This window comes from Pseudomonas oryzicola (assembly GCF_014269185.2).
GTDB classification, from domain to species: Bacteria; Pseudomonadota; Gammaproteobacteria; order Pseudomonadales; family Pseudomonadaceae; genus Aquipseudomonas; species Aquipseudomonas oryzicola.
In genome coordinates this window covers 25001-81556 of the sequence record NZ_JABWRZ020000001.1, presented here as the reverse complement: position 1 = coordinate 81556, position 56556 = coordinate 25001, and the positions used below count along the sequence as shown (strand labels likewise).

The window sequence follows — 56556 nt, the reverse complement described above, 5'->3', positions numbered from 1 at the left end:
CGCTATCTGCAAAAGGTCGGCGAGGTCGGCCCGCAACTGTGGATCGTCGATCCGCACGGCAATTTGGTGCTGCGCTACGACGCCAAGGTCAACGGCAAGCATGTGCTGGACGACCTGCGCCACCTGCTCAAGCTGTCCAACATTGGCTAGGAGCCTGCCATGGCCAGACCCGGATTCCGCCTTGCTGTGTTCGCCACCCTGCTGGCGCTGCTGGTCGTCCTGCTCGGTGCCTATACCCGGCTGACCCATGCAGGCCTCGGTTGCCCCGACTGGCCAGGCTGCTATGGCTTCATCAGCGTGCCCAAGAGCGAAGCGCAGCTGGCCCATGCCGAGCTGCATTTTCCCGATCACCCCGTGGAAGCAGCCAAAGGCTGGGCCGAGATGGTGCATCGCTACTTCGCCGGCACGCTGGCAGTGGTGATCGCCCTGCTCGCCTTCCAGGCGTTGCGCCGTCATGCCCGCGATGGCCAGCCTTATCGGCTGCCCTTGCTGTTGCTGGGGGTGGTGCTGGCCCAGGCCGCTTTCGGTATGTGGACCGTCACCCTGCAGCTCTGGCCACAAGTGGTGACAGCACACCTGTTGGGCGGGTTCACCACACTGAGCTTGCTGTTCCTGTTATCCCTGCGTCTATCCCGGGCATTTGCGCCTTTGCCAAAATTGCCGTTGAGCCTTCGCCGGGTAGCTGCGTTGGCGTTGCTGGTAGTGATTGGCCAGGTCGCCCTTGGCGGTTGGGTCAGCTCCAATTACGCCGCCGTGGCCTGCATCGATCTGCCGACCTGCCACGGTGAGTGGTGGCCGGCAGCAGACTTCAGCAATGGTTTCCACCTGACCCAGCAGGTCGGCCCGAATTATCTGGGCGGCCAACTGGACAGCGAGGCACGCACGGCTATCCATATCAGCCACCGCCTGGGAGCGCTGGTGGTTACGCTTGTGCTGTTGCTGCTCAGCTGGAAGTTGCACCGCAACCAGCTCGATGGCCTGGCTCGCCTGGTGCTGCTGGCGTTAGCGCTGCAGGTGAGCCTGGGCTTGGCCAACGTGGTATTGCACCTGCCTCTGGCCGTGGCCGTGGCGCACAACGCTGGCGGTGCCCTGCTGCTATTGACCATGGTTTTCCTGAACTACCGCATCCGGGTGGCTGACCAAATTCATATCAGCCATGGCTGGCGCCTGACGCCGATGGCCGGCGCGGGCGTCGCCCCTCACCCGAGGAATGCACTGTGGCGACGCTTCTGAAAGCACAGGGACAACGTGCCGGCTGGCGCGACTACCTGGAACTGACCAAGCCCAAGGTGGTGGTGCTGATGTTGATCACCTCGCTGGTGGGCATGTTGCTCGCCACCCGAGCCGGGGTGCCGTGGCAGGTGCTGGTATTCGGCAACCTGGGCATCGGCTTGTGCGCGGGCGGTGCGGCGGTGGTCAATCACGTCGTTGACCGGCGTATCGATGCGCTGATGGCGCGCACCCACAAGCGCCCGCTGGCCCAAGGGCGCGTCGAGCCGCTACCGGCGCTGCTGTTTGCCTTGGGCCTGGCCGTGGCGGGCATGGCTTTGTTGCTGGTGTTCACCAACCCCCTCACGGCCTGGCTGACCCTGGCTTCGCTGGTGGGCTATGCAGTGATCTATACCGGCTTTCTCAAGCGTGCAACGCCGCAGAACATCGTCATCGGCGGCCTGGCCGGGGCCGCCCCGCCGCTGCTTGGCTGGGTCGCGGTCAGCGGGCATGTCAGTGCCGAACCGCTGTTGCTGGTACTGATCATCTTTGCCTGGACGCCACCGCATTTCTGGGCCCTGGCCATTCACCGCAAAGCGGAATATGCCAAGGCTGACATTCCGATGCTGCCGGTGACCCACGGCGAGCGCTACACCAAACTGCATATCCTGCTGTACACCCTGGTGCTACTGGCGATCACCCTGCTGCCTTATGTCATCCACATGAGCGGCCCGCTGTACCTGGCCTGTGCCGCCCTGCTGGGTGCGCGCTTCCTGCGCTGGGCCTGGGTGTTGTACCGTGGCAGCCGGCCGCACGCGGCGATCGGCACCTTCAAGTACTCTATCGGCTACCTGTTCGCGCTGTTCATCGCGTTGCTCGTTGACCACTACCTGTTGCTGAACCTATGACCCGAACCCAGAAAACCGTCTTCATCCTCGTTGCCCTGGTCGCGCTGATTCTGGGCCTGACCGTCAACAAGGTGCTCAATGGCCGCGGCCAACCCAACCCGACCGAGCTGATCGACGCCGGCATCATCCTGCTGCCGCAGAGCCGTGCCGTGGCCGACGTCACCATGACCAATCAGGATGGCCAGCCAGTGCGGCTGGATGAACTGAAGGGCAAATGGTCGCTGTTGTTCTTTGGCTACACCTACTGCCCGGACATCTGCCCGACTACCCTGGCCCAACTGCGCCAGGTCAAGAGCGAGCTGCCCAAGGAGGCGGTAGACCGGCTGCAGGTGGTGCTGGTGAGCGTTGACCCGAACCGTGACACACCAAACCAGCTGAAACAGTACCTGGGTTATTTCGACAAGGACTTCGTCGGGGTGGCGGGGTCGATCGAGGACACCCAGAAGCTGGCCAACGCCTTGAGCATTCCGTTCATTCCGGCGGATACCAGCAAGCCGGGGTACACCGTGGACCACAGTGGCAATCTGGCGGTGGTGGGGCCGGACGGGCGGCAGCGCGGGTTCATTCGGGCGCCGTTCAACAACCAGAAACTGGTGGCGCAGTTGCCGGGGCTGGTGAAGCGGGATTGAGCGGGCTTCAAAAGCTTCGCGGGTAAACCCGCTCCCACAGTAGTTGCACAGGGTACGAGGCGGGCGTCGTGCCTGTGGGAGCTGGCTTGCCGGCGAATGGGCCGCAATGCGGCCCCAGGGATTTTGGCTTAGAACGCCGGTACCACTGCGCCCTTGTACTTCTCGTTGATGAATTTCTTGACCTCAGGCGAGTGCAGCGCCGCGGCCAGCTTCTTCATCGCCTCCGAGTCCTTGTTGTCCGGGCGGGCAACCAGAATGTTCACGTACGGCGAATCGCTGCCTTCGATGACCAGCGCGTCTTTTTCCGGGTTCAGCTTGGCCTCCAGCGCATAGTTGGTGTTGATCAGGGCAGCATCGACCTGGGTCAGCACGCGCGGGATGGTGGCTGCTTCCAGTTCACGGAATTTCAGGCCTTTCGGGTTTTCGGCAACATCCTTCACGGTGGACAGGATGTTCTTGTTGTCCTTCAGCTTGATCACACCAGCCTTGTCCAGCAGCAGCAGGGCGCGGCCACCGTTGGTAGCGTCGTTGGGAATGACCACGGTGGCGCCGGAAGACAGATCGTCCAGCTTCTTGATCTTGGCCGAGTACACGCCCAGCGGCTCGATGTGCACACCTGTCACGCTCACCAGCTGGGTGCCCTTGGCCTTGTTGAACTCATCCAGATACGGCTGGTGCTGGAAGAAGTTGGCATCCAGGCGCTTTTCCGCCACTTGCACGTTCGGCTGGATGTAATCGGTGAATTCCTTGACCTTCAGCTCCACGCCCTCTTTCGCCAGTGCAGGTTTGACGAAGTTGAGGATTTCGGCGTGCGGCACCGGGGTGGCTGCGACGGTCAGGGACTCGGCGTGGGCCGAGAAGGCCGCGACAGCGGCGACAACAGCAAGCAGCTTCTTCATTGATCACTCCTTGTGAGGGCCGCGACGGCCCCCGAACGGGTCGGCCGGGCCGACCCCATTGGGGTTATTTACGGGAAAAATGCACGACCAGTTTGTCGCCCACGCTTTGCAGTACTTGAACCAGTACCAGCAGCAGAACCACGGTTACCACCATCACATCGGTCTGGAAACGCTGGTAACCGAAGCGAATGGCCAAGTCGCCAAGGCCGCCGGCACCCACCACGCCCGCCATGGCGGTGTACGACACCAGGGTGATGGCGGTCACGGTAATGGCCGCGAAGATGCCCGGGCGGGCCTCCGGCAGCAATGCACTGGTGATGATCTGGCGGGTAGTGGCGCCCATCGACTGGGTGGCTTCGATGATGCCGCGGTCCACTTCACGCAGGGCGGTTTCCACCAGGCGTGCGAAGAACGGTGTGGCACCGACGACCAGTGGCGGAATGGCACCCGCGACGCCCAGCGAAGTGCCGGTGATCAGCACGGTGATCGGGATCATCACGATCAGGAGGATGATGAACGGCAGCGAACGCAGGATGTTGACGACCAGCGACAGCAACGCGTACACGCCCTTCTGTTCGAACATCTGCTTGGGGCCGCAGAGGAACAGCAACACGCCCAGCGGCAAGCCCAGCAGCACGGTGAAGAACAGCGAGCCGAACAGCATGATCATGGTATCGACGGTGGCCAGCCAGATTTCGGCCCAGTCGACGTTGGCGAAGAAATTCAGGGCGTCCATCAACGCAGTACCTCCATATGTACGTCAGCTGCCTTGAAGCGGGTGAACGCCGCTTCCATGTCACCGCCGATCAGGGCGAGAGTCAGCTGGCCATAGGGCACGTCCTTGATGCGGTCGATGCGCCCGGCGAGGATGCTGTAGTCCACACCGGTTTCACGGGCGACGGTGCCCAGCAGCGGTGCATAGGTGGCGTCGCCCTGGAAGGTCAGGCGCACGATGCGTCCTGGCACGTGGGCAAAGTCGTCGCGCTGCTCGCCTTCGTCGACCTGCTCGTCTTCCTGGACAAAGCGTTTGGTGGTGGGGTGCTGCGGGTGCAAGAACACCTCGGCCACCGGGCCTTGCTCGACGATCTGGCCGGCGTCCATCACCGCCACGCGGTCGCACACCCGACGGATCACGTCCATCTCGTGGGTGATCAGCACGATGGTCAGCTTCAGCTCACGGTTGATCTCGGCCAGCAATTGCAGGACCGAGGCCGTGGTCTGTGGGTCGAGGGCGCTGGTGGCCTCGTCGCACAGCAGGATCTTCGGGTTGGTGGACAAGGCGCGGGCGATGCCGACGCGTTGCTTCTGGCCGCCGGACAACTGCGCCGGGTACTTCCTGGCGTGGTCGGAAAGGCCGACACGGGCCAGCAGCTCGGTGACACGCTTGTCGATCTCGCTGCGCGACAGTTCGCCGGCCAGGGTCAGGGGCAGGCCGACGTTGTCGGCGACGGTCTTGGAAGCCAGCAGGTTGAAGTGCTGGAAAATCATCCCGACCTGCTGGCGGAAGCCGCGCAACTGGCTGGCGTTGAACGCGGTGACATCTTCGCCGTCGACGATGATCTTGCCGCCGGAAGGTTCTTCCAGGCGGTTGATCAGGCGCAGCATGGTGCTCTTGCCGGCGCCGGAATGGCCGATCAGGCCGAACACCTGGCCATTCTCGATGGTCAGGGTGGTCGGATTCAGTGCGGGAATTTCCCTACCGGCAACGCGGTAGGTCTTGTGTACCTGTTGGAACTCGATCACGTAGCGAACCTTGTGGGGCGCATGGAAATTGGGTCAGCGGTTGGCTGGGGTCGCGCATTTTAGCCTTTTCCAATAGCTGTTCTTAGCATTTATTTCGTATTGCACCAATCCTTCGGGCATATCGCGACAACCGGTAAAGTCAATTGAACGCAACCAAGCGGCCTCCAGTCACTACTTGAACATGCCCTGCAGGGCTGCCTGAAGACGGATGAGGAGAGCCACCATGCCCAGCAAGAAGACGGATTCGCCAAGACACAGTCAGCTCGCCGGCAACGACACGCCTGACCGTGCCAATACCAATGCCAAGGTGCAAAGCCTGGAGGACGTGCGCAGCGACGCCACCGGCCAGGCGCTGCGTACCAATCAGGGCGTGCGCATCGCCGACAACCAGAACACCCTCAAGGCTGGCGACCGTGGCCCCTCGCTGCTTGAAGATTTCATCATGCGCGAGAAAATTACCCACTTCGACCACGAGCGTATTCCGGAGCGCATCGTGCATGCCCGGGGCACTGGCGCGCATGGCTTCTTCCAGAGCTATGGCAACCATGCAGCGCTGACCAAGGCGGGCTTTTTGCAGGACCCAGCCAAAATCACCCCCGTTTTCGTGCGCTTTTCCACGGTACAAGGCCCGCGGGGGTCGGCCGACACCGTGCGTGACGTGCGCGGCTTTGCGGTGAAGTTCTACACCGACGAAGGCAACTTCGACCTGGTGGGCAACAACATGCCGGTGTTCTTCATCCAGGATGCGATCAAGTTCCCGGATTTCGTACACGCTGTGAAGCCGGAACCGCACAACGAGATCCCTACCGGTGCCTCGGCGCACGACACCTTCTGGGATTTTGTCTCGCTGGTGCCGGAGTCGGCACATATGGTGATGTGGGCAATGTCGGACCGCGCGATTCCACGCAGCCTGCGGATGATGGAAGGGTTCGGCGTGCATACCTTCCGCCTGGTCAACGACCAGGGTGTGGCCAGCTTCGTCAAGTTCCACTGGAAACCGCGCCAGGGCGTGCATTCGCTGCTGTGGGACGAGGCACAGAAGCTGGCGGGGAAAGACGCCGACTTCCAGCGCCGTGACCTGTGGGAAGCCATCGAGACGGGTGATTACCCGGAGTGGGAGCTGGGTGTGCAGATCGTGCCGGAAGCCGACGAGCACAAATTCGACTTCGACTTGCTGGACCCGACCAAGATCATCCCGGAAGAACTGGTACCGGTTACGCCGCTGGGCAAGATGGTACTGAACCGCAATCCGGACAACTTCTTTGCCGAAGTGGAGCAGGTGGCGTTCTGCCCTGGCCATATCGTGCCGGGCATCGACTTCACCAACGACCCGTTGCTGCAGGGCCGGCTGTTCTCCTACACCGACACCCAGCTTAGCCGCCTGGGCGGGCCGAACTTCCACCAGATCCCGATCAACCGCCCGGTGGCCCCCAACCACAACAACCAGCGCGATGCCCTGCATCAGCATGTGGTGCACAAAGGGCGTGCTTCATACGAGCCAAACTCCATCGATGGCGGCTGGCCGAAAGAAACCCCACCGGCGGCGCGGGATGGCGGTTTCGAGAGTTACCAGGAGCGCATCGATGCGCACAAGATCCGCCAGCGCAGCGAATCGTTCGGCGACCATTTTTCCCAGGCTCGGCTGTTCTTCCACAGCATGAGCCCAACTGAGCAGCAGCACATCATCAAGGCCTACAGCTTCGAGCTGGGTAAGGTTGAGCGTGAGGCGATTCGGGCGCGGGAAGTAAATGAAATCCTGGCAAACATCGACCTCAAGCTGGCGGCGGCGGTGGCGGCAAACCTTGGCCTGCCCGCGCCGACGGCGGGTACCGTGCAGGTCAAAGGCAGCCAGCTGGCACAGTCGCCAGCCCTGAGCCAGCTGAATCATCCGGGTGTGGTTGGTATCAAGGGGCGCAAGATCGCGGTGCTGCTGGCGGATGGTGTGGACGCCGGTAGCGTCGACAGGCTGGTGAAGGCGCTGGAGGCGCAGCGTGCCCGGCCGATGCTGCTGGGGCCGACTTCAGCGCCGGTGAAAGCGGCGGATGGCACGCAGTTAGCGGTGGCAGCTTCGATGGAGGGCATGCCATCGATCATGTTCGATGGGATCGTCGTGCCGGGTGGCAAGGTATCGACCGACGCGCTTGCGGCCAGCGGGCTGGCCAGGCATTTCCTGCTCGAGGGCTACAAGCATTTGAAAGCCATGGTGCTGACCAAGGAGCTGTCTGGCAGCCTCTGTCTCAAGGAGGACAAGGGGTTGCTGCTGGGGGATGACCAGAGCGTGGTGGATGCCTTTGTCAAAGCAGTTGAAGGGCATCGTGTGTGGGAGCGGGAGGCGGCTGCGGAGGCTGTACCGGCTTAAGGGGCTGCTGTGCAGCCCATCGCTGGCAAGCCGGTTCCCACAGGCTCTTGCGCTGCCCATGAAGCTTGAGCGGTACCTGTGGGAGCTGGCTTGCCGGCGATAGGGCCCTGAACGCTTATTGCAAATGCGGGATCAGCACGACCTGCGCCGGCAGCGCGCGCTGGATCTCATGCTTCTGCTTCAGCTCGAACCCGCTGTCGATCTTGCGAACGCGCTTTTCCAGCAGGGTTTTCAGCCAAGGCCCGTCCTCGGTGCGCGGCACCTGGAACACCACGTCGCACTGGTAGCTGACCACGTCGGCGGCAATGTCATCCAGCTGGCGGCGCATGGCGCGACTGTCGGTGGTCTTCAAGGCCACCACGGTGCTGGGCGCCGTAAGGTCGATGATGCGTGCCCTGGGTTTGGCTTCGGCGGCTTTCAACGCTGCCTCCGCTTTCTCCAGCTCGGCTTTGCGGGCCTGGGTCACGGCATCGCCGCCGGTCACTGCCGGGGCCTGTGGCATCAGCGCACGGGCGCGGGCCAGGGCGGTGGCCGCAGCGTTCACATCGCCTTTCTGCAGAAAGACCTGGCTGCGTTGCAGGTAGGCTTCGGCCAACTGCCGCTGGTATTGCTCCAGGCGCGCGTCATTCGGCGCCTGCGCCTGCAGGGCGGCCAGCTGGTCTTCGGCGGTTGCCAGCTCGTTGCTGGCGATGTTCTGTTGCAACTGCTGCCAGGCATCGGCTTGGGCAGGTACGGCGGCCTGTTCGACCGGCGCGCTGGAACAGGCAGCCAGGAACAGGGAAAACGCGGCAACAAGCAGATAACGGGAGGCGAACGGCTTCATTCCTGCGACTCTCTATTTGCGCAAAAAGCGAGCAAGTCTACACCCAGGTGCGCACGCTCGAAAACAAGTCTTACAGACCCTTTACGTGCGAAAAGGTTGCAGGGCGCGCCTTCACGCGCCCTGTTTCTTCAGCGTTTTGGCAGGGCCAGGCTCAGCAAGAATAGCACCGCCGCGCACACCACGATCGACGGGCCGGCAGGGGTGTCCTTGAACCAGGACATGGCCAGGCCACCGCATACCGCAGTCACGCCCAGCAGGCTGGCGCCCAGGGCCATCTGCTCGGGAGAGCGGGCGTGGCGCTGTGCCGCAGCGGCGGGGATGATCAGCAGCGAGGTGATCAGCAACACGCCGACGATCTTCATGGCCACGGCAATCACCACCGCGATCAGCAGCATCAGTGCCATGCGCAGACCGGCTACGGGCAGGCCTTCGACCGTGGCCAGCTCTTCGTGCACGGTGATCGCCAGCAGCGGTCGCCACAGCATGGCGAGCAGCAGCAGGACCAGCACGCTGCCACCGAGGATCCAGGCCAGGTCGGTGGTGCTGATGGCCAGCAGATCGCCGAACAGGTAGGCCATCAGGTCGATGCGCACGTCATGCATGAAGCTCAGTACCACCAGGCCGAGCGACAAGGTGCTGGGGGCGAGGATGCCGAGCAGGGTGTCGGAGGCCAGCGGTTGGCGTTGCTGCAAGGTGACCAGCAGGATCGCCAGCAGCAGGCAGCCCACGGTTACCGCCAGCGCCGGGCTGACGTCCAGGGCAAAGCCCAGGGCTACACCGAGCAGGGCGGCATGGGACAGGGTGTCGCCAAAATAGGCCATGCGCCGCCACACCACGAAAGAGCCCAGCGGGCCGGCCACCAGCGCCAGGGACAAACCGGCAAGCAGGGCGTAGAGAAGAAAATCAGCCATGCTTGCAGTGCGCTCCGTGAACATGGGTGCCAGGGGCGACCACCGAGCCGTGCAGGTCGTGGCTGTGGTCGTGATGGTGGTGATAGATGGCCAGGCTGGGTGCGGCCGCCTGGCCGAACAGCTCGACGAAGGCCGGGTCGCCGCTGACTTGCTCGGGGTGGCCCGAACAGCAGACGTGGCGGTTCAGGCACACCACCTGGTCGGTGGCGCTCATGACCAGGTGCAGGTCGTGGGAAACCATCAGCACGCCACAGCCGTGGCGGTCGCGCAGGCGGGTAATGAGGTTGTACAGCTCGGCCTGGCCGACCACATCGACGCCCTGCACCGGTTCGTCGAGCACCAGTAGCTGGGGCTCGCGCAGCAGGGCGCGGGCCAACAGCACGCGTTGCATCTCGCCACCGGAAATGGTCTGGATCGGGCTATCGATGACTTGCTCGGCACCCACTTCCTGCAAGGCCGACAAAGCTGCCGCGCGGTCTACCCCGGGCACCAGGCGCAGGAAGCGCAGCACCGACAGTGGCAGCGTCGCATCAACCTGGATCTTTTGCGGCATGTAGCCAATGCGCAGCTTCGGCTTGCGCCATACCTTGCCGTGGTGCGGCTTGAGCAGGCCGAGCACGGCGCGCACCAGGGTGGTCTTGCCCGCGCCGTTCGGGCCAATCAGGGTAACGATCTGGCCGGGTGCGACCGACAGGTCGATGCTGTCGAGCACCGCCTCGCCGCCGAAGGTGACACCGACCTGCTCCAGGCGGATCAGTGCATCGCTCATGCCGCGCTCCGGCAGTTGCCGCACAGGCCGACCACTTCCACGGTCTGGCTCTCGACCGTGAAGCCTACGCCCTTGGCGCTGTTGACGATGGCTTGGCTGATGCTCTCCTGCTCCAGCTCGATGGCCACATGGCAGGCCCGGCAGATCAGGAACTGGCCCTGATGCACATGCTCTGGGTGGCTGCAGCCGATGAAGGCGTTGAGCGATGCGATGCGGTGTACCAGGCCGTTCTCCAGCAGGAAATCCAGCGCGCGATACACGGTGGGTGGCGCGGCACGGCGGCCATCCTGCTCGCTGAGCACCGCGAGGATGTCGTAGGCACCCAGCGGCTTGTGGCTTTGCCACACCAGTTCCAGTACCCGGCGGCGCAGCGCGGTCAGACGCAGGCCCTGGCGGGTGCACAAGGCGTCGGCTTCAGCCAGTGCGCTGTGCACGCAATGGGAATGGTCGTGAGGACGGTTGGCCAGCGGCGTGATGGACATGGGCAGCGACGGTTCGTTATGGAGACGTTATTATGTTACCCGTTTCTGACGACTCGAGTACTCACCGTGTCCCGATTCCTAGCTCTGTTTGTCGCTTTTATCGCATTTTCCGCCCAGGCCGACGTACGCGTGCTGACCACTATCAAACCCCTGCAGCAGATTGCCGCCGCGGTGCAGGACGGCGTCGGCAGCCCCGAGGTATTGCTGCCGCCGGGGGCGTCGCCGCACCACTATGCGCTGCGCCCGTCCGATGTACGGCGGGTGGCGGACGCCGACCTGCTGTACTGGATCGGCCCGGACATGGAGAACTTCCTGCCGCGTGTACTGGGCAATCGCAGCAAGCCCACGGTGGCCGTGCAGTCGCTGCCGGGCATGAAGTTGCGCCACTTTGGTGAGGACAGCCAGTCTCATGAAGAGGAAGACCATGACGACCATGATCACGACCATCGCCCAGGCAGCCTGGACGCGCATTTGTGGCTATCTTCGCTCAACGCGCGGGTGATTGCTGAGAAAATGGCCGCCGACCTGGCGCAGGTCGACCCGGCCAATGCGGCGCGCTACCAGAGCAACCTGAAGGCGTTCGACGAGCGCCTGGACGCACTGGACGGGCGGATCAAGACCCGGGTGGCCGGTATTGCCGGCAAGCCGTACTTCGTGTTCCATGAAGCGTTCGATTATTTCGAAGTCGAGTATGGCCTGAAGCACGCCGGGGTATTCACGGTGGCTGCCGAGGTGCAGCCCGGCGCGCAGCATGTGGCGGCGATGCGCAAACGCCTGCAGGAAGTGGGCAAGACCTGCGTATTCAGCGAGCCGCCATTGCGGCCGCGCCTGGCCGAAACCTTGACCGCCGGCCTGCCGGTGCGTCTGGCCGAGCTGGATGCCCTGGGCGGTAGTGACCCGGTGGATGGCAAGGGCTATGAGCGCCTGCTGGAAAAGCTGGGTAGCGACTTGGCCGGGTGCCTAGAGCAATTGTAAGCCTGTGCCGGCCTCTTCGCGGGCGTGCCCGCGAAGAGGCAGACGCGGTCTAGAGCGCGAACGGCAGGTGCAAGGCCACCTGCTGGCGCTGCGCCAAGCGCACTTCGAACTCGCTCGGGTCGTGGATCATCACGTCCATCCCGGCAAACGACTCTGCGGCGATCAGGCGTGACAGCCAGAAGCGTACGCACCCTACCCGCAACATTTCCGGCCACAGCTCGGCCTCGGCTGCGGTAAACGGCCGCAATGCCGCGTAAGCGGCCAGCAGCGCCTGGGCACGCGGTACATCCACAGCGCCGTGCTCATCCAGGCACCAGTCGTTCACGGTGATGGCGATGTCATACAGCATTGGCCCGGAGCACGCATTGTAGAAGTCGATCACACCGGTCAGGTGGGTGTCCTCGAACATCACGTTGTCGCGGAACAGGTCAGCGTGCAGATTGGCCCGTGGCAGGGCGAGGATCTGCGCTTTGTGCGCGCGAATTTCATCCAGCGCCGGTTGCAGCAGCGCGGCTTGCTCGGCAGTGAGGCGTGGCAGCAACTCGGCACCGGAAGCCAGCATCCAGTCCAGGCCACGGTCGGTACGGCGCTCGATGATGTGCTCGCGAGTGGCCAGGTGAATGTGCGCCAGCAATTCGCCTACCTGGGCGCAGTGTTGGGCGTTCGGGGCCTTGATGTGCTTGCCCGACAGCCGTGGCTGCAACAGCGCAGGCTTGCCACACAGTTCACGCAGGCCGTTGCCGTCGCGGTCCCGTATCGCGTAGGGCACTGGCATGTTGGCGGCGTGCAGGGTATCGAGCAGCTCGATGAAGAACGGCATGTCCTCGCTGGGCCCGCGCTCGATCAGCGTCAGGACGAACTCCCCCTGTTCGAGGCTGACAAAGAAATTGCTGTTCTCGGTGCCGGCGGCAATGCCCTGAAAGTCGAGCAGACGGCCCAACTCGTACGGCGCCAGAAAGGTTTCCAGCTCAGGCCGGGTCACGGGGGTGAAGACTGACATGATGAAAAGTTGCCCATACGGGCACTTCCGCCGGGAAGTGCCAGGTTGATGTGAACGGTGCGCGTCAGATTACCACTCGAAGATCTTCCAGGACGGAATCAGCATGTCCGGCTGGTCGGATCGAATGAAATTGCCATCAGAGCCATCGGCGCGTACCAGGAAATAAGGCTTGCCGTGTTTCGGCGTGATCTTGATCGCATACAGGAACCCGTTCTGCCGGTACTCCTGGATGGTTTTGTCGCCTTCCGTGCGAATGGTCACCTCGGGATCGGCCGAGGGGGCGTCGTCCGCCGCCAGGGTGACGACAGGCATGGTTGCCAACAGACCGAGCAGTAACAGGCGATTGAGTGTACGCATGATAACCTTGTCCCTTTGTCGTCAATGATTCTGGCTATTCTAGCGCCGGACCCGTCGAAAAGGTTGATTCTGCTCATGAGCCAAGCGCCCCTCGTCCTGGTGGACGGTTCCTCCTACCTCTACCGCGCCTTCCATGCGCTGCCGCCGTTGACCACCTCCAAGGGCATGCCGACCGGCGCGGTGAAGGGGGTGCTGAACATGCTCAAGAGCCTGCGCAAGCAATACCCCGACAGCCTGTTTGCGGTGGTGTTCGACGCCAAGGGCGGCACCTTCCGCGATGCCATGTTCGCCGAGTACAAGGCCAACCGCCCGAGCATGCCGGACGACCTGCGCTTGCAGATCGAGCCGCTGCACGCCAGCGTCAAGGCGCTGGGCTACCCGCTGCTGTGCGTCGAGGGTGTCGAGGCCGACGACGTGATCGGCACCCTGGCGCGCAGCAGTGCCGCCCTTGGGCGGCCGGTGATCATCTCGACCGGTGACAAGGACATGGCACAGTTGGTGGACGGGCACATTACCTTGGTCAACACCATGACCGGAAGCGCGCTGGACGTTGCTGGCGTGCACGAGAAATTTGGTGTCGGCCCGGAACACATAATCGATTTCCTGGCCCTGATGGGCGACAAGGTCGACAACATCCCCGGCGTACCGGGCGTGGGCGAAAAAACTGCAGTGGGCCTGCTGACCGGTATCGGCGGTGGCCTCAGCGACCTGTATGCCAACCTGGAAAAGGTCCCGACGTTGCCCATTCGTGGCGCCAAGACCCTGCCGGCCAAGCTCGAGGAGCACCGCGACGCGGCGTTTCTGTCGTATGAACTGGCCACCATCAAGGTCGATGTGCCGCTGGATATCGAAGTCGACGCCCTGGTATGCGGGGAGCCGGATCGCGAAGCGCTGCTGGCGTTGTACACCGAAATGGAGTTCAAGAGCTGGGTCGCCGAAGTGCAGCGTGACGCGGCGAAGGCCGGTGATGACATCGCGCCGATCGCCGAACCGGTGGCCAAGGTCGAGCCCAGCTACGAAACCATTCTGGACCCGGCCCGTTTCGAAGCCTGGCTGGAGAAGCTGCGCCAGGCACCGCTGTTCGCTTTCGACACCGAGACCACCAGCCTGGATGCCCAGCAGGCGCAGCTGGTTGGCCTGTCGTTCGCCGTCGAGCCGCATGAAGCGGCCTACGTGCCGCTGGCCCATGATTACGAGGGTGCGCCGGCCCAGTTGGACCGCGAGACGGTGCTGCTGGCACTCAAGCCATTGCTCGAAGACCCGGCCAAGGCCAAGGTCGGGCAGAACGCCAAATACGATATCAACATCCTCGCCAATGGCTCGCCGGCCATCGAAATGCGCGGCGTGGCCTATGACACCATGCTCGAGTCGTATGTGCTGAACTCCACGGCCACGCGTCACGACATGGATAGCCTGGCGCAGAAGTACCTCGACCACACCACCATTGCCTTCGAGGACATCGCCGGCAAGGGCGCCAAGCAGCTGACCTTCAACCAGATCCACCTGGACAAGGCCGGCCCCTACGCTGCCGAAGATGCCGACATCACCCTGCGCCTGCACCACGCGTTGCAGGCGCGCCTGGCGCAGACGCCGAGCGTGCAGCCGGTATTGATGGACATCGAGATGCCATTGGTGCCGGTGCTGGCCAAGATCGAGCGCCAGGGTGCGCTGGTCGATGCTGCGCTGCTGCGGGTGCAGAGTGGCGAGCTGGGGGTGAAGATGGCCGAACTGGAGCAGCGCGCCTATGAGCTGGCGGGTGAGGAATTCAACCTCGGTTCGCCCAAGCAGCTGGGTGCGATCCTCTATGACAAGCTGGGCATGCCGGTGCTGAGCAAGACCACCAAGGGCCAGCCATCCACCGCAGAAGCGGTGCTCGACGAACTGGCCGAGCAAGGCTATCCGCTGCCTGAGGTATTGATGCAATACCGCAGCCTGAGCAAGCTCAAGAGCACCTATACGGACAAGCTGCCAGGGCAGATCAACCCGCGCACCGGGCGTATCCACACCTCGTACCAGCAGGCGGTGGCGGCTACCGGCCGGCTGTCCTCGAGCGACCCGAACCTGCAGAACATCCCGATTCGTACAGCCGAAGGGCGGCGTATCCGCCAGGCCTTCGTCGCCAGCCCAGGCTACAAATTGCTGGCGGCGGACTACTCGCAGATCGAGCTGCGCATCATGGCCCACCTGGCCAAGGACGAAGGCTTGCTGCATGCCTTCCGCAACAACCTGGACGTGCACCGTGCCACGGCGGCAGAAGTGTTCGGCGTGGCCCTGGAAGATGTCACCACCGACCAGCGCCGTAGCGCCAAGGCCATCAACTTCGGCCTGATCTATGGCATGAGCGCCTTTGGCCTGGCCAAGCAGATCGGTGTCGATCGCAAGCAATCGCAGGACTATATCGATCGCTATTTCACTCGCTACCCTGGCGTACTGGCCTACATGGAGCGCACCCGTGCCCAGGCTGCCGCGCAAGGCTTCGTCGAGACCCTGTTTGGCCGACGCCTGTACCTGCCGGACATCAATGCCAAGAACCCGGCCTTGCGCAAAGGCGCCGAGCGCACCGCGATCAACGCGCCGATGCAAGGAACCGCGGCCGATATCATCAAGCGCGCCATGGTCAATGTGGATAACTGGCTGAGCGAAAGCGGGCTGGACGCCCGGGTAATCCTCCAGGTTCACGACGAACTGGTGCTGGAGGTACGCGAAGACCTGGTAGACCAGGTGAAAGATGAAATCCGCCAGCACATGAGCCAGGCGGCGCAGCTGGATGTGCCGTTGCTGGTAGAGGCAGGCGTTGGTGCGAACTGGGACGAAGCGCACTGATCGAGCGGGTGAAGCTGTGCAGGATCTGCGACTTAGGGGCGCGGATCCTGGTACCGCTCAGTGCCATTGGTACTGAGGCTTCATGAAACTATCGCAAATAGTTTCCAGGGCTTCGGAACTAAACTGGTGAACCGGAACTCAGAGTAACTGAATGGCTGGTGAAGCCCTTCGATGCTCCTATGTTGTGTTAAGTGTTGGCAGATATCCGGACCCCGCCCTAGCGGTCCGGACTTGGACCCCGAACTTCCCCCTCCCCATACGAAGTCCGGGGTTTTTTTTGCCCGGAATTTGGCTTGAGTCTGGTGATGAACACTGTGGGAGCGGGCGTGCCCGCGAACCTGGGCGAAGCCCAGGCCATGCTCCGCGCTGGATTCTTCGCAGGCACGCCCGCTCCCACAGTAATGTCCCCAGAGGGGGCGATGCAGGCCTCAGGCCACTGGCTTGTCTTCCAGCTCCATCCAGTCCGCCAGCACTCGGTAGGCCTCCTCCACGCCCAGGCGCTTGGGCGCCGAGAACAGCTGGATGGTCACGCCATCGCCCCAGCCCTTGCGGATTTCCGACTGCACCTTGAGCAGGGTGTTCTTGCCTGCACCGTGGGTCAGCTTGTCGGCCTTGGTCAGCAGGATATGCATCGGCATGCTGCTGGCCTTGGCCCAGTCAAGCATCATCTTGTCGAAGTCGGTCATCGGATGGCGCACGTCCATCATCAGGATGACGCCACGCAGGCATTCACGGCTGCCCAGGTAGGCTTCCAGGTGTTTCTGCCAGTGTTGCTTCAGCGGAATCGGTACTTTTGCATAACCGTAGCCCGGCAGGTCGACCAAACGCCGTTCATCGTCCAGACTGAAGAAATTCAACAGCTGGGTGCGCCCGGGGGTTTTCGAGGTACGCGCCAGGCTGGCATGAGTCAGGGTGTTGAGGGCGCTGGATTTGCCGGCGTTGGAGCGGCCGGCGAAAGCCACCTCGTAACCCTGGTCGTCCGGGCATTGTTCGACCTTGGCAGCGCTGAGGGCGAATTTGGCTTTCTGGCAGAGGCCGAGGATGGGGTTCTTGACTTGCATGGGATATCCGATGTGGGTGTTGCCTGACTCTGTAGGCCCGAGCCTGGCAAGCGGTGTCGTTTCCGTTTGGATGGCGGAAGTATATAATGCCCCAGTTTTTGTGTGCTCATTCTCCCGGCAAAGGGGAACGAGCATGGGGTGTCGAACAATAGCTCGCGCAACAGAACGCAGCGCGGCCCCCAACCCTGAAGGTCGTTCCGCATGGCGAAATGGCTGCTTGCTGTCGGTATGTTCCTGCCGTTTTTCAGCGCACAGGCTACACAGGATCCCGAGGTGTTGTACAACCGCACGTGTGCGGCCTGTCACGCCGGGCAGTTGCCACAGGCACCCAGGCAGGGTGATCGGGCAGCATGGGAGCCAAGGCTGGCGCAAGGCATGGAGGTACTGGTGAAGCACGTGACCCAGGGTTTCAAGGCTATGCCGCCGCGTGGATTGTGCATGGACTGCAGTGCCGAGGACTACCGTTTGGTCATCCTTTGGATGAGTGGCAGTCCCGATACATAACATTTCACCCTTAGCCGTGTTGGATTAGCTGATGAACAAACTAGTCGTGAGTCTGCTGTTGACCCTGGGTGTCGCAGGTGCGGCCACTGCTGCGCAACCCATCAAAGGCGATGCCGCCGCCGGCCAGGCCAAGACCGCGGTCTGTGGCGCCTGCCACAACCCCGACGGCAACAGCCTGGCGCCGAACTTCCCGAAACTGGCCGGCCAGGGCCAACGCTACCTCGAAAAACAACTGCACGATATCAAGTCGGGCAAGCGCACCGTGCTGGAAATGACCGGCATGCTGGCCAACTTCAATGACCAGGACCTGGCCGATATTGCCGCCTACTTCTCCAGCCAGAAAGGCAGCGTCGGCGCTGCCGATCCCAAGCTCGTCGAGCGTGGTCGTGCACTGTTCAACGGCGGCGACCTGGAGAAAGGCATGCCTGCCTGCACCGGTTGCCACTCGCCCAATGGCGCAGGCATCGCCCTGGCCGGCTTCCCGCACCTGGGCGGCCAGCATGCACAGTATGTAACCAAGCAGCTCACCGATTTCCGCGAAGGCAACCGCACCAACGATGGCGATGCCATGACCATGCGCACCATCGCCGGCAAGCTGAGCAACCACGACATCGAGGCGTTGGCCAGCTACATCCAGGGGCTGCACTGAGGCCATACAGGCGGCCCATTAACTTTCAGTTAATGTTGTAAGCCAATGATGAAAGGGCGGCCGGACCGCCCTTTTTTCAGTCCGCAGCCGTTACACTACAGAACTCGAGCCCTTCCCGGCCTGTCACAGTGCAGGCCGCGTCGGGGCGACCCAAGACTGCTCAGGAGTAAAGCATGCGTAAACTGATTCTCAGCGCTGCGCTGGTCGCCGCCAGCGTATTTGGTATGACTGCCGTGCAGGCCGCAGAGCCTGTGGCTGGCAAGGAATACATCGAGCTGAGCAACCCGGTTCCGGTTTCCGTGCCTGGCAAGATCGAAGTCGTCGAGCTGTTCTGGTATGGCTGCCCACACTGCTACCACTTCGAGCCGACCATCAACCCTTGGGTCGAAAAACTGCCCAAGGACGTCAACTTCAAGCGCGTACCGGCCATGTTCGGTGGCCCGTGGGATGCGCACGGCCAGATGTTCCTGACCCTCGAGGCCATGGGCGTCGAGCACAAGGTACACGCGGCGGTGTTCGATGCCATTCAGAACCAGCACAAGCGCCTGACCGACAAGAACGACATGGCCGAATTCCTCGCCACCCAGGGCGTGGACAAGGACAAGTTCCTTGCCACCTTCGACTCGTTCGCCATCAAGGGCCAGGTCAACCAGGCCAAGGAACTGGCGAAGAAGTACGAAATCACCGGCGTACCAAGCATGGTGGTCAACGGCAAGTACCGCTTCGACCTGGGTACCGCTGGCGGGCCGGAAGGTGTGCTGAATGTTGCCGACCAGCTGATCGACAAGGAGCGCGCCGCTAAGTAAGCGGCGCAGCCCATGCCCCGCTTCAGGTCCACGCGCGGCATTGGCCTGCATCAGCCGCAGGTCAACGAACATCACCTGCAGGCCCCTGGCCTGCCTGAGGATGGTCGCCTGCGGCTGCTCAGTTTCAACATCCAGGTGGGTATCAGTACCGAGCGCTACCGGCATTACCTGACCCGCAGCTGGCAGCACCTGCTGCCGCACAACGGGCGTGCCGGCAACCTCCAGAAGATCGGCAAACTGCTGGGTGATTTCGACCTGGTGGCGTTGCAGGAGGCCGATGGTGGCAGCCTGCGTTCGGGCTACGTCAACCAGGTCGAACACCTGGCCCACCTGGGTGCTTTCCCCTACTGGTACCAGCAGCTCAACCGCAACCTTGGGCGTTTTGCCCAGCACAGCAATGGTGTGCTCAGCCGCCTCAAGCCACACTTGCTGGAAGATCATCCGTTACCCGGCCCGGCCGGGCGCGGGGCGATCCTGGTGCGTTTCGGCGAGGGTGAAGATGCGCTGATCGTGGTCATGATGCATCTGGCCCTTGGCGCCAAGACCCGCGCGCTGCAGCTGGGCTACATTCGCGAGCTGATTGGCGGCTACCGCCACCAGGTGTTGATGGGCGACATGAACACCCATGCCACCGACCTGCTGGAGCACTCGCCGCTGCGCGACCTGGGCCTGATTGCCCCGCAAGTCGAGGCCACTTTCCCGAGCTGGCGGCCACAGCGCTGCCTGGACCACATCCTGCTCAGCCCAAGCCTCACGCTGGAGCGTGTCGAGGTGCTGGCACAGCCAATTTCAGACCACCTTCCCGTTGCCGTCGAGATTCGATTGCCTGATGCATTGACTGTGGATACGCTGCCGGTCCCGAGCTAATTGCCATCACCGTTTGCGGACCCGGGCATGACTGAAGACGCTGAGCGCTGGAAAGAAAAATACCTGAAAAGCATCGAGCAGCAGGAAAAGCTCGAGCGCCGTTGGGAGGCCCGTCTCGACTTGCTGCGCCGCGGCTTGGTCCGCAGCACCCTGGCTGCCGAAGGCAGTGACAAGGTGGTGGACCAGTGCATGAAGGAAATGCGCGAGGTCATCCGCAGCGACAACATGGACGCTGGCCTTGCCGGCCTGATTCCGCGCCTGGAGAAAGCGGTATTGGATTCCGAGCAGCGTCGGGAAACGCGCATGAACCAGGTCAGTGACGCGCTGACCGCGCTGGTTGGCCAACTGCAAGGCCTGCCGCTGCCAAACGACGTATCGCGGCCGTTGAAGAAACTGGCGAAGAAGCTCGAAGGCGGTGTCGCCCAGTCCCGCGATCTGCCACCGCTGCTGGGCGAACTGAGCGGCTTGCAGGGCCGTGTGCTGTCAGCCTTGGGCAAGCGCGGGGAAGAGGCCCGGCCGGGTTTCTTGCAGCGCTTGTTCGGCAGTCGTGACGATGACACGCCAGGCGCGCCGACGCCTGTAACGGAGGCATTGCCTGCTGTTAGCACGCAACCCCAGGCGGTTGATGGCCCGCAGGTCGACGATGTGGATGAGTTGCTGCCGCTGCCAGCTCCTCCTGCCCCTATTGGCGAAGTTCAGTTAGCGCCCGAGCCCCAATTGGAGGTAGCTGGCCCGGCGTTGATCGAAACGGCCGAACTGTCGCCAACCCCCTTGCCGCAGACAGTAGCGGAAAACGTATCCGTACCAGAAGCTTCCGGCAGCGAGCCGCTGGCTGACGCAGAACCGCCACAAGCACTTGAAGAGCCTTTCGACGAAGACAGCCCTTATGCCCTGCCCTACGCGGTGGAGCCACCTTATAGCCAAGTGGCTGCGCACATCGAGCAGACCCTGATCGGCCTGCTCGACGACCTCAGTTTGCCCGAACGGCACAAGACCCAGGCACTGGAGATGCGCGAACGGGTCGCCCGCGGCCTGAACTGGTATGAGCTTATCCCGGTGCTGGACGACCTGGCCGTGCTCATGCTGGCGATCACCGACAGCGGCCAGCATGAATTCGAAACCTACCTGCAGCAGCTCAACGAACGCTTGGAAGGCTTCCAGAGCCACCTACACGAAGCCAGTGTCGGCCATGCCGACAACAGTTCCGCTGCCCGAGAGCTGGATACCCAGCTGCGCGAGCACGTAGATGGGCTGCAGAGTAGTGTGCAGGGGGCTGCTGATGTGGACAGCCTCAAGCACATTCTGGACAACCGCCTGGAAGGCCTGCTGGTGACCATGGACCAGCACAAGCACGAGCGCGATCGCCGCGAGCAAGAGCTGGCCGGGCGCCTGCAAGGGCTGTCGGAGCGGGTAGCGAACATGGAGCAGGAGGCCCTCGGCTACCGTGAGCACCTGGAGGAACAGCGGCAGAAAGCCTTGCTAGATCCGCTTACCGGCCTGCCCAACCGTGCCGCCTGGAGCGAGCGGGTCGAGCGCGAAATGATCGAGTGGCAGGAAAAAGGCGGCCACCTGGCGATGGCGATCCTCGACCTGGACCATTTCAAGCGCATCAACGACAGCTACGGCCACCTGGCAGGGGACAAGGTATTGAAAATTGTTGCCGACCAGTTGCGCAAGCGCTTGAGCGGCAACGAGTTCATCGCCCGTTTCGGTGGCGAGGAGTTCGTCCTGTTGTTACCGCAGACCTCGCCGGCAGCGGCCGCGAAGGTGGCCGAGGGGCTGCGCGCCACGGTCGAGGCCTGTCCGTTCCACTTCAAGGGCGAACGGGTAGTGATCACCACGTCCATCGGCCTGGGCGCTTTCCGTTCCGGGGAGCGCGGCGACCAAGTGCTCAAGCGCGCCGATGCAGCGCTATATCGAGCCAAGGAACTGGGGCGCAATCGCGTCGAGCAAGAGTAGATAATTACCGCACTCGCAGTGGTGTGTGGATAGACACTGACAGGCCTTGCCAGCAGGTGGCTGGCCGTCGATCCACACAAGGAACCTGAACATGAAAATTCGAACATGGTACCTGCCGCTCATGATCGGCCTGGCTTTCCAGGCCAGCGCCCACGCCAAGCAGACCATCCTGACAGCGCATGTCGCCGCAGATGGCACGTTACTGCAGCAGTCCCCGCAATGGATCAACATTATCGAACTGCAGGCACAGCCTAACTATTTCAACCAGTACAAGTTATTGCTCAAGCCTTCTGCCATGTCAGGCAACCCTCGCTTCTGTGTGGCCTCGCCTATCGACGCCAGCAGCTATGAGCGACAACTTCATGGCCAAGCCAAAGTCATTGGTACTCCGCTTTCCAGCCATGTGACCGTCATGACCCAGTTGGTGGATGTTAATGGCGCAAGCGGCGACAACGCGCTGGAGTTCATGCTGATGTGCAGCCGCTGACTCGCGGCAAGCACGGTGCTCGGGGAGCACGTTATACTGTAGCGCTCATTCGCTGAGGCCACTGACGTGCTTTCCACGCTTAAAAGAACGCTGTTTTCCTTCCTGCTGTTGTCCATCGCCGGCTGCTCGACAGGCCTGCGCATCGATCGTAGTCATCCTTCGGCCAACCAGGACAACCGTATCCAGTTCGTTGTTCTCCATTACACCAATGCTTCGCTGGAGCGGTCCCTGGCGTTGCTGACCCATGGCGAAGTCAGCAGCCACTACCTGGTGGGTGATGGTCCCGGCAAGGTGTACCAGCTGGTGGATGAAAGCCGTCGCGCCTGGCATGCCGGTGACAGTCAGTGGCAGGGGCGGACCTGGCTGAATTCTTCTTCCATTGGTATTGAAATCGTCAACCCAGGCTTCACCGACACGCCAAACGGTCGGGTCTGGCATCCTTATAGCGAAGCGCAGATCCAGTCGCTGATCGCGCTGCTCAAGGACATCGTGAAACGTAACCACATCGAGCCCCGCCACATCATTGGACACAGCGACATCGCGCCGCTGCGCAAGCTGGATCCGGGGCCGCTGTTCCCCTGGAAGCGCTTGGCCGACGCCGGGCTGGGTATATGGCCGGATGCCAATGCTGTGGCGCGGCAGCAGGCCTATTACAGCGTCAACCCGCCAAGCGTCGGCTGGTATCAGCAGGAACTGGCGCGGTTTGGCTATGCGATCGAGAAAACCGGGGTGCTGGATGTTGCCACCCGCCATGTGATCTCCGCGTTCCAGATGCGCTTCCGCCCGCAGCGTTTCGATGGCATGCCGGATGCCCAGACGGCGGCGATGCTGCAGGTACTCAACCGCATGCGTTAAGCCTGTCGGAGTGGTCGGCACAGGCTCAATCCAGGCGCCAGACGGCGAAGGTGATTCCTGATCCAGTTGCTATACCTTAGTAATCAACTGGATGCCGTCGATGTCAGCCCTCATCGTGTTGCTGCGCCAAATTTTTTTCCATCCCTGGATGCTGGCCAGCATGGCGGCACTGGCCAGTGCCGCACTGTTGCTGTCCGCCAGCCTCGGCATTGCCTTGCAGCAGATGAAGCAAAGCGAGAGCGAACAGATGAATGCCCGGGGCGAACGCTTTCTGGAGCGCCTGGAGCAGGTGTTCGGCCAGCTGCGTGAAGGGGTTGACCTGTTGCAGGCGCAGCCCTTGCGCGGCTGCAGCCCGGCGATGCTCACGACATTGCAACAGGTGAGCCTGAGCTCGCGGTTCATATATGAGGCGGCGTATGTGGATGGGCAGGTCGCCTGTTCCAGCCGTGGTGACGAGCGGGCCTTCGAACGCTTGCGCGCCCCCGACATTCAGGGACCAACCTACAGCTATTGGCTGAACACCACGACCGAGCCGAACGAGAACCTGGCCGCGCTGATGTTGGGGCGAGGCAAGTTCGTGGTGTCCACTTCCCGTGGGCACCTGACCGATGTGGTCGACCTGCCCCCAGGCGGTAGCCTGGTAGTTGTACTGGACAATGGCGCCCGTGCCATCCCGGTATTGGGCCCGCCGCAGGTCTGGCCGCCACCCTCGGCCTGGTCGACCAGCCACAAGTCGCTGCTCGAGCTCAGCGACCGCTTGATCTACCGCATGCCTACCAAGTCGCCGGACTACCAGCTGGTGCTGATTGCCCCGAGGGCCAAACTGCCGTTGAAGATGAATGGCATGCTCTGGCTATTGTTCCCCGGCAGCGTACTGGCAGCTTGCTGCATCGGTTGGGTGGTGTTGCAGTTGATCCTGCAAAAGCGGTCGATGAGCTCGGAGTTGCAGAATGCCTTGCGCCGCGGTGAGCTGCAGGTGCTCTATCAGCCGATCTTCGAACTCGACAGCCGACGCTGCGTGGGGGCCGAGGCTCTGGTGCGCTGGCGCCGCCCGGACGGGACACTGACCAGTCCGGACCTGTTCATTCCGCTGGCGGAAAATACCGGGCAGATTCGCCAGATCACCGACTTTGTCCTGCAGCGTGTGCTGGAGCAGCTAGGGCAGCTGCTGCGCTCTCACCCCGACTTGTACATTTCGGTGAACCTGGCGGCTTGCGATGTGATGGTGCCGCGGATTGGCCGGGTGGCGGCACGCTTGTTGGCCTTGCACAAAGTAGCGGCCAGGCAGATTGCCTTCGAGGTCACCGAGCGTGGCCTGATCGATGTGGTGGTGGCGCGGGATAACCTGCAGGCCCTGCGGGCAGTTGGGCATCAGGTGCTGATCGATGATTTCGGCACGGGTTATTGCAGTCTGGCCTACCTGCAGACCCTGCCAGTGGATTGCCTGAAGATCGACAAGGCATTCATCGATGCCTTGGGTCATGATGCCGCCAGCAGCGGTGTTGCCCCACATATCATCCGCATGGCCCATGACCTGCATCTGCGGGTGATTGCCGAAGGCATCGAGAGCGAGGACCAGGCGCTACTGCTAAGCAGCGAAGGGGTCCATTATGGCCAGGGCTGGCTATTTGCCCGGCCGTTGAATGCCCGGCAGTTTGCCGAGCTGGTGACCCGCGGGCATCAGACCGGCAGCGCCATGTAGAACTGGGTACCCTGCCCTGGCCGAGAAAAGACCCCCATGCGTCCGCCATGCAGCTGCACGATTTCCTTGCACAGCGCCAGCCCCAGCCCGGCCCCGCCTTTCTTGCGGCCTACCTGCACGAAAGGCTCGAAGATGCGCCCCTGCTGTCCATAGGCGATGCCCTCGCCATTATCCTCGATACTGATGATCACCCGTTCCGCATGGCGTCGCGCATGCAGGCGGATGCGCCCCCCGCTGGCGGTATGGCGGATGGCGTTGTGCAGCAGGTTGTCCAGAACCCGGTCCAGTTGGACGACATCGGCCTGGATACGTGGCAATGGCGGCTCCAGCTCTCTGATCAACTCGATCTGCTTGTGCGCAGCCTGCTCGGCAAAGCGCAGCTGCGCGCGTTCCAGCAGCTCGTCGATGGCGCAGGGGGCCAGCTCGAGCTTTTGCAGCCCGCTCTGGTAGCGACTGAAGTTGAGCAGGTCATTGATCAACTGGGTAAGACGCTGCATTTCTTCGCCAATGGTTTCCAGCAAGTCATGCTCGCGAGCTTCAGGTGGGAACTTGAGGCGCTCACGCAACAGCCCGAAGGCCATGTGCATGCCGGTTACCGGGGTACGCAGTTCGTGGGATGCGCGCAGCACGAACTCGCTGCGCACACGCTCGAAAGCCCGCTGTTCGGTCACATCGTGCAACACCATCACCGCACCAAGAATCGGCCCTTGCGGGTGGCTGACCGGGGTCAGGCTGTAGGTGAGCAGGCGGGTTTCCTCATCGACCTCGATGTTCAGGTCGTCCGGTGGGCGTTCGAGGTTGCCGCCGCGCAGCACCTGGCGAATTTGTTGTTCCAGCTCCGGGCGCTGCAAGGCCTCGGCCAGGCTGCTTCCCACGCGGCTGTCGGTCCAGCCCAGCTGGCGCTGTGCCACAGGGTTGAGGTGTTCCAGGCGGCCCTGGCGGTCGATGATCAGCAGGCCGTCGTCGATGCTGTCCAGTACGGCTTGCAAGCGTTGCTGGCCGGCCAGCAGTTCATCGACATTGGTGGCCTGGTGTTTGCGCAAGGCCTCGGCCATCAGGCCGAAGCGGCGGGTCAGCTGGTTGAGCTCGGCGGCCTGGGTCACCGGCAGGGTGACATCGAAATTGCCTTCGCCGAGTTGGTCGGCCGCTTTGGCCAGCGCTTCGATCGGCTGGCCAAAGCGCCGCGCGATGTTGTGCGCAGTGACGAAGCCCAGGACCAGCACCACCAGGCCCATCAGGCCAAGCATGCCGCTGATCAGCAAGGCGTGGTCTCGGGTGCGTTCCTCACTGCGGGTAATATGCTCCAGGGCCAGCTTATGGGAATCGATCAGGTCGCTGCGAACCTGGTTGAAGGCGGCGCCCAGCGGTTGCTCGGCTCCCATGCTGCGGGCGGGCGCGGGGCTCTCCCGGTAGGCCTGGAGAAAGGCCCGGTAATTGCTGCTGGCCTTGCTGAAGCTGGTACGCTCGCCGCCCTGTTCCAGTGCCTGATTGAGGAGAGTCTGGAAATCTTCCTGCAGCAACCGCAGGCTCTCCGGGGTGGTGCCTTCGTCAAGGATCAGGGTCAACTGTTCGCCCAGGTTCTGGCGCAGCTTCAGCCCTACCTCCAGGACATGAGTCGTATCGCGCACCAGTTGCTGTTGCACCGCGGCCATTTGCAGAACGCTGACCAAACCCAGCAACAGGCCCAGCAGCGCCACGGTAACCAGCGCCGAGATGCTGAGAAAAAGCCGCGTGCGCAGCTTCATGGGTGGCCACTTCATAGGTTGTACTGCTTACGCTTGCGGTACAAGGTGGAGGCGTCGATCCCCAGGGTCTTGGCGGCTTGGTCCAGGGTGTCGCTGGCAGCCAGCACCGCGCCGATATGGGCGCGTTCCAGCTCATCCAGGCTCAGGGCCGCGCCAATGCGCGGCGTGTTGCCTGAGGGCTGCTCGGCCATGCCCAGATGGCTGACTTCCACGCGTTCCTGTGGGCAGATGATGCTGGCTCGCTCCACCACGTTGCGCAGTTCACGAATGTTGCCGGGCCAGCGATAGTTGAGCAGTGCTGTTCGCGCTTCGTCACTGAAACCACGCGCAGGTCGGGAATATTCCTTGACGAAACGGGCGAGGAAACGGTCGGCCAGGGTCAGGATATCTTCACTGCGCTCGCGCAGCGGCGGCAGGTGCAGGGTGATGACATTCAGGCGGTACAGCAAGTCTTCACGAAAGCGACTTTCGCGCACCATCTCTTCGAGGTTGAGGTTCGTGGCAGCCAGGATACGCACGTCGGCACGGCGAGTGACCGGGTCGCCGACGCGCTCGTATTCCTTGTCCTGAATGAAACGCAGCAGTTTTGGTTGCAAAGTCAGTGGGAAATCACCGATTTCGTCGAGGAACAGTGTGCCGCCGTCGGCCTGGTTGACCCGCCCCAGTGTGCTTTCACTGGCGCCGGTAAAGGCGCCGCGGGTGTGGCCAAACAGCTCGCTTTCCATCAGCTCGGCGTTCAGCGACGGGCAGTTGATGGTCACGCAGGCCTTGCGCGCCCGCTTGCTCCAGCCATGGATGGCTCGGGCTAGTTCGCCTTTACCGGTACCGGACTCACCAAGGATGAGGATGTTGGCGTCGGTGGTGGCAACCTGGCGGGCGGTTTCCAGCACCGCCATCATCGCCGGGCTGTGCGAGTCCAGGCCGTCCTTGGGTTTGCGCACTTCGCCTTCCAAGGCCTCGAGGCGTGCAGACAGCTGGCGCACTTCCAGCTGCTTGGCGGTGGCCAGGCGCAGCTGGTCGGGGCTGCACGGCTTGACCAGGTAGTCGGCAGCGCCGGCCTGGATCGCATCCACCGCCGTGTCGATCGCCGAATGCGCGGTCACGATCACCACCCGCATCCAGGGAGCCTGGATACGCATTTGCGCCAGCACGTCGAGCCCATTGTCTTCGCCCAGGCGCAAATCCAGGAAGCACAAGTCGAATACCTGGCGCTGCAGCAGGGTTTCGGCCTGCGCCGCGCTGTTGGCCGTGGCCACGCTATAGCCCTCGTCCTCCAGGCAGTAGCGGAAAGTGCGCAGGATCGCGGACTCGTCATCCACCAGCAGAATGCGGCCTTGAGTGTCCTGAGCTGATTCCATGTCCTGCGCTCCTTAGGGATAGGTCTTCAAATTAGTGTGGGAAAAATCGGGCAAGTTGCATGGTCAATTCTGAAGGAATCGGACCTTTGCATGCTAGCCAATGGCCAATCAACGCCTAGAGGCCGCGCTATCCCGGTGATTTGCTTAGAGGTGGCCAATGGCACATTGGTTGCGATGATTTTCAGTATTTGCCTACATAAGGAGGCATTGTCATGACTTTTTACCTGCGTACCGCGGTGTTGGCAGCCGTCTTGCTGCCGGCGTTCACCCCGGCATACGCCGACCCGGTACAGGACGCGCGCCTTGAAGGCGCGCTGCAAACAGCCCTGTCGCTCAACCGCATGCTCGACCTGTTCCGGATCGACGTCGAAGTAAACGGCAAGCAGGCGCGGCTTTCCGGTGAAGTGGAGAATGACGTCGAGCGACAGCTGGCCGAGCAGGTAGCTCTGGCCACTCGCGGCATCGAGAAGGTGGATAACCAACTGCGGGTCAACGCCCAGCTGGTGGAGCGGCCGTTGGAGCTGCGCGCCTATGCCCAGCGTCTGGAAGACGCCACCCTGGCAGCGGTCATCCGCGCCCGGTTGCTGTGGAGCCGCACCACCGAGCGCGCCCCTATAGATGTACAAAGCAGCGAGGGTGTCGTGACCCTGCGGGGCAAGGTCGACAGTGCCGAGGCCAAGGAACTCGCAGGCGTGGTGGCGCGTACCACTGATGGTGTGCAGTTGGTCAACAACCTGGTCAGTCTTGATTCCGCAGCCATGGCCAAGACCAGCGAAGCCCCGATAGGCGGCTCGACCGGGCCGCAACCGAGTGACAGCTGGATCATCGACAAAATCCACAACAGCTACCGCTTCAGCCGCAACCTGGACGGCCTGAATCTGAAAGTGGCCTGTGAAGGGGGCCTGGTGCGATTGTCGGGCGAGGTGGTCAGCAGTGAACAGAAAACCATTGCTGTCGAGATTGCCCGGCAGATCGTGGGTGTGCGGGGCGTAGATGCCGACTTGCTCAAGGTGGCAACCAAGGTCGAAGGCTGACCGATCGTGCAATTCGCACGACGGCCAAGCGGGCATCGTGCAGGATACGAGCTTCGCTGGGCTGGCAATGATTGATAACTAATTGAATTGCAAGGATTTAATTAGCGGTCCCAGGCTGGCATGCAGGCTGCAGTTACCTGTTCAGGTTTGAACAAAAAATTACAGCAGGAGGAGCCGGCATGAACCGTCAATCCGTCAACCGCTCGCAAGACGCCGCATTGCCCCTGCGCCAGATGTTTTCACTCGCCATGGCGCTGCTGCTGACCTTGGCCGCCGGCCTCGTCTACTACAGCTGGCAGACCGCGCGCCTGACCGAGCAAGTGGCGGCGCAGACCGCCCTGTTGACCCAGATTCAGGCGACTCGTGCCAATACCCTGGTCATGGCCGCCGGCCCGATTCCAGGCGGCCAGGCCAAGGCTTCACCGGCTACTGTGGAAACTGTCGTGCCGCAGGATCGCTGGGTCTTCTGACCCGTCGGCCTGACCGATTTTGATAAAGAAAGGAGAACCATCATGCTGAGCTGGGCTATCACTTTCCTCATCATCGCCATTGTCGCCGCAGTATTGGGCTTCGGTGGTATCGCAGGCGCTGCCACGGGCATCGCGAAGATTCTGTTCATTGTCTTCCTGGTGCTGTTCGTAGCCTCCTTCTTCTTTGGACGTGGACGAGGTTGAAGATGGGCAGGAAGCGTTGGACAGCCCTGGCTGCCGCCCTGTTGATGGGCGGCAGTGCGGCGGCGATGGCGGCCAATGACGGCCAGGTCCGGGTCGACCAGTTGCTCGGCTCGGACCCTGAGTATCGGGAAACCTGGCAGGACGCAATCAAAGGCGAGGAACGCCTGCCCGATTGGGTGGTCAATCTGACCGGCAGTTCCCAGCAACAGATGTCGGCTGTTACCGAAGATGGAGACCAATATCTGGTTGGCCCGTTGTGCGAACGAGCGGACAACTGCACCTACAAGCGCCTGATCGTGGCGTTCAGCTGGGACAAGGACGACGCCTACGGGATGCTCGTGGAGGTACCCGAAGGCTTGCCCAAGGACAAATCGCCTACCCGCCACGCGCAGTATCGCTGGCTGGGCAAGCCGGATGACGGCATGAAGGCGATGCTGCAAGAGCAGCTTAAGCGTGACCCGAACTGGTACTGAGCGTTTGCGGCGGTACGTGTGAAAAGTCATGCACTGTCACGTAATAGAAGCCGAACCTTTCTATAGTTCGGCCTTCTATGATGCGCCGCCCCGAGGAGGGGCAGCACATGACCAAGGGGCCGGGCCGTTCTGATTGTTACAGGATCGGAGTGGCCTAGGGGTACAGGGAGTGCCTCCAGCATTGGGCCGGGTCAGGAAAGGCGGAATCGGAAGCATCAGGTCGGCGGTGCCACGCGGGTACCTGGCCAGACCTGGCTTCCGAGGAGCCATCGGCAACCTCCTCTTCCCTGCGCGAATTCCCTCTCGAGACACATTTTGTTTCGACCGTACATCATTTTTTTTCGCACAGCCGACTCGCCAATCAAGTGGCATTTATGCCATTCGGATAGTCGAACAAGCCATCTTCCGAGCCCTTTCTACACGGCCAAATCTGCCGAAAATTGGCGATTTGGTCTTGTTCGGGATTCCGAACGTTATAAATCAAGCACTTGCGAACCCATCCTGGAGGTCAAAAATCCTATGCATGAACGGCATGGGGTATGCGCTTCCGGCATTAGATTTCCCCCTTTGCCATCGCAATAGTTGCGGCCTTTTTCGCTGGCCGAGCGTTCTGTCGTTCGCCTGCGGTGTCCTTACATGAACTCGCCGGACGGAACATCCGCTGCCCATCACCGGGCGACGGCTCTGTTACAAGCGTTCCGTCGGGTGCCCATGACCACTAGAACAAAGGGTAAAGACATGAAGAAGGCAAAACTGAGCCTCGCCTGGCAGATCGTCATCGGTCTGATCCTGGGTGTTGCAATCGGCGCGCTACTGAATCATTTCAGTGCGGAAAAGGCATGGTGGATCAGCAATGTCCTCCAGCCCGCTGGTGACATCTTCATTCGCCTGATCAAGATGATCGTCGTCCCGATCGTGATTTCGTCGCTGATCGTGGGTATCGCCGGGGTTGGCGACGCGAAAAAACTCGGCAGCATCGGCCTGAAGACCATCATCTACTTCGAAGTGGTGACCACCGTCGCCATTGTGGTGGGTCTGGTGCTGGCAAACCTGTTCCACCCTGGCGCCGGTATCGACATGAGCACCCTGGGTACCGTGGATATTTCCAAGTACCAGGCCACTGCTGCCGAAGTGCAACATGAGCATGCCTTCATCGAGACCCTGCTCAACCTGATCCCGTCGAACATCTTCGCAGCGCTGATGCGTGGCGAAATGCTGCCGATCATCTTCTTCTCGGTGATGTTCGGCCTCGGCCTGTCGAGCCTGCAGGCAGAGCTGCGCGACCCACTGGTGCGGACCTTCCAGGCGGTTTCCGAGACCATGTTCAAGGTCACCCACATGATCATGAACTACGCCCCGATTGGCGTGTTCGCCCTGATCGCCGTGACCGTCGCCAACTTCGGCTTCAGCTCGCTGCTGCCGCTGGCCAAGCTGGTGCTGCTGGTGTACTTCGCCATCGCTTTCTTCGCCTTCATGGTGTTGGGCCTGGTCGCTCGCCTGTTCGGCTTCTCGGTGATCAAGATCATGCGCATCATGAAAGATGAGCTGATCCTCGCCTACTCCACTTCCAGCTCGGAGACCGTGTTGCCGCGCGTGATCGAGAAGATGGAGAAGTACGGTGCGCCGAAGTCGATCTGCTCGTTCGTGGTACCGACCGGCTACTCCTTCAACCTCGACGGTTCGACCCTGTACCAGAGCATCGCGGCCATCTTCATCGCCCAGCTGTACGGTATCGACCTGTCGTGGAGCCAACAGCTGCTGCTGGTGCTGACCCTGATGGTCACTTCCAAAGGTATTGCTGGCGTACCGGGCGTGTCCTTCGTGGTGCTGCTGGCTACCCTGGGCAGCGTGGGCATTCCGCTGGAAGGCCTGGCCTTCATCGCCGGTGTCGACCGCATCATGGACATGGCCCGTACCGCCTTGAACGTGGTGGGCAACGCCCTGGCAGCCCTGGTCATCGCCCGTTGGGAAGGCATGTACGACGCCGCCAAGGGCGAGAAGTACTACGCCTCGCTGATGGCCGACAAGCAGGAATCTGCCATGGTTGGCGAAGCTGCCAAGCGCTGAGCCTCACTTACGCTTGACCCAGAGCCCCGACTTGTCGGGGCTTTTTGTTTTTCGGGGTGTTCGCGGCCCGCTGCAGAGCGGTCGCCAGGGGCCGGGATACGCTATCATTCGAGCATTTTCAGGGGGAACATACGGATGCTCAACGGCCTTTGGCTTGGTTTTTTTCTGGTGGCGGCAGTCTCCGCCCTCGCGCAATGGCTGGTTGGCGGCAACCCCGGTATCTTCGCGGCCATGGTCGAGAGCATCTTTGCCATGGCCAAGCTGTCGGTCGAAGTCATGGTGCTGTTGTTCGGCACGCTGACCCTTTGGCTGGGCTTTCTCAAGATTGCCGAGAAGGCTGGTATCGTCGAGTGGCTGGCCAAGGTGCTTGGTCCACTTTTCGCCCGCCTGATGCCCGAGGTCCCGCCCGGCCACCCTGCCCTGGGCCTGATAACCATGAACTTTGCCGCCAACGGCCTGGGCCTGGACAATGCCGCCACGCCGATCGGCCTGAAGGCGATGCGCGCGCTGCAGGAGCTTAACCCCAGCAGCACCACGGCGAGCAATGCGCAGATCCTGTTCCTGGTGCTCAACGCCTCGTCGCTGACCCTGCTGCCGGTGACCATCTTCATGTACCGGGCCCAGCAGGGGGCCGCAGACCCGACCATGGTGTTCCTGCCCATCCTGCTAGCCACCAGTGTCTCGACCGTGGTGGGCCTGCTGTCGGTGGCGGTGATGCAGCGCTTGCGCCTGTGGGATCCGGTGGTGCTCGCCTACCTGATCCCCGGCGCCTTGCTACTGGGCGGCTTCATGGCGTTCCTCGGCACCCTGTCGGCGGCTGCGCTGGCCAGCCTGTCGTCGATCCTGGGCAATCTCACCCTGTTTGGCGTGATCATCCTGTTCCTGGTGATTGGTGCCCTGAGGCGGGTGCAAGTGTATGAAGCCTTTATCGAAGGCGCCAAGGAAGGCTTCGATGTGGCCAAAGGCCTGTTGCCCTACCTGGTCGCGATGCTAGTGGCGGTGGGCGTGCTGCGCGCGTCTGGCGCTTTGGAGATGGCCCTCGACGGCATTCGCCATCTGGTGACTTGGATGGGCCTGGACACCCGCTTCGTCGAGGGCCTGCCCACGGCGCTGGTCAAGCCCTTCTCTGGCAGTGCTGCGCGGGCAATGCTGATCGAGACCATGCAGACCCACGGCGTCGATAGCTTCCCGGCCCTAGTGGCAGCGACCATTCAGGGCAGCACCGAAACCACCTTCTACGTGCTGGCGGTGTACTTCGGTGCCGTGGGTATCCAGCGAGTGCGCCATGCGGTTGGTTGCGCATTGCTGGCAGAACTGTGCGGTGTGATAGCGGCGATCTTCGTCTGCTACTGGTTCTTCGCCTGAGTAATCTGCGCTAAGGGCCGCTCCTGCACAAAGCAGGCAGGTTTTCAGGGAGCGGGAATGCTACCCGCCTGGGCAATGGTCCAGCCTACCACCTGGCTTGTCAGCTGGTCGCAGGCCTGTCCAAAGCCCGCAACCACCGCTGACACCTGCCGGTCGGCCAACGGTTGGCGGATTTCGAAGCGTTTGCTGGCGAGGATGCGTTGGCTGCGCCCCTGTACCAGCCGTGCGTCATAGCGAATCACCACTTCCACCACCCCGTCCGCCCGGTATTCACTCTGGAACGCCTGCAGCTCGCCAGCCAGTTCGAAGTCGGCCTGCAGATTGCTGTCGTCGGCGCTCAGCCGCTGCACCCTGCCGTCACGCTGAAAGCCGTCCAGCAGGCGGTTGCGCAGCAGCACCGGCACCGCATCGCTCCAGCGCGCACCTTTGTAGCTGCTGACCACATTGCCCTGGGGGACCACGGCAATCCGCGGGCCGGCCAGCACCTCGCTGGCCAGCGGCTTGTTCAAGCGCAGTGACCAGTCCAGCGCTGGCACTGTACGGCTGGGTTGGTTGACCGGCAGGCGATAGAGGTCGACGGGTTCGCTCTGCGGCAGGATCGAGCAGGCACTGGCCAGGCTTAGCGCAGCCGCCAGGGCCGGCAGGCGCAGTGACGGTTTCATGGCTGGAACTCCTTGTTGTTGTCGCGGCCTAGCAGGTAGCCGCTGGGGTCGGCCTCCAGTTGCCGGGAAATGCCCTTGAGTGCGTTGAGGGTTTCGCGCAGTTCGCGAATTGCCGGGCTGAGTTGGTTCAGACCCTGGGCGCCGTCGCCGATCGCCTCGCGGTTGTCTTCGAGCAGGCGATTGATGGTTGCAGTGCTTTCGGCCAACGACTGCATGGCCTGCTCGGCGCTGCCGATCGCCTGTTTGCCCTCGCTGCCCAACAGGCCATTGGCATTACGCATCAGCGCCTGGGTTTCAGCCAGGGTGGCGCTGGCTTGCTTGCCCACCTCCACCAGTTGCTCGATGGCCTGGGCGATGCTGCCGTGCTGGCCGGCGAAGGCGCCGGTAGTCTTGTCGAGGTTGGCCAGGGTGTTGCTGAGGTGGCCAATGTTGTCCTCGGAGAACATCTGGTTGGCGTTGTGCAGCAGCAGGTTGATGTTGGTCACCAGGTCGCTGCTGTCATTGAGCAGGCGCGAGATTGGCGAGGGTGAGGCGATGATCACGGGTAACTTGCCATCCTTGCCTTTAAGTTCCGGGCTTTGCGGGGTGCCGCCGCTGAGCTGGATGAACGAGTTGCCGGTCACGCCGGCCAGGGTCAGCTTGGCCTGGGTGTCTTCCTTCACCGGGGTGTCCGCGCTCAGGCGCACCCGTGCCAGTACCCGGCGGGGATCTTTCGGGTCCAGGCGCAGGGTGGACACGTCACCCACCTTGATGCCGTTGTACTGCACTGGGCTGCCGCGCGACAGGCCGGAGACAGCTTCGTTGAACACCACCTCGTAGTCCTTGAAGGCGTCGTCGACACTGGATTTGGTCAGCCACAGGCCGAACAGCATGGCGCCGGCCACCACCAGGACGGTGACCAGGCCAATGAGGACGTGATGGGCTCGGGTTTCCATTGCTCAGCGCTCCTGCCCGGCACGGACGGCGGCCTGTTCGGCTGCGCGCCCGCGTGGGCCATGAAAATATTCTTGAATCCAGGCGTCGCTGGCCTGTTCGACTTCCGCCAGTGGGCCGGCGACCAGGACCTTCTTCTGCGACAGCACGGCGATGCGGTCGGTGATGGTATACAGGGTGTCGAGGTCGTGGGTGATGAGGAACACCGACAGACCCAGCGCGTCACGCAGGGTCAGGATCAGCTGGTCGAAGGCGGCGGCGCCAATCGGGTCCAGGCCGGCGGTGGGTTCGTCGAGGAACAGGATGTCAGGGTCCAGCGCCAGCGCTCGGGCCAGCGCTGCGCGCTTGATCATGCCGCCGGACAGCGAGGCCGGGTACTTGTCGGCGGCCGAGATCGGCAGGCCGGCCAAGGCCAGCTTCACCCCGGCCAGATGCTCGGCATCGGCGCGGGACAGCCCGGCGTGTTCGATCAGCGGCAAGGCTACGTTCTCTGTCACAGTCAGCGAGGAAAACAGTGCGCCCTTTTGAAATAGCACGCCGAAGCGTCGCTCGACCAGGGATCGCTGCTCTTCGCGCAGGCCGGCCAGATCCTGGCCGAACACCTTGATCTGCCCCTCATTGGGCCGCCGCAGGCCGATGATACTGCGCAACAGCACCGATTTGCCGCTGCCTGACCCGCCGACTACGGCGAGGATCTCGCCGCGGTACAGGTCGAGGTCGAGGTTTTCATGCACGCTCTGGCGGCCAAAGCGATTGCAGATGCCACGCGCCTCGATCACGCTTTCCTGGCCACTCACCAGCCCATCTCCATGAAGAACAGGGCGGCCACCGCGTCCAGCACGATGACCACGAATATCGACTGCACCACCGCCGAGGTAGTGTGCGCCCCTACCGATTCGGCGCTGCCGCTGACCTTGAAACCTTCCAGGCAGCCAATGGCGGCGATCAGGAAGGCGAAGAACGGTGCCTTGGCCAGGCCCACCAGGAAATGTTGCACGCCGATGTCGCTTTGCAGCAACGACAGGAACATGGCTGGCGAAATATCCAGGGTCAGTGCACATACCACCGCGCCGCCGACGATGCCGCAGATCATCGCGACAAAGGTGAGCAAGGGCAGCGAAATCAGCAAGGCCAGTACCCGCGGCACCACCAGCAGTTCCATGGGGTTCAGGCCCAAGGTGCGGATGGCGTCGATTTCCTCGTTGGCCTTCATCGAGCCGATCTGCGCGGTGAACGCACTGGCGGTGCGGCCGGCCATGAGAATGGCGGTCAGCAGCACGGCGAACTCACGCAGGAACGAGAAGGCCACCAGGTCGACGGTGAAGATGGTCGCGCCGAAATCGGCCAGCACCGTGGCGCCTAGGAAGGCCACCACCGCGCCCACCAGGAAGGTCAGCAAGGCGACGATGGGCGCAGCATCCAGGCCGGTCTGTTCGATGTGCGCCACGACCGGGGTAAGGCGCCAGCGATGCGGTTGCAGGGCGCGGCGCATCAGGGTTTCGAGAATCACGCCAACGAAGCCGAGCAACTGCAGGCTGTCTTGCCACAAGGTGCCGACGGCGCAACCGATGCGTTCCAGCAGCAACAGCAGCACGTTGCGCTCGGGTTCCTTGACCGGAATGCAGTAGTCCTGCACAGAGCAATAGACGTTCTGCAGCAGTGCGCGGCTGGCTTCGGGCAGTTCGTCGGTGCAGTGCGACAAGCGCTCGGCACCGAGCAGTTCGGCCAGCAGCGAGGCCCCGGCGGTATCCAGGCGGCCGAGTTGGCTGAGATCGGCAATGGTATCGGCGGCGTACTGCGTGCGCAGGCGCTCGCTCTCGCGCTTGAGATTGGCGTAGTGTGCCAAGGTCCAGTCACCGGTGATGCGCAGGCAGGCCGGTTGGCAGCTGGTATCCAGGGTGGCGCTGGGTGTGGTCATCGGCTCCATGCTCGTGACTCGCAGTGAGGCTCAGGCGCTGATCATAGCGTAGCGGGCATGGGCTGTTTGGTGATTATGTGCTGTGTGGGGCATGGGGGCGCAAAGCGTCCCCCACAATCATTGTGCCGGCGTATCGTCGACCACTTTGAAGCGCAGTACCCCGATGACCTGCCCATCCTCGGTCAGCACCCTCACCTGCCACTTGCCCACCGGGTTCGGCGGGAAGTTCTGTTTGTGCGTCCAGGCGCGGTAGCCTTCCTTGCGGCCGCCATGGATGTCCAGGGCAATGCGGTCGACCTCCTGACCGTCCTTTTGCCAAACGTGGTAGATCCGTTCGTTCAGACCGCGTGGCGCATTGATCGCCGTATAGGCATACAGCCCGTCGCTGCTGATGCGGCTGGCAGCGATTTCTTTCAGCGAAGCGCCTGGTTGGCGATTCTGGACTTCGGTGCTAACCGCGACGTCAGTCATCCACAGGGTCGCTGGTGGCACCCATGAGCGCAGCAGCCACCCGCCGCCGCCGACCGACAGGGTAACCAGCACCAGGGCAACGGCACGCCGCCAGTTATTGATCGGGAAGCTGCTGGCCAGGCTGGGGAACGACAGTGCCATGGCGATGATCAGGGCCAACTTGAAGCTTTGTGCAGTGGTCAGGTGCAGGATGATCGGCAGCGCAGTGAGCAATGCGGCGAACAGGGTCAGGGTATGCAGCGCCAGGAACAGCCAGCGCCGTGGTGCCAGCCACTTGTAGTAAAGCGGGTCGATGATCGAGATCAGGCCGGCGGCACCCAGCAGGCCGGTGAACACCAGTTGGCTGCTGTTCCAGGTGGTGGTGACGAAGAAGAACGGCAGCACGAAGAACAGCGATTCCTGGTGAATCATCTGCGTCGCATAGCGCAACAGCGGTTGCGGAATTTCGCGGTTGAAGATCCGCGCGAACAGGCCGGTGAGGGTATTTTCCAGCATTAGCCAGACCCAGCTGACCAGCATCAACACGGCCACCCAGCTAGCCAGGCTGGCCTGACGGTCAACCAGGATGAAACTGCCGATGCCTGAAAGGAAACCGCCAAGCGCAATGATGCCGGGGTAGCGTTTGAGAAGATCGATGATGCGCTGGACGATGCGGGGTATGTGGGGCATTGGCTCTACAACAGAGAAGATGAGGTTGGCTGTGCCCGCGAAGGGGCCGCTAATGGCAAAAGGATACCGCCGATTCATCGCTAGCGTGTAGCGCCGCCCGGTTTTTCCGGGCCATGCCGACGCCAGCGCAACAGCCCTGCAGCAAGGATCAGCCCCAACAGCAAGGCCCCCAGACCATAGAGGTCATCATAGCCAAGCAAGGGCTTCTCCACCCGCACATAACCATCCTTCTTGAGCAATGCCTTGAGCGCTTCATTGGCTTGCTCCAGGCTCACCTGGCGCAGTTTGCGCGCAGGGTCGGTGAAACGCCCGTCGTTGTAGTCGTTCAGGGCACCCCAGTAATAGTCGGCCAAGGCACTGTTGCCCTGGGTGCTCCAGCTTTCCTTGGCAATACTGGCGTCTTTGATGCGGGCAAAGGTGTCCGGGTCGAGGCCTTCTTTGCGCAGGTGGTCGAACAATGCTTGCATCACCTTGACCGCTTGGTCGATGTCTTCGCGTTCAAGGTCGGCATTGAGGCTGAGCAGGCCGGTGTCGCCAAAGCTTTCACGTTGCGCCGAAGGGCCGTAGGACAGCCCGTTGCGCAGGCGCAGCTGGTCATACAGCGCCCATTCCAGGTAATGCGACAGCAGGTCAAGGGTGGCCTGATGGTCGTTGTCCAGCACGGGCTCGACGAACAGCCAGTGCAGCTTCACGTTGTCACCCAGCCAGCCACGGGTCAGGTCGCGGCGCTGCTCGGCATGCTGGCTGATGCTTTCCAGTGTGCGGCGCTCTTCCGGCTCGGTGGCGGGCAGTTCGCCAAAGGAGCGTTCCAGGTAGGCCGGCAACAGGCGGTCAAGGCCGCCGACCATGATCAGGGTCATGTTGTTGGCCGCATACCAGTGGTCACGCAAGGTTTGCACCTGTTCCAGGGTCATGTCGTCGAGGTTGGAGCGCTCCGGGCATTTCAGGCCAAGTTCGGTGGCCAGCTGGTCGCTGGCGGGGTGGCCGATGTCCTGGCGGTCGAGCCAGCGCTGCAAGTGGCCATAGTGGCCGCCATCCTCGCGCTCGATGATGCGCTTGGCGGTGGCCAGGGTCCCGGCATCGATCCGGGTGTCGCGGATCACGGCCAGCAGCAGGTCGAGGACCTTGCGCTGGTTTCGTGCTGGCGCTTCGATGACGAACGTGGTGTCGGCGCTGCTGGTATAAGCGTTCCATTCGCCGCCCAGCGCCTGCAGGCGCTCCTCCAGGCCGCCCTCGCCGGTTTCATCGATGCCGCTGAACAGCAAGTGCTCAAGCAGGTGCGGCAGCTCCTTCTGTTCGCAATTGAAGTCGTCCAGGCCTACGCCGACCACCAGGCGGATCGCCACATGGTCACGTTCGTAGCCGTTTTTCAGGATGACCTGCAGGCCATTGGGCAACAGGTAGCCTTCAACCCGCGAGCGGTCGAGGGCGAATGTGGGCAGGCTGCAGATCAGCAGGCAAACGAACATCAGGCAACGCATGGGCGAGCTTGGGTCCTCAGGTAGGCGAAAATCACGGCAGGCGGGCTTCGTCCGGCACGCTGTCGAGCATCAGCCCGCCCGTGTCCGAGCCGCCCAGTACCACATAGGCACTGCTACAGAACAAAGAGTTCAACCGTTTCATATCGGCGATCAGCTCCAAGTGTAGCGAACTGGTCTCGATACTTTGCACTACCTTGCGCTGCAAGCGGCTGACGTGGGCGTGGGCCAGGCGCCGTTCCTGGGCGCGAAATCGGCGCTTTTCCCGCAACAGCAAGCGGGCGCTTTCCGGGTCGGCACTGAGGAACACCGACAGGCCCAGGCGCAGATTGGCCAGTAGTTGTTCCTGCAGGCCGGTCAGCTCTTCCAGGCCTACCTGGGAGAATTCCCGGCGCTGGCTGGTTTTCTGTTGCTGGACCTTGCGCAGCATGCGTTCGATCAGGTCGCAGGCCAGCTTGAGGTTGATCGCCAGCTCGATGATTTCTGCCCAGCGACGGTTGTCCTGCTCACTGAGGTCTTCACGCGACATTTGCGCCAGATAAAGTTTGATCGCGTTGTACAAGACATCGGCGTCCTCGCCCAGGGCGCGGACCTGCTGTGGCAAGGCTGTCTGGGTTCCACGCAGGGCACCGAGCATGGCTTCGAGCAGGTTGTCGACGATGTCACCGAGGCGCAAGGTTTCGCGGGCAGCGTTGGCCAGGGCCAGGCTGGGGGTTTCCAAAGCCGAGGTATCGAGGTGGCGCGGGCGTACCTGGCCATTGCCGTTTTCCCGGTCGGGCAGCAAGGTGTTGCACAACCGGCCCATCGGTTTGACCGTGGGCAGCATGATCAGGCAGCGCAGTGTGTTGTAGAGCAGGTGAAAGCCGATGACCAGCTCTTGGGCGCTGAAGCTCAGTGAATCCATCCAGGCCACCAACGGGTGCAGCACAGGTATGATCAGCAACAGACCAATCAGCTTGTACAGCAGGCTGCCCAGGGCCACCCGACGGCCAGCGGCGTTCTGCATGCTGGTGCTGATGAAGGCCAGCATGCCGCTGCCGATGTTGGCGCCGACTACCAGGCCGATGGCCACCGGCAGGCTGATCACTTCCGCGCCTGCCAGCGTCGCGGTGAGCAGCACGGCGGCCAGGCTGGAATAGGAAATCATGGCGAACAGCGCACCGACCAAGGCGTCCAGCATGATGTCGCCGGTCAGTGAGGCGAACAGCACTTTCACACCCTGGGCGTGGGTAATTGGCGTAGCGGCCTGCACGATCAGCTCAAGAGCAAGGATGATCAGGCCGAGCCCGATGCCTACCCTACCCAGCTGGCCGGCCCGAGTCTGCTTGCGCGAGAGGAAGAAGATCACCCCCAGGAAGATCAGCAGCGGCGACAGCCAGGACAGGTCCAGCGTCAGCACCCGGGCCATCAGCGCGGTCCCCACGTCGGCTCCGAGCATGATCGCCAAAGCCGGTGTCATGGCCATCAGGCCCTGGCCGACGAACGAGGTGACCAGCATGGCGGTGGCGTTGCTACTTTGCACCATGGCGGTGACCAGAATGCCGGCAACGAACGCCAGCGGGCGTTTGTTCATGTTCTGGCCGATGATGCGCCGCAGGCTCGAGCCGAATACCCGAAGGATGCCGGTACGTACGATGTGGGTGCCCCAGACCAGAAGCGTCACGGCCGAGAGCAGGTTGAGCAGGGTCAGCATGGCGACGGCCCCCTGATACATTGGCCCAGCGGGCCAAGAGATGAAGCGCGAGCGTTTGAAGAATTTTCAGTGCTCACTCAAAGCTTTAGTCGTTTTGCGTAGCTGTCGCCAGCTTCGCATGGCTGCCATTTATTTGAAACACGCTGGAAATGAATGATTGCCGGCATGAAAAAAAGGCCCCGAAAGGCCTTTTTGTACTGCGCTTCCTGATCTTATTGACCCGGAATGTCCTTGCGCAGTTTCACCGGCTCGTGCTCTTTGCCTTCCTTGCGGGCCAGGGCGGTGCGCATGCGAATGTTGATGGCTTCCACCGCCAGCGAAAATGCCATGGCGAAGTAGACGTAACCCTTCGGCACGTGCACGTCGAAAGCTTCGGCGATCAGCACGGTACCGACCACGATCAGGAACGACAGTGCGAGCATCTTCAACGACGGGTGCTTGTCAATGAATTCGCTGATGGTGCCAGCGCACAGCATCATCACCAGCACCGCGACGACGATGGCGGCGATCATTACCGGTACGTGGGACACCATGCCTACCGCAGTAATGACCGAGTCCAGCGAAAACACGATGTCGATGATGGCGATCTGGATGATGGTATAGAAGAACTTGCCACCCGCGCCTTTCGGCTCTTCAGCGTTCTCGTCCTCGCCTTCCAGGCCGTGGTAGATCTCTTGCGAGCTTTTCCACAGCAGGAACAGACCGCCGAAGAACAGAATCAGGTCACGCCCGGAGATGCCCTGGCCGAACACCACGAACAGGTCGGCGGTAAGGCGCATGACCCAGGTGATCGACAGCAACAACATGATGCGGGTGACCATGGCCAGGGCAAGGCCGAAGATCCGGGTGCGCGGCTGCATGTGCTTGGGCATGCGGCTGACCAGGATCGAGATCATGATGATGTTGTCGATACCGAGGACGATCTCAAGCGCGGTAAGGGTGAAAAAGGCAACCCAGATTTCCGGGCTGGTCAGCCATTCCATGTGTTTTCCTTCGAGCGGTAAAGGCGACGTGCCCACACCAGGGCACGTCGCGTTAGGGTGATTCGCGTTTATTAAAGACTACTGAACAGCGGGAAAATCCCCATCAGCAGCGCGGCGAGCATTATGCACAGGCACACCAGTACTGCCCACTTCAAGGTGAAGCGCTGATGATCGCCGAACTCGATGCCGGCCAGGGCCACCAGCAAGTAAGTGGAGGGTACCAAGGGGCTGAGCAGGTGTACCGGCTGCCCGACGATCGAGGCCCGGGCCATTTCCACCGGACTGATGCCGTAATGGCTGGCGGCTTCGGCCAGCACGGGCAGCACACCGTAGTAGAACGCGTCGTTGGACATGAAGAACGTGAACGGCATGCTCACGATCGCGGTGATCACCGCCAGGTATGGGCCGAGAGCTTCCGGGATGACTGCCAGCAGGCTCTTGGACATGGCGTCGACCATGCCGGTACCCGACAGGATGCCGGTGAAGATGCCGGCGGCAAAGATCAGCCCGGTGACGGCCAGCACGCTGCCTGCGTGAGCAGCGATACGGTCCTTCTGCTGCTGCAGGCAGGGGTAGTTGACGATCATGGCGATGCTGAAGGCGATCATGAACAGCACCGGCAGCGGCAGCACACCGGCGATCAGCGCCGCCATCAGCGCGGCGGTCAGCGCACCGTTGAAGTACAGCAAGTTCGGCCGACGCGCCTCCGGGAACTGTGAAACGGTGATTTCGCTATGGTCGATGTCGTCGGTGGGCAGGTGCAGTTCGCCCAGGCGGGCACGCTCGCGCTTGCCGTACAGGTAGGCGATGGCCAGGATCGCCAGTACGCCGAACAGCATGGCCGGGATCATCGGCACGAAGATCTCCGACGGGTCCACGTGCAGGGCGCTGGCAGCACGGGCAGTCGGGCCGCCCCAAGGGGTCATGTTCATCACCCCGCCAGCGAGAATGATCAGGCCGGCCATGATTCGCGGGCTCATGCCCAGGCGGCTGTACATCGGCAGCATGGCGGCACAGCAGATCATGTAGGTGGTGGCACCGTCACCGTCGAGCGAGACGACCAGGGCCAGCACGGCGGTGCCGACAGAGACTTTCAGAGGATCGCCCTTGACCAGCTTGAGGATCTTGCGCACGGCCGGGTCGAACAGGCCGGAGTCGATCATCAGGGCGAAGTAGAGAATGGCGAACATCAGCATCACGCCGGTTGGCGCGAGTTTGCTGATGCCTTCGAGCATCATGGGGCCGATCTTGGCGGAAAACCCGCCGAACAGGGCGAACAGGATCGGTACCAGGATCAGCGCGATCAAGGCCGACAGGCGCTTGGTCATGATCAGGTACATGAAGGTGATGACCATGGCAAAGCCGAGGAAGGTCAGCATGACAGTACTCCAGGTGTGGCGCGGCGAAAGGAAAGACGATTCGGGCGGATCAGCGCGTCGGGCGCTGCACAGGGAGCATGCGGAGAGGGACTGCGGAAAGGCGGGCACAAGCGTACATCGGAATCACCATTGTTGTTGTTGATTAGGCCGGGCGCGGTGTTTACCGACGCCTTGGCTGACCGGTCTGGTGCCGGTAGTGGTGGCTATCCTATGAGGGCAAGCTTTCAGCCAGCTTTCGCCGAAGCGAAGGCGACGAGAGGTAGGTGAGTGCAGGATGTGACCGTTTCGCGGGTGAACCCGCTCACACAGGTGCGGCGCAGGTCTCAGCTGCTGTATGGACCCTATGGGAGCGGGTCCACCCGCGAAAAGGGCAGTACTGCAAACATCACAACTGCAGGCCACCGGCAGCCTTGTGCAAGGCCCGCAAATGCTCGCCGATCTGTTTTACGTTGGCCTCGACGGCGGCAATTTCCCTGGCCCGCGACGGCTGTAGCAGCGCCCTCACCTCTTTGTCCAGATTGGTGCTCAAGCGCAACAGCTGCGCCTGCCGCTCACTGCTGACTCGCTCCAGGTGCTTGCGCTCCTGCGGTTGCGGCAGCCCGTAGCCCTTGGTGTCGAGCAACTCTGCCGGGCGGCTGAGGAAGCCGCTGTTGGCGAGCATCTGCCTGAGGGTGGCGTCGGCCTTGCTGACGCTGCCGTCATTCTGCGCGGCGGCATTCAGGTAGCGCTGTTTGACCTCGTCCTGGGCCAGCAGCAATTGCCGACGCAAGCTGGCCTGTTCAAGCAGCAGCAAGGCTGCGCTGGTGCGCAGGTCGGCCTTGGCGAACCAGGCACGCCGTTGCTCGGCGTCCAGCCCCAGCCAGTCTTCGACCTTGTCCTGCTTGATCGGCAGCTGCTTCTTCAATACCTCGAACATGGCCTGATAGCGGTCGCGGTAGGAGTCGAAGCGGTAACCGAGGCGCAGCGCCTCGCGCGGGTCGTCGAGCACGCTGGTATCCGCCAGCCCCCTGCCCTTGAGCACAGCCAGCAAGCCGTTGGGCATGATGCTGTCGAGGTCATTCAGGCGTGGGTTGGCAGTGCCGCTGCGCAGCAGTTTCAACGACTCCACCGCGCAGTTGTTGGACAGGAACCAGTAGTTGCCGTCGTAACTCCAGTGCATTTCGGCGGCCTGGCGTACCAGGTTCTCTATCTCGTCGCGGCTGAGCCGCAAGGGCACCGAGGCCAGGCTGCGCAGTTCGGTCTTGGTGTATTCATCGATCACCTGGCCCAGCGGCAGTACGAACAGCCGTGAGGGGTAGGCGCCGACAAGCCCGTCCCAGCTCGACAGCTGTACGTCATTGACGAAGGCGCGGTACGACAGCACCAGGCTCTGGTCGAGGTCGAGGCGGCAATCCGGCCCGCGTGGTCGGCCCGGCTTGCAGATCACCAGGCGCAGCATGCTGTGGCCCCAGCGACTGACCAGGTTCTGGTTGGCTTCCGCCAGCAGGTAGTCCACTTCATAGACCCGCTCAGGGTCGATCTCGCCGAGCGGCTGGCGGGCGAAATCGCTGCCGGCATTGATGAACGGCAGGCCTTTGGCGCAGGTGTCCTGTTGCGGTGCCCAGCCAAAGTGTTCGCGCAGGTACTGGTTCAGCGCCGGACGGCGGCAACCGTAGCTCGGGTCGAGGAGGAAATACTCCATGTTGACCGCGATGTATTCCTTGGGGCTGCTCAGCTCATAACTGTCCGGGCTGCGCACGAACTGGCCATTGTGCTGTTCGCGCTCGCCGCGCCGGCCCACGTATTGCTGCCAGCCGGCCAGGTCGAGCAGGCGCGGGTCGTCGCTGAAGGTGAAGCGACGCTCTGCCTGGCCACGGCATGCCTCGGGCAGGCCGATCTTGCCGAGCGTGCCTTGCTGGCGCTTGCAGCGGGCGATCAGCGAGCTTTCGGCGCTAGGCCACAGCCGGGCGCGGTCGTAGATATGGGTGAGCTCGTGCAGCACGGTGGCCAGCAGTTCTTCACGCACCGTGCCATGTGGGCGGGTGGTACGTTTCCTGGCAGCACTGCCATCAGCGAGGCTGGGCAGCAGGCGATGATTGAGCTCCAGGGTAGAGACCAGCGATGCCTGGCCATAGGCGTCGGCCGGCATGTTGTCGCTCCAGCTGACCCGCACGCGGCGGTCCAGTTGGTGCTTGAAACGGGGTGGCAGCTTGCCCAGGGCCTCGTCGAGCAGGGCCTGGGTGGCTTGGGTTTGTTGCGAATCGAGGCCGGACGCCTGCAGCTCAAGCTGCAGGTCGGCCAGGGCGGGCGTGCCGAGCAGCGTCAGGGCGCAGCCGAGCAGCCAGGCGCGCACGCGGTTCACAGTGCGAGGATGGCTTCAGCCAGTACCTGGTCGCTGGCGCCGCGTGCTTCCGGCACGCGCTCGCGCAAGGTATTGAAGGCTGCCTCGAGCTGGGCACCGCGGATATCACCGTTGCTTGCGACGAAGCTGGCAGCGTCGTCGTGGGCTTCGCGCACCACTTTGGAATCGCGGATCGAGGTGGTGGTGTCAGAAGTGAAATCGATCGAGCGGCCAAAGGCACGCACGATGATATTGCTGGTGGCCACCAGGGTCTGTGCCTGGGCCAGGTCAGCCAGCAGGAGCATGCCGAGGGTAGCGGCAATCAGCGGTTTACGCATGGAACATCTCCGAAAATACAAGGAGCCAGATGAATTATTGGACGAGAATTGCTTGCGCCAGTTCCAGGTCGCCGACGGCCTGCCGTGCGCAGTTGTGGCGTAACGCCTGCAGTGCTGCCTCAAGCCGCGCGCCACGGATCTGGCCGTCGCTGGCAACGAAGGCAGCCGCATCGTCGCGGGCCTGGCGGACCAGTTTACGGTCGAACGGTGCCGTGGTGACCTGGCTGGTGACATAGCCTGTGATGACCAGGCCTTGCGTGGTGGTGTCCAGGGCATGGGCACTGGCCATGCCAACAACGGAGAACAGCAGCGGCAACAGATAACGCATGGGCTTTACGACAGCTGGAAACGTGGGGGCAACGGCGGACGGCCCGTGCCGGCGCTAACCGGCACAGCCGCACGAATCAGTCGGCGTCAGAGCGCCAGGATGGCCTGGGCCAGTTGCGCGTCGCTGGCCTGCAGAGCTGGCATCTGCGAACGGATGTGCAAGAACGCGCTCTCCAGCTTGGCACCGCGGATATCGCCTTGGCTGCCAACGAAGCTGGCGGCGTCGTCACGCGCGGCCTGGACAATCTTGTCGTCACGGAACGAGGAGGAGATGTCGGAAGTGGCATCGGTGGACGCAGCCACCGCGCCAACGACGGCGTCGGTGGTGACAACGAAGCTGGTGGCGCTTGCGGTGCCGGCCAGGCTCAGCATCAGGGCTGCGCCAATCAGGTATTTACGAGACATGATGGTGGACTCCTGGACTAGGGTCGGGTGGTTCTGCTTATCGGACGCTCGCACAGCTCGTCGCGGTACTTTTGACAGTGGGTTCTACCAGACTGTTAAGCCAAGCGTATCACGCGCCGGTGTTTCCAGAATCTACTGAAAGGCGGGCGGGGAATTGTACCGGTTGATTTTCAAGTTAAAAGAACTGTACTGGTATCGCCTGCAAAGGCTCTAGCATGGTCTTTACAAACAAAAAACCCGTTGCAGTCTCCTGCAACGGGTTTTGAGAATTCGCGGTGCCGGCCGAAGCCGGCAAGCCGGAGCTTAGCGCCAGAAAGGCTTGCTCAGCTCTTCGTAACGCTGCGACTCGCTGATACCGGCATCGGCCAGCAGGCGGGCGTCCAGGCGAGCCAGTTGACGGCGGCTGGCCATACGGCGCTGCCACAGCAACAGGGTGGACAGGGCGCGCAGCGGCAGCGAAGCGTTGGATTGCTGGGCGTTGCTTTCAAAAACCAGACCGGAACTGAGGGTACGTTCCATGATGTTTCATCCTTCCGCTTATGGCGGGATTAGGTAGTGATTTAACTGATGCCAATGATCCTCCTCTGTCGTCCATAACAGTAGATACAGTTCAGTAGAAAGACGATGGCTCAGTTAACTGTGTAACCCTACTGTTGCACCCGAAATAGGCGAAACTGTACTGGTCTGCACACATATGGTGCGCTTTTAGAGAAGGAGAGTGTTCGGTCCGGTTTGCAGCGGCAAAAATACCAGTACAGTAGAACAGTTTTTGCTGTTTAAAAATGATTGGACTGTACAGCACAGTTGTGTAGGAGCGGCCTTGTGTCGCGATAGGGCCGCAAAAGCGGCCCCAAGGTTCGATGTTACAGCTGAGATTGCAGGGGCTGCTACGCAGCCCGTCGCGACCCAAGACCGCGCCTACAGATACAAGGACCGGAACAGCGGAAGCAGGGCCGCCATTCCGGGAATGGTGTGGTCAGCCAGCCAGCATGCGCCCGGTTTCTTCCAGGTTCTCGTGCCAGCTCAGCGCCTCACGCAGGATATGCGGAGTATGGCCGCCCCGCTGGCAGGCGCGTTCGAAGTAATCGTTCAGCGCGGCGCGGTAGTCGGGGTGCACACAGTTGTCGATGATCGCCCTTGCCCGCTCACGCGGCGCCAGGCCACGCAGGTCGGCCAGGCCTTGCTCGGTTACCAGGATGTCCACGTCGTGCTCGGTGTGGTCGACGTGGCTGACCATCGGTACCACACTGGAAATCGCGCCACCTTTGGCAATCGACTTGGTGACGAACACGGCCAGGTGAGCGTTACGGGCAAAGTCCCCCGAGCCGCCAATACCGTTCATCATCCTGGTACCGCAAACGTGGGTCGAGTTGACGTTGCCGTAGATATCGAACTCCAACGCCGTATTGATGCCAATGATGCCCAGGCGCCGGACCACTTCCGGGTGGTTGGAGATTTCCTGTGGGCGCAGCACCAGCTTGTCCTTGTAGCGCTCCAGGTTGCCGAACACGTCGGCGTTGCGGCGGGTGGACAAGGTGATCGAGCTGCCCGAGGCGAAGCTCAGCTTGCCGGCATCGATCAGGTCGAAGGTGGAGTCCTGCAGTACTTCGGAGTACATGGTCAGGTCTTCAAACGGCGACTCGATCAGGCCGCACATCACCGCGTTGGCGATGCTGCCGATACCGGCCTGCAGCGGGCCGAGCTTGTTGGTCATGCGGCCAGCTTCGACTTCCTTCTTGAAGAAGTTGATCAGGTGGTCGGCGATGCCCTGGGTTTCGTCATCCGGCGGCAATACGGTGGATGGCGAGTCCGGCTGGTCGCTGATGACGATACCGACGATCTTGGCCGGGTCGATCGGGATCGCGGTGCTGCCGATTCGATCGTCTACCTTGACCAGCGGGATGGGCGTGCGGGTCGGGCGATAGGTCGGGATATAAATGTCGTGCAGGCCTTCGAGGTTGGTGTTGTGCGAGAGGTTGATCTCGACAATCACCTGCTTGGCGAAGATCGCGAAGCTGGCCGAGTTGCCCACCGAGGTGGTTGGCACGATATGACCTTGCTCAGTGATGGCCACAGCTTCGATGACCGCGATGTCCGGCAACTTCAGCTGCTGGTTGCGCAATTGTTCGACGGTTTCCGACAGGTGCTGGTCGATGAACATCACCTTGCCGTCGTTGATGGCCTTGCGCAGTGTGCTGTCGACCTGGAACGGCATACGACGAGCCAGCACGCCGGCCTCGGTCAGTTGCTTGTCCAGGTCGTTGCCCAGGCTGGCGCCAGTCATCAGGCTGATTTTCAGTGGCGACTGCTTGGCACGCTCGGCCAGGGCATGTGGTACGGCCTTGGCTTCGCCGGCGCGGGTAAAGCCGCTCATGCCGACGGTCATGCCGTCCTCGATCAGACCAGCGGCATCAGCCGCACTCATTACCTTGCTGTGCAGGGAGGACAAGCGGATACGATCACGGTACATGGATTGTTATCTCGGGCTACTGAAACTACTGCAGCGCAGTCTAGAGACTTCGCCCTTTGCCGTCCCACGACTATGGTCGTATGAGAAGCCTTGAAGTAGAGCCGTTGATCCGGATCAATCAAAAAAGCCCCGGCAGATTCTGACCGGGGCTTTCTTTATGCCAGCTGGTTTGCAGTAGCGGCTTTCACTCTACTGCCTTGACCATGTCCTCGATGACTTTCTTGGCATCGCCAAACACCATCATGGTCTTGTCGAGGTAGAACAGTTCGTTGTCCAGTCCGGCATAGCCGCTGGCCATGGAGCGCTTGTTGACGATGATGGTCTTGGCCTTGAAGGCTTCGAGGATCGGCATACCGGCAATCGGCGATTTGGGGTCATTCTTCGCTGCCGGATTGACCACGTCGTTGGCGCCCAGAACCAGTACCACGTCGGCCTGACCGAACTCGGCGTTGATATCTTCCATCTCGAACACCTGGTCGTAAGGCACTTCCGCCTCGGCCAGCAACACGTTCATGTGCCCGGGCATACGGCCGGCCACCGGGTGGATCGCATACTTCACGGTCACGCCGTTGTGGCTCAGCTTCTCGGTCAGTTCCTTGAGCGCGTGCTGTGCGCGAGCCACAGCCAGGCCGTAGCCCGGGACGATGATCACGCTGTCGGCGTTGCTGAGCAGGAAGGTGGCATCGTCAGCCGAGCCGGATTTCACCGGGCGCTGCTCTTTCGAGCCTTGCGCCGCGCCGGCATCGGTATCGCCACCGAAACCGCCGAGGATAACGTTGAAGAACGAACGGTTCATTGCCTTGCACATGATGTACGAGAGGATGGCACCGGACGAACCGACCAGCGAGCCTGCAATGATCAGCATCGAGTTGTTCAGCGAGAAGCCGATGCCGGCCGCTGCCCAGCCCGAATAGCTGTTGAGCATCGACACCACCACCGGCATGTCGGCCCCACCGATCGGGATAATGATCAGCACGCCCATGATGAAAGCCAGGACCAGCATCAGGGTAAAGGCGCTGTAGTGCCCAGTGAAGGTGAACAGCAGGCCGAGGGCGATGGTGGTCAGGCCGAGGATCAGGTTCAGCTTGTGCTGGCCGGCGAACTGTACCGGTGCGCCCTGGAACAGGCGGAACTTGTACTTGCCCGAGAGCTTGCCGAAGGCGATCACCGAGCCGGAGAAGGTAATGGCACCGATGGCTGCGCCGAGGAACAGCTCCAGGCGGTTACCGGTGGGGATCGGGTCGCTGATCGCGGCGACGATGCCCATCGATTGCGGCTCCAGCACGGCGGCGATGGCGATGAACACTGCGGCCAGGCCGATCATGCTATGCATGAAGGCGACCAGCTCTGGCATCTTGGTCATCTCGACGCGCTTGGCCATGATCGAGCCAGCGGTACCGCCGACCAGCAGGCCAACCATGACGTAGCCGATGCCGGCGGTAGCCAGCTCCGCGCCAAGCTTGTAAATGAGGCCAACCGTGGTGAGGATGGCGATCCCCATACCGATCATGCCGAACAGGTTGCCGCGCCGCGAAGTGGTCGGATGCGACAGGCCCTTGAGCGCCTGGATGAAGCATACCGAGGCGACAAGGTAGAGAAGTGTTACCAGATTCATGCTCATGCTTACTTCTGCCCCTCGTTCTTGGCTTTCTTCTTGAACATCTCAAGCATGCGGCGGGTGACCAGGAAGCCACCGAACACATTGACCGCGGCCAGGGCCACGGCGAGGGTACCCATCAGCTTGCCGGCCGGGGTCACGGTCAGCGCGGCGGCCAGCATGGCGCCGACGATGACGATGGCGGAGATGGCGTTGGTTACGGCCATCAGCGGGGTGTGCAGCGCCGGGGTGACGTTCCAGACCACGTGGTAGCCCACATAGATGGCCAGCACGAAGATGATCAGGTTGTAGATGCCATGGGAAATCAGCATGTCTTCCATTGTCGTGCTCCTTAGCCGTTCTTGCGGACGACCTGACCATCGCGGCACATCAGGCAGGCCGCGACGATGTCGTCTTCGAGGTTGATGACCAGCGCGCCGTCCTTGTCGAACAGCAGCTTCATGAAGTCCAGCAGGTTACGCGCATACAGCGCCGAGGCATCGGCAGCCACCTGGGCTGGCAGGTTGGTCGGGCCGACGATGATCACGCCGTCGTGCTGCACCACCTGGTCGGCGATGGTCAGCGGGCAATTGCCGCCCTGGGCTGCCGCGAGGTCGATGACCACCGAGCCGGGTTTCATCTGCGCGACGGTTTCGGCGCTGAGCAGGGTTGGCGCCTTCCGCCCTGGGATAAGTGCGGTAGTTATGACGATATCCGCTTGCTTGGCGCGCTCGTGCACGGCCTGGGCCTGGCGTTGCATCCAGCTGGCTGGCATCGGCCGGGCATACCCGCCCACGCCTTCGGCGCACTCGCGTTCCTCATCGGTCTCGTAGGGCACGTCGATGAACTTCGCACCCAGTGACTCGATCTGCTCCTTCACTGCCGGGCGTACATCCGATGCCTCGATTACTGCGCCCAGGCGCTTGGCCGTGGCGATGGCCTGCAGACCGGCAACGCCCGCACCCAGAATCAGCACGCGCGCAGCCTTAACGGTACCGGCGGCGGTCATCAACATGGGCATGAAGCGTGGATAGTGATGGGCTGCCAGCAACACTGCCTTGTATCCGGCGATGTTGGCCTGCGATGACAGCACATCCAGGCTTTGGGCCCGCGAGGTGCGCGGCGCGGCTTCCAGGGCGAAGGCGGTAACGCCGCGCCCGGCCATCTTGCCGATCAGTTCGTTGTTGAAGGGATTGAGCATGCCGACCAGGATGCTGCCGCTGTTGATGAGGGCCAGTTCCTGGTCGTTGGGGGCGACCACCTTGAGCACCAATTGGGCACCGTAGGCATCGGCTGCGCTCCCCAGGGAAGCGCCCACGGCTTCATAGGCACCGTCCGGAATGCTGGCGTTGAGCCCCGCCCCCCGTTGGACGGTAACCTGATGGCCCTGGCCAATCAGTTTCTTGATGGTTTCGGGGGTCGCAGCGACCCTTGTCTCACCGGTCTGCGTCTCGAGAGGAACACCAATGTGCACGACTATTTCTCCTGCGGTGACCTTTTGTCTTTGTAAAAGCCAACGCACTTCGGATGGTGCGCTGGGGCGGCTGTGGAGCGCCGGCCCGCCGAATCCCGGGCGGGCGGAGCATTTTGCAGACGAAGCCAGGGGCCTTCAACCGGTTCTGGAGCGAAACGAAGTCAAAACTACAAGTCACCCTGTGACCGTATGTCGCAACGGTCAGGCTGCAGCCCGTCAAGCAAGGGCTATTGGCAGACTAGGAGAAAAAATCAAAAAATTTCTGGCCAATTCGCTTACAGCTTGGTGAATGTCGCAAAATAACCCGCAAAGCCGCGCAGTAAGCCGGGTTAAACAGGATTTTTGCATTCGCATAACAGTTTATGTTTATGCGACAAATACATACATCTGTAGGTGTTTAAAATAATTGACTACGAAGTCAGGTTGTAGCGTTTCAACTAAGTTCTTGCTGTGTATGCCTGGGCCTGGCCAACCAGCCAGTCGCGGAAAGCGCGCAGCGAAGCCGACTCCACCTTGCGCTCCGGAATCATCAGATAGTAGGCCTTGTCACTGCTGAGGGCATGCCTGTTAGCGACCACCAACCTACCCTCCTCCAGCTCGCGCTGGATCAGGAATGGCGGAATCAGGGCAATGCCCATTTCATGCATGGCCGCCTGGGCGAGCATCGAGAATAGTTCATAGCGCGGGCCTGTCATGTCGCGCTCCACGTTCATGCCGATGCTGCTGAACCATTGTCGCCAGGCATAGGGGCGCGTGCTTTGCTGCAGCAACGGCAGCTGGGCAATCCGTTGTGGCTCGAGCGTACCCTGGCCGTGCAGCAGCGCCGGGCTGCATACCGGTACCGGGTTTTCTCCCATCAACGGGTGCGACTGGGTGCCGGACCAGTCGCCATCGCCAAAGTAGATGGCTGCGTCGAAGGTCGTGTCGGCAAACAGGAAAGGCCGGGTGCGATTGGTGAGGTTGACCGTGACCTCTGGGTGACGCTGCTGGAAATCCTTGAGCCGCGGCAGCAGCCACTGGGTGCCGAAGGTGGGTACCACGGCCAGTTCGATCACGTTGGCGCCCTGCTGGCGCATCACTGACAAGGTGTCGCGCTCGACGGCATCCAGTTGGGCGGCCACCTGGCGACTGTAGGAGAGGCCGGCTTCGGTCAGTTTCACCCCACGTCGCGAGCGGCGGAACAGTTCCACATTGAGAAAAGCCTCCAGGCCACCTATCTGCCGACAAACGGCCCCCTGAGTCAGGGCGAGTTCCTGGGCGGCTTTGGTAAAGCTTTCGTTGCGTGCCGCCGCTTCGAAGCAAACCAGCGCGGCGGTACTGGGAATCTTGCGGCGCACGTACGTCAACCTCACTTGTCACACTGTCAATAGGGCGTTTTGCCCATTTACGGAGTGACAAATTATCACTAATTGGTGCGCAATCCTCGTTTGTCCCCGCAGCCGATCAGGCCTAGGCTCAAGGGCACAGGAAACTGCTCCCAATTTCGAGGATTTCGCTCATGGCCGGTAAAGCAAGCTTCAACTGGATCGACCCGCTGCTGCTCGATCAGCAGCTCACTGAAGAAGAGCGCATGGTGCGGGACAGCGCTTATCAGTTCGCCCAGGACAAGCTGGCGCCGCGTGTGCTTGAGGCCTTCCGTCATGAGCAGACCGACCCTGCGATCTTCCGTGAAATGGGAGAGGTGGGGCTGCTGGGCGCCACCATTCCCGAACAGTATGGCGGCAGCGGCCTGAACTATGTGTGCTACGGCCTCATCGCTCGCGAGGTGGAGCGTATCGACTCGGGTTACCGCTCGATGATGAGCGTGCAGTCGTCGCTGGTGATGGTGCCGATCAACGAATTCGGTACCGAGGCACAGAAGCAGAAGTACCTGCCCAGGTTGGCCAGCGGCGAATGGATCGGCTGCTTCGGCCTGACCGAGCCTAACCACGGCTCCGACCCGGGTTCGATGATTACCCGTGCACGCAAGGTCGACGGCGGCTACCGTCTGACCGGCAGCAAGATGTGGATCACCAACAGCCCGATCGCCGATGTGTTCGTAGTCTGGGCCAAAGATGACGAGGGGGATATTCGTGGCTTTGTCCTGGAAAAGGGCTGGGAAGGTCTCAGTGCACCGGCTATCCACGGCAAGGTCGGCCTGCGCGCCTCGATCACCGGCGAAATCGTCATGGACAACGTGTTTGTACCGGAAGAGAACATATTCCCCGATGTGCGCGGCCTCAAGGGTCCGTTTACCTGCCTGAACTCGGCCCGCTATGGCATCTCCTGGGGTGCACTGGGTGCCGCCGAAGCCTGCTGGCACACCGCGCGTCAGTACACCTTGGATCGGCAACAGTTCGGCCGCCCGCTGGCGGCCAACCAGCTGATCCAGAAGAAGCTGGCCGATATGCAGACCGAAATCACCCTGGCGCTGCAGGGCTGCCTGCGCCTCGGACGGATGAAGGATGAAGGCACGGCTGCAGTTGAAATCACCTCGATCATGAAGCGCAACTCCTGTGGCAAGGCACTGGATATCGCCCGCCTGGCGCGTGACATGCTGGGTGGCAATGGCATCTCCGATGAGTTCGGTGTGGCCCGTCATCTGGTCAACCTTGAGGTGGTCAACACCTATGAGGGTACCCATGACGTGCATGCACTGATCCTGGGGCGTGCGCAAACCGGTATCCAGGCCTTCTATTGATAAGGAGCCAGCCTATGGGCGCGTTATCACATCTGCGGGTGCTGGACCTTTCGCGCGTGTTGGCCGGCCCGTGGTCTGGCCAGATTCTCGCTGACCTGGGCGCTGATGTGATCAAGGTCGAGCGACCTGGTAGTGGCGACGACACACGCTCGTGGGGGCCGCCCTTCCTCAAGGATGCCGAGGGGCAGAATACCAGCGAGGCTGCTTATTACCTCTCGGCCAACCGCAACAAGCGCTCGGTGACCATCGACTTCACCCAGCCCGAGGGGCAGCGCCTGGTGCGTGAGTTGGCGGCGAAGTCCGATATCGTCATCGAGAACTTCAAGGTGGGTGGGTTGGCTGCCTATGGTCTGGACTACCAAAGCCTGAAGGTAATCAATCCTCGGCTCATCTACTGTTCCATCACCGGCTTCGGCCAGACCGGGCCTTACGCCAAGCGCGCCGGCTATGACTTCATGATCCAGGGACTGGGCGGACTGATGAGCCTGACTGGCCGCCCGGAGGGTGAACAAGGCGCAGGGCCGGTCAAGGTGGGGGTGGCGCTGACCGACATCCTGACCGGGCTGTATTCCACCGTGGCGGTTCTCGCTGCCCTCGCCCACCGGGAACAGACCGGGGTGGGCCAGCACGTCGACATGGCATTGCTCGACGTGCAAGTCGCCTGCCTGGCGAACCAGGCGATGAACTATCTGACCACGGGTGTGCCGCCTCGTCGCCTGGGAAATGCGCATCCGAATATCGTGCCGTACCAGGATTTCCCGACAGCGGATGGCGATTTCATCCTTACCGTGGGCAACGACAGCCAGTTCCGCAAGTTCGCCGAGGTGGCCGGGCAACCACAATGGGCGGACGATCCGCGCTTCATTACCAATAAAATGCGAGTGGCCAACCGGGCGGAACTGATTCCTTTGATCCGTCAGGCTACGGTGTTCAAGACCACGGCCGAGTGGGTGAGCCAGCTGGAGGCTGCAGGGGTGCCGTGTGGGCCTATCAATGACCTGGCGCAGATGTTCCAGGACCCGCAGGTACTCGCGCGTGGGCTGGCAGTGCACATTCCGCACCCGTTGGCGGGGAGTGTGCCGCAGGTGGCGAGCCCTATTCGCTTGTCGGAGACGCCAGTAGAATACCGACGGGCGCCGCCGCTGTTGGGTGAGCATACCGATGCGGTGCTGGTAGGCGTGCTGGGGTTGGATGCAGGTGAGGTGCGACGGCTTCGCGATACCGGCGTGCTGTGAAGGCGTGTAGTGCTGATCAAGAGCGGGGAGG

54 protein-coding genes (1 of these 54 running past the window's edge) are annotated in these 56556 nt (G+C 62.1%); 23 read left to right on the top strand and 31 right to left on the bottom strand.

Features of this window, described 5'->3' with window-relative positions; genetic code table 11:
* The 4 genes in view from HU760_RS00360 to HU760_RS00345 are tightly spaced (at most 9 nt apart) and all read left to right on the top strand, a layout consistent with a single transcriptional unit that may run on beyond the window.
* Positions 1 to 150 carry the 3' end of a PA_0111/PP_0108 family redox-active disulfide protein gene (locus HU760_RS00360; protein ID WP_186671554.1) on the top strand. 432 nt of this gene lie to the left of the window's left edge, so the window shows 150 of its 582 coding nt (coding positions 433-582); its start codon lies off the left edge, out of view; it ends in the stop codon at positions 148 to 150.
* A 9-nt stretch (positions 151 to 159) separates the two neighbouring features.
* Positions 160 to 1233 (top strand): COX15/CtaA family protein, encoded by a 1074-nt coding sequence (locus tag HU760_RS00355; RefSeq protein WP_186671552.1) that lies wholly within the window; start codon positions 160 to 162, stop codon positions 1231 to 1233.
* Positions 1218 to 2117, top strand: a complete 900-nt coding sequence (cyoE, locus tag HU760_RS00350; RefSeq protein WP_186671550.1) for a heme o synthase — start codon at positions 1218 to 1220, stop codon at positions 2115 to 2117. Before HU760_RS00355 ends, cyoE begins: the two co-directional genes overlap by 16 nt.
* Positions 2114 to 2746 carry an SCO family protein gene (locus HU760_RS00345; RefSeq protein WP_186671548.1) on the top strand — a complete coding sequence of 211 codons (633 nt, stop codon included), beginning with the start codon at positions 2114 to 2116 and terminating at the stop codon, positions 2744 to 2746. The genes cyoE and HU760_RS00345 overlap by 4 nt, the downstream gene beginning before the upstream one ends.
* A 128-nt stretch (positions 2747 to 2874) precedes the next feature.
* On the opposite strand, the gene HU760_RS00340 is transcribed toward HU760_RS00345, so the two are convergent.
* From HU760_RS00340 to HU760_RS00330, 3 genes are all read right to left on the bottom strand, one after another.
* Positions 2875 to 3645, bottom strand: coding sequence for a MetQ/NlpA family ABC transporter substrate-binding protein (locus tag HU760_RS00340; RefSeq protein WP_186671546.1), 771 nt, complete (start codon positions 3643 to 3645; stop codon positions 2875 to 2877).
* Positions 3646 to 3709: 64 nt separating this feature from the next.
* Entirely contained in the window at positions 3710 to 4381 is a 672-nt protein-coding gene (locus HU760_RS00335) for a methionine ABC transporter permease (protein ID WP_009683598.1), read from the bottom strand.
* Positions 4381 to 5388, bottom strand: coding sequence for a methionine ABC transporter ATP-binding protein (locus HU760_RS00330; RefSeq protein ID WP_170027661.1), 1008 nt, complete (start codon positions 5386 to 5388; stop codon positions 4381 to 4383). The genes HU760_RS00335 and HU760_RS00330 overlap by 1 nt, the downstream gene beginning before the upstream one ends.
* 223 nt (positions 5389 to 5611) lie before the next feature.
* On the opposite strand from HU760_RS00330, the gene katE reads away from it, so the two are divergent.
* Complete coding sequence (gene katE / locus HU760_RS00325) at positions 5612 to 7747, top strand: catalase HPII (protein ID WP_186671544.1); 2136 nt, start codon at positions 5612 to 5614, stop codon at positions 7745 to 7747.
* A gap of 115 nt (positions 7748 to 7862) precedes the next feature.
* Here the strand turns inward: katE and HU760_RS00320 are convergent, their stop codons facing one another.
* The 4 genes from HU760_RS00320 to zur all read right to left on the bottom strand — a co-directional run bounded on the left by HU760_RS00320 (position 7863) and on the right by zur (position 10732).
* A complete protein-coding gene (locus HU760_RS00320; RefSeq protein ID WP_186671542.1) occupies positions 7863 to 8570 on the bottom strand; it encodes a PA5502 family lipoprotein in 708 nt (235 codons plus the stop codon).
* 128 nt (positions 8571 to 8698) lie between these two features.
* Positions 8699 to 9481: a zinc ABC transporter permease subunit ZnuB gene (gene znuB / locus HU760_RS00315; protein WP_186671540.1), complete on the bottom strand. Its 783-nt coding sequence runs from the start codon at positions 9479 to 9481 to the stop codon at positions 8699 to 8701.
* Positions 9474 to 10250 carry a zinc ABC transporter ATP-binding protein ZnuC gene (znuC, locus tag HU760_RS00310; protein ID WP_170027669.1) on the bottom strand — a complete coding sequence of 259 codons (777 nt, stop codon included), beginning with the start codon at positions 10248 to 10250 and terminating at the stop codon, positions 9474 to 9476. The genes znuB and znuC overlap by 8 nt, the downstream gene beginning before the upstream one ends.
* Positions 10247 to 10732 (bottom strand): zinc uptake transcriptional repressor Zur, encoded by a 486-nt coding sequence (gene zur, locus HU760_RS00305; RefSeq protein ID WP_186671538.1) that lies wholly within the window; start codon positions 10730 to 10732, stop codon positions 10247 to 10249. Before zur ends, znuC begins: the two co-directional genes overlap by 4 nt.
* An 18-nt stretch (positions 10733 to 10750) precedes the next feature.
* Here zur and HU760_RS00300 point away from each other — a divergent pair, with 18 nt between their 5' ends.
* Positions 10751 to 11707, top strand: a complete 957-nt coding sequence (locus HU760_RS00300) for a zinc ABC transporter substrate-binding protein (protein ID WP_186671537.1) — start codon at positions 10751 to 10753, stop codon at positions 11705 to 11707.
* 49 nt (positions 11708 to 11756) lie between these two features.
* Here the strand turns inward: HU760_RS00300 and HU760_RS00295 are convergent, their stop codons facing one another.
* Entirely contained in the window at positions 11757 to 12707 is a 951-nt protein-coding gene (locus HU760_RS00295) for a homoserine kinase (protein ID WP_186671535.1), read from the bottom strand.
* 69 nt (positions 12708 to 12776) lie between these two features.
* Complete coding sequence (locus HU760_RS00290) at positions 12777 to 13064, bottom strand: DUF2782 domain-containing protein (RefSeq protein WP_170027677.1); 288 nt, start codon at positions 13062 to 13064, stop codon at positions 12777 to 12779.
* Positions 13065 to 13139: 75 nt separating this feature from the next.
* Between HU760_RS00290 and polA the strand changes: the two genes are divergently transcribed.
* On the top strand, positions 13140 to 15887 hold the full coding sequence (gene polA / locus HU760_RS00285) for a DNA polymerase I (RefSeq protein ID WP_186671533.1): 2748 nt from the start codon (positions 13140 to 13142) through the stop codon (positions 15885 to 15887).
* Between the two features lie 428 nt (positions 15888 to 16315).
* Here the strand turns inward: polA and yihA are convergent, their stop codons facing one another.
* Positions 16316 to 16948, bottom strand: a complete 633-nt coding sequence (yihA, locus tag HU760_RS00280) for a ribosome biogenesis GTP-binding protein YihA/YsxC (protein ID WP_015268478.1) — start codon at positions 16946 to 16948, stop codon at positions 16316 to 16318.
* Positions 16949 to 17149: 201 nt separating this feature from the next.
* Between yihA and HU760_RS00275 the strand changes: the two genes are divergently transcribed.
* The 8 genes from HU760_RS00275 to HU760_RS00240 all read left to right on the top strand — a co-directional run bounded on the left by HU760_RS00275 (position 17150) and on the right by HU760_RS00240 (position 24777).
* A complete protein-coding gene (locus HU760_RS00275; protein ID WP_170027683.1) occupies positions 17150 to 17452 on the top strand; it encodes a c-type cytochrome in 303 nt (100 codons plus the stop codon).
* A 31-nt stretch (positions 17453 to 17483) separates the two neighbouring features.
* Positions 17484 to 18101 carry a c-type cytochrome gene (locus HU760_RS00270; protein ID WP_170027685.1) on the top strand — a complete coding sequence of 206 codons (618 nt, stop codon included), beginning with the start codon at positions 17484 to 17486 and terminating at the stop codon, positions 18099 to 18101.
* Between the two features lie 173 nt (positions 18102 to 18274).
* Positions 18275 to 18907 (top strand): thiol:disulfide interchange protein DsbA, encoded by a 633-nt coding sequence (dsbA, locus tag HU760_RS00265; RefSeq protein WP_186671531.1) that lies wholly within the window; start codon positions 18275 to 18277, stop codon positions 18905 to 18907.
* Positions 18908 to 18919: 12 nt separating this feature from the next.
* Positions 18920 to 19774, top strand: a complete 855-nt coding sequence (locus tag HU760_RS00260; protein WP_186671529.1) for an endonuclease/exonuclease/phosphatase family protein — start codon at positions 18920 to 18922, stop codon at positions 19772 to 19774.
* 27 nt (positions 19775 to 19801) lie between these two features.
* A complete protein-coding gene (locus tag HU760_RS00255) occupies positions 19802 to 21733 on the top strand; it encodes a GGDEF domain-containing protein (protein ID WP_186671527.1) in 1932 nt (643 codons plus the stop codon).
* Between the two features lie 91 nt (positions 21734 to 21824).
* Complete coding sequence (locus tag HU760_RS00250; protein ID WP_186671525.1) at positions 21825 to 22220, top strand: hypothetical protein; 396 nt, start codon at positions 21825 to 21827, stop codon at positions 22218 to 22220.
* 66 nt (positions 22221 to 22286) lie between these two features.
* Positions 22287 to 23075, top strand: coding sequence for an N-acetylmuramoyl-L-alanine amidase (locus HU760_RS00245; RefSeq protein WP_186671523.1), 789 nt, complete (start codon positions 22287 to 22289; stop codon positions 23073 to 23075).
* A gap of 100 nt (positions 23076 to 23175) precedes the next feature.
* Entirely contained in the window at positions 23176 to 24777 is a 1602-nt protein-coding gene (locus tag HU760_RS00240) for an EAL domain-containing protein (protein WP_186671522.1), read from the top strand.
* Here the strand turns inward: HU760_RS00240 and HU760_RS00235 are convergent.
* Both HU760_RS00235 and algB read right to left on the bottom strand, forming a co-directional pair.
* Positions 24756 to 26537 carry a KinB sensor domain-containing domain gene (locus tag HU760_RS00235; RefSeq protein ID WP_186671520.1) on the bottom strand — a complete coding sequence of 594 codons (1782 nt, stop codon included), beginning with the start codon at positions 26535 to 26537 and terminating at the stop codon, positions 24756 to 24758. The two genes, HU760_RS00240 and HU760_RS00235, sit on opposite strands and share 22 nt — an antisense overlap.
* Entirely contained in the window at positions 26534 to 27880 is a 1347-nt protein-coding gene (algB, locus tag HU760_RS00230) for a sigma-54-dependent response regulator transcription factor AlgB (RefSeq protein WP_186671518.1), read from the bottom strand. Before algB ends, HU760_RS00235 begins: the two co-directional genes overlap by 4 nt.
* A 212-nt stretch (positions 27881 to 28092) precedes the next feature.
* Here algB and HU760_RS00225 point away from each other — a divergent pair, with 212 nt between their 5' ends.
* The 6 genes from HU760_RS00225 (at position 28093) to HU760_RS00200 (ending at position 33493) form a co-directional block, all read left to right on the top strand.
* A complete protein-coding gene (locus HU760_RS00225; protein ID WP_186671516.1) occupies positions 28093 to 28914 on the top strand; it encodes a BON domain-containing protein in 822 nt (273 codons plus the stop codon).
* 179 nt (positions 28915 to 29093) lie between these two features.
* Complete coding sequence (locus HU760_RS00220; RefSeq protein WP_186671514.1) at positions 29094 to 29384, top strand: hypothetical protein; 291 nt, start codon at positions 29094 to 29096, stop codon at positions 29382 to 29384.
* Positions 29385 to 29426: 42 nt separating this feature from the next.
* On the top strand, positions 29427 to 29588 hold the full coding sequence (locus HU760_RS00215; protein WP_003252966.1) for a DUF1328 domain-containing protein: 162 nt from the start codon (positions 29427 to 29429) through the stop codon (positions 29586 to 29588).
* Positions 29589 to 29590: 2 nt separating this feature from the next.
* Positions 29591 to 30061: an inhibitor of vertebrate lysozyme family protein gene (locus HU760_RS00210; protein WP_186671512.1), complete on the top strand. Its 471-nt coding sequence runs from the start codon at positions 29591 to 29593 to the stop codon at positions 30059 to 30061.
* 738 nt (positions 30062 to 30799) lie between these two features.
* On the top strand, positions 30800 to 32128 hold the full coding sequence (gene gltP, locus HU760_RS00205; protein ID WP_186671510.1) for a glutamate/aspartate:proton symporter GltP: 1329 nt from the start codon (positions 30800 to 30802) through the stop codon (positions 32126 to 32128).
* Between the two features lie 135 nt (positions 32129 to 32263).
* Positions 32264 to 33493 carry a nucleoside recognition domain-containing protein gene (locus tag HU760_RS00200; RefSeq protein WP_186671508.1) on the top strand — a complete coding sequence of 410 codons (1230 nt, stop codon included), beginning with the start codon at positions 32264 to 32266 and terminating at the stop codon, positions 33491 to 33493.
* 44 nt (positions 33494 to 33537) lie between these two features.
* Here HU760_RS00200 and HU760_RS00195 read toward each other — a convergent pair whose 3' ends face one another.
* The 19 genes from HU760_RS00195 to HU760_RS00105 all read right to left on the bottom strand — a co-directional run bounded on the left by HU760_RS00195 (position 33538) and on the right by HU760_RS00105 (position 53947).
* Positions 33538 to 34155, bottom strand: coding sequence for an ABC-type transport auxiliary lipoprotein family protein (locus HU760_RS00195; protein ID WP_186671506.1), 618 nt, complete (start codon positions 34153 to 34155; stop codon positions 33538 to 33540).
* Positions 34152 to 35090 (bottom strand): MlaD family protein, encoded by a 939-nt coding sequence (locus tag HU760_RS00190; protein ID WP_186671504.1) that lies wholly within the window; start codon positions 35088 to 35090, stop codon positions 34152 to 34154. The genes HU760_RS00195 and HU760_RS00190 overlap by 4 nt, the downstream gene beginning before the upstream one ends.
* A 3-nt stretch (positions 35091 to 35093) precedes the next feature.
* On the bottom strand, positions 35094 to 35885 hold the full coding sequence (locus HU760_RS00185; RefSeq protein WP_186671502.1) for an ABC transporter ATP-binding protein: 792 nt from the start codon (positions 35883 to 35885) through the stop codon (positions 35094 to 35096).
* Complete coding sequence (locus tag HU760_RS00180; protein ID WP_186671500.1) at positions 35882 to 37015, bottom strand: ABC transporter permease; 1134 nt, start codon at positions 37013 to 37015, stop codon at positions 35882 to 35884. The genes HU760_RS00185 and HU760_RS00180 overlap by 4 nt, the downstream gene beginning before the upstream one ends.
* A gap of 108 nt (positions 37016 to 37123) precedes the next feature.
* Positions 37124 to 38146 carry a DUF5924 family protein gene (locus tag HU760_RS00175; RefSeq protein ID WP_186671498.1) on the bottom strand — a complete coding sequence of 341 codons (1023 nt, stop codon included), beginning with the start codon at positions 38144 to 38146 and terminating at the stop codon, positions 37124 to 37126.
* A gap of 80 nt (positions 38147 to 38226) precedes the next feature.
* Entirely contained in the window at positions 38227 to 39627 is a 1401-nt protein-coding gene (locus tag HU760_RS00170) for a M16 family metallopeptidase (RefSeq protein WP_186671496.1), read from the bottom strand.
* Between the two features lie 31 nt (positions 39628 to 39658).
* Entirely contained in the window at positions 39659 to 41317 is a 1659-nt protein-coding gene (locus HU760_RS00165) for a Na/Pi cotransporter family protein (RefSeq protein WP_186671494.1), read from the bottom strand.
* Between the two features lie 212 nt (positions 41318 to 41529).
* Positions 41530 to 42300 carry a TerC family protein gene (locus HU760_RS00160; RefSeq protein WP_186671492.1) on the bottom strand — a complete coding sequence of 257 codons (771 nt, stop codon included), beginning with the start codon at positions 42298 to 42300 and terminating at the stop codon, positions 41530 to 41532.
* Positions 42301 to 42371: 71 nt separating this feature from the next.
* The gene (locus HU760_RS00155; protein WP_186671490.1) at positions 42372 to 43679 is read right to left on the bottom strand and encodes a CitMHS family transporter; all 1308 of its coding nucleotides are present in this window, start codon (positions 43677 to 43679) and stop codon (positions 42372 to 42374) included.
* A 385-nt stretch (positions 43680 to 44064) separates the two neighbouring features.
* The gene (locus tag HU760_RS00150) at positions 44065 to 46020 is read right to left on the bottom strand and encodes a DUF7844 domain-containing protein (RefSeq protein ID WP_186671488.1); all 1956 of its coding nucleotides are present in this window, start codon (positions 46018 to 46020) and stop codon (positions 44065 to 44067) included.
* On the bottom strand, positions 46017 to 46337 hold the full coding sequence (locus tag HU760_RS00145; RefSeq protein ID WP_012316830.1) for a DUF2388 domain-containing protein: 321 nt from the start codon (positions 46335 to 46337) through the stop codon (positions 46017 to 46019). Before HU760_RS00145 ends, HU760_RS00150 begins: the two co-directional genes overlap by 4 nt.
* Before the next feature lie 34 nt (positions 46338 to 46371).
* A complete protein-coding gene (locus tag HU760_RS00140) occupies positions 46372 to 46665 on the bottom strand; it encodes a DUF2388 domain-containing protein (protein WP_186671486.1) in 294 nt (97 codons plus the stop codon).
* Between the two features lie 86 nt (positions 46666 to 46751).
* The gene (locus HU760_RS00135; protein WP_170027713.1) at positions 46752 to 47069 is read right to left on the bottom strand and encodes a DUF2388 domain-containing protein; all 318 of its coding nucleotides are present in this window, start codon (positions 47067 to 47069) and stop codon (positions 46752 to 46754) included.
* Between the two features lie 303 nt (positions 47070 to 47372).
* On the bottom strand, positions 47373 to 47588 hold the full coding sequence (locus HU760_RS00130) for a DUF1127 domain-containing protein (RefSeq protein WP_003256968.1): 216 nt from the start codon (positions 47586 to 47588) through the stop codon (positions 47373 to 47375).
* A gap of 457 nt (positions 47589 to 48045) precedes the next feature.
* The gene (gene scpC / locus HU760_RS00125; protein WP_170027714.1) at positions 48046 to 49539 is read right to left on the bottom strand and encodes a succinyl-CoA:acetate CoA-transferase ScpC; all 1494 of its coding nucleotides are present in this window, start codon (positions 49537 to 49539) and stop codon (positions 48046 to 48048) included.
* A 184-nt stretch (positions 49540 to 49723) separates the two neighbouring features.
* Positions 49724 to 51160 (bottom strand): NAD(P)(+) transhydrogenase (Re/Si-specific) subunit beta, encoded by a 1437-nt coding sequence (locus HU760_RS00120; protein ID WP_186671484.1) that lies wholly within the window; start codon positions 51158 to 51160, stop codon positions 49724 to 49726.
* A gap of 2 nt (positions 51161 to 51162) precedes the next feature.
* Positions 51163 to 51477, bottom strand: a complete 315-nt coding sequence (locus tag HU760_RS00115) for an NAD(P) transhydrogenase subunit alpha part 2 (protein ID WP_016484308.1) — start codon at positions 51475 to 51477, stop codon at positions 51163 to 51165.
* 11 nt (positions 51478 to 51488) lie between these two features.
* Positions 51489 to 52610, bottom strand: coding sequence for a Re/Si-specific NAD(P)(+) transhydrogenase subunit alpha (locus HU760_RS00110; protein ID WP_186671482.1), 1122 nt, complete (start codon positions 52608 to 52610; stop codon positions 51489 to 51491).
* 437 nt (positions 52611 to 53047) lie between these two features.
* Positions 53048 to 53947 (bottom strand): LysR family transcriptional regulator, encoded by a 900-nt coding sequence (locus HU760_RS00105; protein WP_186671480.1) that lies wholly within the window; start codon positions 53945 to 53947, stop codon positions 53048 to 53050.
* 161 nt (positions 53948 to 54108) lie between these two features.
* Between HU760_RS00105 and HU760_RS00100 the strand changes: the two genes are divergently transcribed.
* Together HU760_RS00100 and HU760_RS00095 are read left to right on the top strand one after the other, a co-directional pair.
* Complete coding sequence (locus HU760_RS00100) at positions 54109 to 55290, top strand: acyl-CoA dehydrogenase (protein ID WP_186671478.1); 1182 nt, start codon at positions 54109 to 54111, stop codon at positions 55288 to 55290.
* A gap of 14 nt (positions 55291 to 55304) precedes the next feature.
* Positions 55305 to 56525, top strand: a complete 1221-nt coding sequence (locus HU760_RS00095; RefSeq protein ID WP_186671476.1) for a CaiB/BaiF CoA transferase family protein — start codon at positions 55305 to 55307, stop codon at positions 56523 to 56525.
* Positions 56526 to 56556 lie beyond the last annotated feature (31 nt).

Coding starts and splice junctions, on each gene's coding strand:
- HU760_RS00135 (WP_170027713.1), bottom strand. CDS start 47,069: ATGTCTCGTAAATACCTGATTGGCGCAGCCCTGATGCTGAGCCTGGCC.
- HU760_RS00255 (WP_186671527.1), top strand. CDS start 19,802: ATGACTGAAGACGCTGAGCGCTGGAAAGAAAAATACCTGAAAAGCATC.
- HU760_RS00165 (WP_186671494.1), bottom strand. CDS start 41,317: ATGCTGACCCTGCTCAACCTGCTCTCGGCCGTGACGCTTCTGGTCTGG.
- HU760_RS00200 (WP_186671508.1), top strand. CDS start 32,264: ATGCTCAACGGCCTTTGGCTTGGTTTTTTTCTGGTGGCGGCAGTCTCC.
- HU760_RS00340 (WP_186671546.1), bottom strand. CDS start 3,645: ATGAAGAAGCTGCTTGCTGTTGTCGCCGCTGTCGCGGCCTTCTCGGCC.
- HU760_RS00295 (WP_186671535.1), bottom strand. CDS start 12,707: ATGTCAGTCTTCACCCCCGTGACCCGGCCTGAGCTGGAAACCTTTCTG.
- HU760_RS00155 (WP_186671490.1), bottom strand. CDS start 43,679: ATGCTGACCTTCCTCGGCTTTGCCATGGTCATCACCTTCATGTACCTG.
- HU760_RS00215 (WP_003252966.1), top strand. CDS start 29,427: ATGCTGAGCTGGGCTATCACTTTCCTCATCATCGCCATTGTCGCCGCA.
- HU760_RS00300 (WP_186671537.1), top strand. CDS start 10,751: ATGGAGACGTTATTATGTTACCCGTTTCTGACGACTCGAGTACTCACC.
- gltP (WP_186671510.1), top strand. CDS start 30,800: ATGAAGAAGGCAAAACTGAGCCTCGCCTGGCAGATCGTCATCGGTCTG.
- HU760_RS00120 (WP_186671484.1), bottom strand. CDS start 51,160: ATGAGCATGAATCTGGTAACACTTCTCTACCTTGTCGCCTCGGTATGC.
- HU760_RS00335 (WP_009683598.1), bottom strand. CDS start 4,381: ATGGACGCCCTGAATTTCTTCGCCAACGTCGACTGGGCCGAAATCTGG.
- HU760_RS00145 (WP_012316830.1), bottom strand. CDS start 46,337: ATGCGTAAACCGCTGATTGCCGCTACCCTCGGCATGCTCCTGCTGGCT.
- HU760_RS00260 (WP_186671529.1), top strand. CDS start 18,920: ATGCCCCGCTTCAGGTCCACGCGCGGCATTGGCCTGCATCAGCCGCAG.
- polA (WP_186671533.1), top strand. CDS start 13,140: ATGAGCCAAGCGCCCCTCGTCCTGGTGGACGGTTCCTCCTACCTCTAC.
- HU760_RS00210 (WP_186671512.1), top strand. CDS start 29,591: ATGGGCAGGAAGCGTTGGACAGCCCTGGCTGCCGCCCTGTTGATGGGC.
- HU760_RS00240 (WP_186671522.1), top strand. CDS start 23,176: ATGTCAGCCCTCATCGTGTTGCTGCGCCAAATTTTTTTCCATCCCTGG.
- HU760_RS00320 (WP_186671542.1), bottom strand. CDS start 8,570: ATGAAGCCGTTCGCCTCCCGTTATCTGCTTGTTGCCGCGTTTTCCCTG.
- algB (WP_186671518.1), bottom strand. CDS start 27,880: ATGGAATCAGCTCAGGACACTCAAGGCCGCATTCTGCTGGTGGATGAC.
- HU760_RS00250 (WP_186671525.1), top strand. CDS start 21,825: ATGAAAATTCGAACATGGTACCTGCCGCTCATGATCGGCCTGGCTTTC.
- HU760_RS00170 (WP_186671496.1), bottom strand. CDS start 39,627: ATGCGTTGCCTGATGTTCGTTTGCCTGCTGATCTGCAGCCTGCCCACA.
- HU760_RS00195 (WP_186671506.1), bottom strand. CDS start 34,155: ATGAAACCGTCACTGCGCCTGCCGGCCCTGGCGGCTGCGCTAAGCCTG.
- HU760_RS00235 (WP_186671520.1), bottom strand. CDS start 26,537: ATGAAGTGGCCACCCATGAAGCTGCGCACGCGGCTTTTTCTCAGCATC.
- HU760_RS00290 (WP_170027677.1), bottom strand. CDS start 13,064: ATGCGTACACTCAATCGCCTGTTACTGCTCGGTCTGTTGGCAACCATG.
- yihA (WP_015268478.1), bottom strand. CDS start 16,948: ATGCAAGTCAAGAACCCCATCCTCGGCCTCTGCCAGAAAGCCAAATTC.
- HU760_RS00270 (WP_170027685.1), top strand. CDS start 17,484: ATGAACAAACTAGTCGTGAGTCTGCTGTTGACCCTGGGTGTCGCAGGT.
- HU760_RS00190 (WP_186671504.1), bottom strand. CDS start 35,090: ATGGAAACCCGAGCCCATCACGTCCTCATTGGCCTGGTCACCGTCCTG.
- dsbA (WP_186671531.1), top strand. CDS start 18,275: ATGCGTAAACTGATTCTCAGCGCTGCGCTGGTCGCCGCCAGCGTATTT.
- HU760_RS00100 (WP_186671478.1), top strand. CDS start 54,109: ATGGCCGGTAAAGCAAGCTTCAACTGGATCGACCCGCTGCTGCTCGAT.
- HU760_RS00130 (WP_003256968.1), bottom strand. CDS start 47,588: ATGGAACGTACCCTCAGTTCCGGTCTGGTTTTTGAAAGCAACGCCCAG.
- HU760_RS00345 (WP_186671548.1), top strand. CDS start 2,114: ATGACCCGAACCCAGAAAACCGTCTTCATCCTCGTTGCCCTGGTCGCG.
- zur (WP_186671538.1), bottom strand. CDS start 10,732: ATGTCCATCACGCCGCTGGCCAACCGTCCTCACGACCATTCCCATTGC.
- HU760_RS00220 (WP_186671514.1), top strand. CDS start 29,094: ATGAACCGTCAATCCGTCAACCGCTCGCAAGACGCCGCATTGCCCCTG.
- HU760_RS00175 (WP_186671498.1), bottom strand. CDS start 38,146: ATGCCCCACATACCCCGCATCGTCCAGCGCATCATCGATCTTCTCAAA.
- scpC (WP_170027714.1), bottom strand. CDS start 49,539: ATGTACCGTGATCGTATCCGCTTGTCCTCCCTGCACAGCAAGGTAATG.
- HU760_RS00180 (WP_186671500.1), bottom strand. CDS start 37,015: ATGGAGCCGATGACCACACCCAGCGCCACCCTGGATACCAGCTGCCAA.
- znuC (WP_170027669.1), bottom strand. CDS start 10,250: ATGAGCGATGCACTGATCCGCCTGGAGCAGGTCGGTGTCACCTTCGGC.
- HU760_RS00160 (WP_186671492.1), bottom strand. CDS start 42,300: ATGGAATGGCTGACCAGCCCGGAAATCTGGGTTGCCTTTTTCACCCTT.
- znuB (WP_186671540.1), bottom strand. CDS start 9,481: ATGGCTGATTTTCTTCTCTACGCCCTGCTTGCCGGTTTGTCCCTGGCG.
- HU760_RS00095 (WP_186671476.1), top strand. CDS start 55,305: ATGGGCGCGTTATCACATCTGCGGGTGCTGGACCTTTCGCGCGTGTTG.
- HU760_RS00140 (WP_186671486.1), bottom strand. CDS start 46,665: ATGCGTTATCTGTTGCCGCTGCTGTTCTCCGTTGTTGGCATGGCCAGT.
- HU760_RS00225 (WP_186671516.1), top strand. CDS start 28,093: ATGACTTTTTACCTGCGTACCGCGGTGTTGGCAGCCGTCTTGCTGCCG.
- katE (WP_186671544.1), top strand. CDS start 5,612: ATGCCCAGCAAGAAGACGGATTCGCCAAGACACAGTCAGCTCGCCGGC.
- HU760_RS00275 (WP_170027683.1), top strand. CDS start 17,150: ATGGCGAAATGGCTGCTTGCTGTCGGTATGTTCCTGCCGTTTTTCAGC.
- HU760_RS00115 (WP_016484308.1), bottom strand. CDS start 51,477: ATGGAAGACATGCTGATTTCCCATGGCATCTACAACCTGATCATCTTC.
- HU760_RS00355 (WP_186671552.1), top strand. CDS start 160: ATGGCCAGACCCGGATTCCGCCTTGCTGTGTTCGCCACCCTGCTGGCG.